This window comes from Dyadobacter jiangsuensis (genome assembly GCF_003014695.1).
GTDB lineage: Bacteria > Bacteroidota > Bacteroidia > Cytophagales > Spirosomataceae > Dyadobacter > Dyadobacter jiangsuensis.
Genome location: NZ_PYAS01000003.1, coordinates 346029 through 403699, shown reverse-complemented (window position 1 = coordinate 403699; position 57671 = coordinate 346029). Strand labels below are relative to the sequence as shown.

38 protein-coding genes (2 of these 38 cut by a window edge) are annotated in these 57671 nt (G+C 52.5%); 10 read left to right on the top strand and 28 right to left on the bottom strand.

The window, feature by feature from the left end; genetic code table 11:
• The 11 genes from CLV60_RS07600 to CLV60_RS07550 all read right to left on the bottom strand — a co-directional run.
• Positions 1-3093: the 5' portion of a SusC/RagA family TonB-linked outer membrane protein gene (locus tag CLV60_RS07600; RefSeq protein WP_106594768.1), read on the bottom strand. The gene continues 12 nt to the left of window position 1, outside the view; 3093 of the gene's 3105 nt are visible here — the first part of the coding sequence; it begins with the start codon at positions 3091-3093; the stop codon falls past the left edge of the window.
• A 191-nt stretch (positions 3094-3284) separates the two neighbouring features.
• Positions 3285-3923 (bottom strand): NAD(P)H-binding protein, encoded by a 639-nt coding sequence (locus tag CLV60_RS07595; protein ID WP_106594767.1) that lies wholly within the window; start codon positions 3921-3923, stop codon positions 3285-3287.
• 67 nt (positions 3924-3990) lie between these two features.
• Positions 3991-6687 carry a magnesium-translocating P-type ATPase gene (gene mgtA / locus CLV60_RS07590; protein ID WP_106594766.1) on the bottom strand — a complete coding sequence of 899 codons (2697 nt, stop codon included), beginning with the start codon at positions 6685-6687 and terminating at the stop codon, positions 3991-3993.
• Between the two features lie 18 nt (positions 6688-6705).
• Positions 6706-7410, bottom strand: a complete 705-nt coding sequence (locus CLV60_RS07585) for an MgtC/SapB family protein (RefSeq protein WP_106594765.1) — start codon at positions 7408-7410, stop codon at positions 6706-6708.
• Between the two features lie 85 nt (positions 7411-7495).
• Positions 7496-8893: a HAMP domain-containing sensor histidine kinase gene (locus CLV60_RS07580; RefSeq protein ID WP_106594764.1), complete on the bottom strand. Its 1398-nt coding sequence runs from the start codon at positions 8891-8893 to the stop codon at positions 7496-7498.
• Complete coding sequence (locus CLV60_RS07575; RefSeq protein ID WP_106594763.1) at positions 8890-9573, bottom strand: response regulator transcription factor; 684 nt, start codon at positions 9571-9573, stop codon at positions 8890-8892. Before CLV60_RS07575 ends, CLV60_RS07580 begins: the two co-directional genes overlap by 4 nt.
• A 91-nt stretch (positions 9574-9664) precedes the next feature.
• Positions 9665-10168: a DUF6691 family protein gene (locus tag CLV60_RS07570; RefSeq protein WP_106594762.1), complete on the bottom strand. Its 504-nt coding sequence runs from the start codon at positions 10166-10168 to the stop codon at positions 9665-9667.
• A gap of 3 nt (positions 10169-10171) precedes the next feature.
• On the bottom strand, positions 10172-10735 hold the full coding sequence (locus tag CLV60_RS07565) for a YeeE/YedE family protein (protein ID WP_106594761.1): 564 nt from the start codon (positions 10733-10735) through the stop codon (positions 10172-10174).
• Positions 10736-10737: 2 nt separating this feature from the next.
• On the bottom strand, positions 10738-12213 hold the full coding sequence (locus tag CLV60_RS07560; protein ID WP_106594760.1) for an MBL fold metallo-hydrolase: 1476 nt from the start codon (positions 12211-12213) through the stop codon (positions 10738-10740).
• 105 nt (positions 12214-12318) lie between these two features.
• Complete coding sequence (locus CLV60_RS07555) at positions 12319-13113, bottom strand: sulfite exporter TauE/SafE family protein (RefSeq protein ID WP_106594759.1); 795 nt, start codon at positions 13111-13113, stop codon at positions 12319-12321.
• Between the two features lie 84 nt (positions 13114-13197).
• Positions 13198-13851, bottom strand: coding sequence for a Crp/Fnr family transcriptional regulator (locus CLV60_RS07550; protein ID WP_106594758.1), 654 nt, complete (start codon positions 13849-13851; stop codon positions 13198-13200).
• 260 nt (positions 13852-14111) lie between these two features.
• Between CLV60_RS07550 and scpC the strand changes: the two genes are divergently transcribed.
• Positions 14112-15623, top strand: coding sequence for a succinyl-CoA:acetate CoA-transferase ScpC (gene scpC / locus CLV60_RS07545; RefSeq protein ID WP_106594757.1), 1512 nt, complete (start codon positions 14112-14114; stop codon positions 15621-15623).
• Positions 15624-15636: 13 nt separating this feature from the next.
• A complete protein-coding gene (locus tag CLV60_RS07540; protein WP_106594756.1) occupies positions 15637-16476 on the top strand; it encodes a universal stress protein in 840 nt (279 codons plus the stop codon).
• A 24-nt stretch (positions 16477-16500) separates the two neighbouring features.
• Here CLV60_RS07540 and CLV60_RS07535 read toward each other — a convergent pair whose 3' ends face one another.
• On the bottom strand, positions 16501-19656 hold the full coding sequence (locus CLV60_RS07535; RefSeq protein ID WP_106594755.1) for a glycoside hydrolase family 92 protein: 3156 nt from the start codon (positions 19654-19656) through the stop codon (positions 16501-16503).
• A 187-nt stretch (positions 19657-19843) separates the two neighbouring features.
• Here CLV60_RS07535 and CLV60_RS07530 point away from each other — a divergent pair, with 187 nt between their 5' ends.
• The gene (locus CLV60_RS07530) at positions 19844-20716 is read left to right on the top strand and encodes a helix-turn-helix domain-containing protein (RefSeq protein ID WP_211302211.1); all 873 of its coding nucleotides are present in this window, start codon (positions 19844-19846) and stop codon (positions 20714-20716) included.
• Between the two features lie 81 nt (positions 20717-20797).
• Positions 20798-21664: an SDR family oxidoreductase gene (locus tag CLV60_RS07525; protein ID WP_106594958.1), complete on the top strand. Its 867-nt coding sequence runs from the start codon at positions 20798-20800 to the stop codon at positions 21662-21664.
• Between the two features lie 89 nt (positions 21665-21753).
• Here the strand turns inward: CLV60_RS07525 and CLV60_RS07520 are convergent, their stop codons facing one another.
• The 7 genes from CLV60_RS07520 to CLV60_RS07490 all read right to left on the bottom strand — a co-directional run bounded on the left by CLV60_RS07520 (position 21754) and on the right by CLV60_RS07490 (position 34280).
• Entirely contained in the window at positions 21754-22449 is a 696-nt protein-coding gene (locus tag CLV60_RS07520; protein WP_106594754.1) for a DUF4998 domain-containing protein, read from the bottom strand.
• A gap of 17 nt (positions 22450-22466) precedes the next feature.
• Positions 22467-23657: a DUF5000 domain-containing lipoprotein gene (locus CLV60_RS07515; protein WP_170118729.1), complete on the bottom strand. Its 1191-nt coding sequence runs from the start codon at positions 23655-23657 to the stop codon at positions 22467-22469.
• A gap of 12 nt (positions 23658-23669) precedes the next feature.
• The gene (locus CLV60_RS07510) at positions 23670-25586 is read right to left on the bottom strand and encodes a RagB/SusD family nutrient uptake outer membrane protein (RefSeq protein WP_106594752.1); all 1917 of its coding nucleotides are present in this window, start codon (positions 25584-25586) and stop codon (positions 23670-23672) included.
• Positions 25587-25596: 10 nt separating this feature from the next.
• Positions 25597-29154 (bottom strand): SusC/RagA family TonB-linked outer membrane protein, encoded by a 3558-nt coding sequence (locus tag CLV60_RS07505; RefSeq protein WP_211302209.1) that lies wholly within the window; start codon positions 29152-29154, stop codon positions 25597-25599.
• A gap of 351 nt (positions 29155-29505) precedes the next feature.
• The gene (locus CLV60_RS07500) at positions 29506-30591 is read right to left on the bottom strand and encodes a FecR family protein (protein ID WP_106594751.1); all 1086 of its coding nucleotides are present in this window, start codon (positions 30589-30591) and stop codon (positions 29506-29508) included.
• A gap of 90 nt (positions 30592-30681) precedes the next feature.
• Positions 30682-31308 (bottom strand): RNA polymerase sigma factor, encoded by a 627-nt coding sequence (locus CLV60_RS07495; RefSeq protein WP_106594750.1) that lies wholly within the window; start codon positions 31306-31308, stop codon positions 30682-30684.
• Between the two features lie 251 nt (positions 31309-31559).
• On the bottom strand, positions 31560-34280 hold the full coding sequence (locus CLV60_RS07490; protein ID WP_106594749.1) for a GH116 family glycosyl hydrolase: 2721 nt from the start codon (positions 34278-34280) through the stop codon (positions 31560-31562).
• A 303-nt stretch (positions 34281-34583) separates the two neighbouring features.
• On the opposite strand from CLV60_RS07490, the gene CLV60_RS07485 reads away from it, so the two are divergent.
• The 5 genes from CLV60_RS07485 (at position 34584) to CLV60_RS07465 (ending at position 44561) form a co-directional block, all read left to right on the top strand.
• Positions 34584-35438 carry a hypothetical protein gene (locus tag CLV60_RS07485; RefSeq protein ID WP_106594748.1) on the top strand — a complete coding sequence of 285 codons (855 nt, stop codon included), beginning with the start codon at positions 34584-34586 and terminating at the stop codon, positions 35436-35438.
• A 64-nt stretch (positions 35439-35502) separates the two neighbouring features.
• The gene (locus tag CLV60_RS07480; RefSeq protein ID WP_106594747.1) at positions 35503-36693 is read left to right on the top strand and encodes a winged helix-turn-helix domain-containing protein; all 1191 of its coding nucleotides are present in this window, start codon (positions 35503-35505) and stop codon (positions 36691-36693) included.
• A 167-nt stretch (positions 36694-36860) separates the two neighbouring features.
• On the top strand, positions 36861-40094 hold the full coding sequence (locus tag CLV60_RS07475; protein WP_106594746.1) for a TonB-dependent receptor: 3234 nt from the start codon (positions 36861-36863) through the stop codon (positions 40092-40094).
• Between the two features lie 552 nt (positions 40095-40646).
• Positions 40647-43538 carry a T9SS type A sorting domain-containing protein gene (locus CLV60_RS07470; protein ID WP_106594745.1) on the top strand — a complete coding sequence of 964 codons (2892 nt, stop codon included), beginning with the start codon at positions 40647-40649 and terminating at the stop codon, positions 43536-43538.
• A 105-nt stretch (positions 43539-43643) separates the two neighbouring features.
• On the top strand, positions 43644-44561 hold the full coding sequence (locus CLV60_RS07465) for a bestrophin family protein (protein ID WP_106594744.1): 918 nt from the start codon (positions 43644-43646) through the stop codon (positions 44559-44561).
• Between the two features lie 84 nt (positions 44562-44645).
• Here the strand turns inward: CLV60_RS07465 and CLV60_RS07460 are convergent, their stop codons facing one another.
• The 9 genes from CLV60_RS07460 to CLV60_RS07420 form a co-directional block, all read right to left on the bottom strand.
• Positions 44646-45494 carry a YncE family protein gene (locus CLV60_RS07460; protein ID WP_106594743.1) on the bottom strand — a complete coding sequence of 283 codons (849 nt, stop codon included), beginning with the start codon at positions 45492-45494 and terminating at the stop codon, positions 44646-44648.
• A 127-nt stretch (positions 45495-45621) separates the two neighbouring features.
• Positions 45622-46827, bottom strand: a complete 1206-nt coding sequence (locus CLV60_RS07455; protein ID WP_106594742.1) for a GTP-binding protein — start codon at positions 46825-46827, stop codon at positions 45622-45624.
• A 92-nt stretch (positions 46828-46919) separates the two neighbouring features.
• Positions 46920-48761, bottom strand: coding sequence for a RagB/SusD family nutrient uptake outer membrane protein (locus CLV60_RS07450; RefSeq protein ID WP_106594741.1), 1842 nt, complete (start codon positions 48759-48761; stop codon positions 46920-46922).
• Between the two features lie 17 nt (positions 48762-48778).
• Positions 48779-52153, bottom strand: coding sequence for a SusC/RagA family TonB-linked outer membrane protein (locus CLV60_RS07445; RefSeq protein ID WP_211302208.1), 3375 nt, complete (start codon positions 52151-52153; stop codon positions 48779-48781).
• A 258-nt stretch (positions 52154-52411) separates the two neighbouring features.
• Positions 52412-53464: a FecR family protein gene (locus CLV60_RS07440; protein ID WP_106594740.1), complete on the bottom strand. Its 1053-nt coding sequence runs from the start codon at positions 53462-53464 to the stop codon at positions 52412-52414.
• A 106-nt stretch (positions 53465-53570) separates the two neighbouring features.
• Complete coding sequence (locus tag CLV60_RS07435) at positions 53571-54161, bottom strand: RNA polymerase sigma factor (RefSeq protein WP_106594739.1); 591 nt, start codon at positions 54159-54161, stop codon at positions 53571-53573.
• Between the two features lie 231 nt (positions 54162-54392).
• On the bottom strand, positions 54393-55199 hold the full coding sequence (locus CLV60_RS07430) for a polysaccharide deacetylase family protein (protein ID WP_106594738.1): 807 nt from the start codon (positions 55197-55199) through the stop codon (positions 54393-54395).
• Positions 55181-55918 carry a glycosyltransferase family 2 protein gene (locus tag CLV60_RS07425; protein ID WP_106594737.1) on the bottom strand — a complete coding sequence of 246 codons (738 nt, stop codon included), beginning with the start codon at positions 55916-55918 and terminating at the stop codon, positions 55181-55183. The genes CLV60_RS07430 and CLV60_RS07425 overlap by 19 nt, the downstream gene beginning before the upstream one ends.
• Positions 55908-57056 carry a glycosyltransferase family 87 protein gene (locus tag CLV60_RS07420; protein ID WP_106594736.1) on the bottom strand — a complete coding sequence of 383 codons (1149 nt, stop codon included), beginning with the start codon at positions 57054-57056 and terminating at the stop codon, positions 55908-55910. Before CLV60_RS07420 ends, CLV60_RS07425 begins: the two co-directional genes overlap by 11 nt.
• Before the next feature lie 337 nt (positions 57057-57393).
• On the opposite strand from CLV60_RS07420, the gene CLV60_RS07415 reads away from it, so the two are divergent.
• Positions 57394-57671, top strand: the beginning of a protein-coding gene (locus CLV60_RS07415) for an ABC transporter permease (RefSeq protein ID WP_106594735.1). It continues 2134 nt past the right edge of the window; the window shows 278 of its 2412 coding nt (coding positions 1-278); the start codon lies at positions 57394-57396; its stop codon lies beyond the right edge, outside the window.

Genomic DNA, 57671 nt, shown 5'->3' with positions numbered 1-57671 from the left:
ATTGATGCCAACCAGCAACGTGCGCGGCTGAGGAGCGGTGTAAAAGTCATTGCCGAGTGCGAATTTGCTGTCTTTCTCGCTCAGGTCATCGGTATTGACCTCGGGATCCCAACCCTTGTAATTGGTGAAAGTCGCCAGGTTCAGCGCCGAGACATACACCCTCACTTTCTCCATTTTAATGCGGCGTACCAGTTCCGTAGGCAGGTTATAGCCCAATGTCATCGACCGCAACCGGAGATACGAACCGTTGAAAATGTAGCGCGTGGATGCCTGATTGCCATTACCCCGGTAGAAACGGGCCTCGGGGACGTCGGTATCCGGGTTTTCGGGCGTCCAGGCATTCAGCTGGTCGGCCGTCTGGTTATCCTCGTAGATTCCGTTGGCCGACGAGTATTGCCCTACCCCGTAGAAGTTGATCTTGTTGCCGGAAACGCCGTTGAAAAAGACGCTCAAATCGATTCCCTTGTAGGAAAACGTGTTGGTAATACCGCCCACAAATTTGGGGTTCGGATTACCGGCCACTACCCGCTGAGCGCTGTTGTAGCCGCTGTTGGTAACAGTGGACCTGTCGACGGTTCCGTCGGGGTTCGGGGTATTTTTATAGAACAATGCATTGCCATTAGCCCGATCCACACCTGCATACTCGACGGTGTAAAACACCCCCACGGGCTGGCCTTCCATCACGCGGCTCATACTGCGGATACCGCCTTCGATCACCTGACCCTGGATGTCGGTTACCTTGTTCTTGTTGTTGGCCACGTTCAGCGAGGTCGTCCAGCGGAATGCGCCCACGGTATTTTGGGTATTCAGCACAAATTCAAATCCTTTGTTTTCCAGCTTGCCTACGTTGGCGTACTGAACCGAGAAACCCGAGGTCGCCGGTACATTCACTTCGAGCAGAAGCCCGTTTGTTTTTTTGACATAATAGTCGATCTCCCCGTTGATCCGGTTGTTGAACAAGCCGAAATCTACACCGAAATCGGCCTGGCGGGTCGTCTCCCATTTCAGGTTCGGGTTGCCGATCTGCGACGGGCGCTGCCCGGCCGAGCCTGCATAACCCGCGTCCCCGGCAAAAAGCCCCAATTGCGGAAAGTCTCCGATCTCGGAGTTACCCGTCGACCCGTAGCTGCCGCGCAGTTTCAGGAAGCTGAGCACATTGTTGTTTTTGAGAAAACCTTCCTCGGTAAGCACCCAGCCCAATGAGGCCGAAGGGAAGAATCCGTACCGCGAATTGACCCCGAAACGCGACGAGCCATCGATACGTGCACTGGCCGACAACAGGTATTTATCGGCAAACTTGTAGTTCATCCGCAGGAAATAGGACAAGAAACGGAAGTTGGTTTCCGAAGTGCTTCCATCCGATTTGGTAGCCGCACTGGCGATCTTTTTATAGGAGTCGGACGGAAACTGCGTGCCTTCCACGAAGCTCAATTTCCGCTGCGATTGCTGGTAGGACATCCCCAATGTGGCCCCGATGCCATGCAAGCCCAGCGTTTTGTCATAGGAGAAAAAGTTGTTGGTATTATAATTGGTAACAAAGGTGGCGTAGTTGTTACCCAAACCGCTACTCGCCGTGCTCACATTCCGTACGTTCTGGCTTTGGTAATACCCTTCTTCATTCTGGTTCAGAAGGTCGATCCCCAGTTCGCTGCGGAATTTCAGTTCCGGTAGAATGTTGATCTGCGCATAAGCGTTGGTCAGGTTGCGGAACGAGGTCGCTTCGAATTTCGCGTAGTTGATCGAGATCATCGGATTGAAATAGAGCGGCACGTTCACGTCGCCGGGAGGCGTTCCTGCGGGCAGGCCCGTTTTAGGGTCCGTGAATGGCGTCAGCGGAGTGAGCGCGGCCATTTGAAGCGGGTTCGAGAAGGCATTATCCCCCGGCAGGCGTCGGTTCACCGTACGCGCAAGGCCCATCGACAATCCCACCTGCAACCATTTGTAAGCCTGATGGTCGAGATTCATACGCCCCGAAATGCGTTGCAGCTTATTCCCCACCAACGTACCTGTCTGGTCCAGATATTGCCCGGAAAGGAAAAACTTCGTTTTCTCACTTCCGCCGTTCACTTGCAGGTCAAGCTGCTGCATCGGGCCTTTCTGAAAAGCCTGATCCTGCCAGGAGTAGTTCTGCTGCTGGGGGGTATTGTAAGTACCCAGGCTGTAATATTCGAGGAAACCGCCAGCCCCGAGCATGTATTGCGTGTAAGAATCGGGATCCTGGGTGTCGGTACCGTCTATACGATCGCGGTTATTGGCCGCCATTGTGTAGAACTTCACGTACTCATCTGCATTGAGGAATTTCACACGGCGCGTTGCTTCCGAGGAACCCAGCTGGTAGTTCAGGCTCACGTTGGTTTTTCCGGCCTTTCCCCGCTTGGTCGTGATCAGCACCACGCCATTAGCCGCCCGGGAGCCGTAAATAGCCCCGGCAGACGCATCTTTAAGGATTTCAATGGATTCGATATCGTTGGAGTTGATGTCCGACAATGGGTTGGTGGATCCGCCATTGTTGCTCAGGTCGGCCGTGGTAACGGGCATTCCGTCGACCACATACAGCGGCTGGCTACTCGCGCTGATGGAAGAATTGCCCCGCACGCGCACGTTGATCGCCTGCCCGAGCTTGCCCGTACCGCTATTGACGTACACCCCGGCCGCACGTCCCTGAATGGCCGCATCCACGCTCGTCACCGGCATATTCTGGATTTCGGTACCTTTCACCTGGGCGATATTGCCGGTAACATCCCGCTTGATTTGCGAGCCGTAACCAGTCACGATTACCTCACTGAGGGCACGGACATCGCTCGCAAGTTTGACATCTATGGTGCTCTGGTTGGCTACCACTATTTCCTGCGCTACCATCCCCACGAAACTGAATACCAGGACGGAACTGGACGACGGCACCTCGATCGCATAACTTCCTTCCGAATCGGTTTGGGTACCGACGTTGGTGCCTTTGAGCTGCACCGAGGCACCCGGCAAGGGTGAGGCGTCATCCGTGGTGGTTACCTTGCCGGTAATCCTGACGCCCTGTGCTGTCGCAGGTAGCCAGCAAGCCAGCCATGCCAGAAGCATTAGCGGAAAAATTCTTCTCATAACAAGTTAGGTTTGGTTATTATTCGTTACTACAAACAAATATATTGTTGTAGACCAAATAACCAAATTTTGTTATGATATTCTTTAATTTTTATTGCAATTTATTTTGTTATTATGCTTAGAAAAAATATAATATTTTGACGGCATATTCCAAGACCTGCTTTTAGCCCTGCCAACAGCAAACCGGCCGGTCACACCTCAAAAATTCCGTCCAGTTCTATCACGTGCACGCCATTTCCGCAAACCTTGGGCGTTTTGGCAAGCTTTTCCGCCAATAGCTCCGTGGGCATAGGGCGGAACTTTTTAATGATTCCCAACCCGTTCAGGAAACGTATCACACCAGCACTTATCCGTTCACCCAGGCGGTCGGTATTTTTGCGGAGCAGCAGGCCGGGCCTGAAAATGACCAGTTTTTCAAATCCCAGGCCTTTGATCCGTTCTTCCAGCTCCCCTTTCATTTTGGAATAAAACACCCTACTATCCGGGGAAGCGCCATAGGACGACAACAACACCGTCTGCGCAACGCCGTTCCGCCTGGCGATCCGGGCAAATTCGAGCGGGATTTCATAATCGATATGCCACTGCTTCTCCTTCGAGCCAGCAGTTTTCAAGGTAGTTCCCAGGCACGAGAACCAGACGTCCCCATTGATCTGCTCCGCTATCGGATCCATTTTGTCAAAATCGGTGAGAATTTCCGTCAATTTAGGATGCTTGGCCCCCGTTGCCCGGCGAACAAATACCACGACATCCGTATAATCCGGATCGCGCAGCAAAGTGTTTACCAAATCTTTACCCGTGGCGCCGGTAGCGCCGATAATCAAAGCTTTCATAACGATAGGTTGTTTATCCGGGTAAATTTAAATGATTGCCCGCTTTGCCGCGTATATCAACATACATTTAAAGCCACGCACTAAACTTTTTGATAAACCAGCCTTTAACCCACTGCGTGAGCAGGCAATACGAGATCAGGATACCAAGCAGCCACGGAAAGTATGCGGCAGGGAGCGGAGTGAGCCGCAATGCCCCGGCAAACGGAGAAAATGGTATCAGTACTCCCACCACCATGACCAGCGAGGTAAGCGCTACTACCGGTGCGGCCGCCCAGCTTTGGATGAAAGGAATTTTGCGCGTCCGGATCATATGTATGACCAGCGTCTGGGAAAGCAGTCCTTCGACAAACCATCCGCTTTGGAACAACATTTGGTGTTGGGGTGCATTGGCTTTGAAAACAAAGAACATTACGGCAAAAGTTACGAAATCGAAGATGGAACTGATTGGACCAATCAGGAGCATAAACCTGGAAACGCCATTCGCATCCCACTTTTTGGGCTTTTGCAGGAATTCTTCATCCATTTGGTCCCACGGAATGGAAATTTGGGAAATGTCATATAAAAGGTTCTGCACCAGCAAATGAACGGGAAGCATTGGCAGGAAAGGCAGGAACGCGCTCGCGCCGAGCATGCTGAACATGTTGCCGAAATTGCTGCTCGCCGTCATTTTGATGTACTTAATGATATTCCCGAATGTGCGCCTTCCATATATCACACCTTTGCGTAGCACCAGCAAATCCTTTTCCAGCAGGATAATGTCCGCGCTCTCCTTGGCGATGTCCACTGCGGTATCTACGCTGATACCGACGTCGGCTTCCTTCAATGCAGCGGCGTCGTTGATACCATCTCCCAAAAAGCCTACCGTGTGCCCATTGCTTCGCAGCAGCTTCACCACCCTGACTTTCTGAATCGGTGTGAGTTTGGCAAACACGGATACAGCATCTATTTTTCCGGCGAGCAGTTCATCAGACATCTGTTCAAGCTCGGCGCCATCAATGATTTCGCTCACCGGAATGCCGATGTCACTGCAAATTTTGCGGGTTACCGTCGCATTGTCGCCTGTAAGAACCCTGATCGACACCCCCAGTTTTTGTAATGCCTCGATGGCCGGCCGGGCCGACGGTTTGGCGGGATCCAGGAAGCCTATAAAACCGGTAAGCGTCAGGTCCCGTTCGTCATTCAGCGAGTAGGTCAGCGGATGGGTTCCGTTGAACTCACGAATAGCGACCAGCAGCACCCTCAACCCCTGCTCATTCATCTTCCCGGACGTTTGCAGCACGGTTCTGCGCATGGTTTCGTCCATCGCAATGATCCTGTCGTTTTCAACATGGAGGCTACGGTCTTCGCCCGGGTCGAATGCGCTGCTGCAAAGTTCGAGCATTTCCTCCACAGCTCCCTTGCAGATGAGCAGATGCTTCCCGTTGTGCATTTTCAGGATTACGGACATCCTGCGACGCTGAAAATCGAAGGGGAGTTCGTCCACCTTCCTGTAATGTTCTTCCGCGGCAAGGTAATTATGCAGCTCCGCGTGATCGAGGATAGCCTGATCCAGCAGATTTTTTAGTCCTGTCTGATGAAAACTGTTCAGATAGGCCCATTTAAGTACTTCATCATCCTCATCACCGAAGACATTCAGGTGCTTTTCCAGCACGATCTTGTCGATTGTCAATGTCCCGGTTTTGTCCGTACAGAGCACATCCATCGCACCGATGTTCTGAATGGAATTGAGGCGCTTCACGATCACCTTCCGCTTGCTCATATTCATGGCACCCTTTGCGAGGTTAGCGGTAACGATCATCGGGAGCATTTCCGGGGTGAGTCCTACCGCCACCGCGATGGCAAAAAGCAAAGCTTCCCCCCAATTGCCTTTCACCAGGCCATTCATGACAAAGATCACCGGCACCATGATGAGCATGAAGCGGATCAAAAGAAAGCTGATCTTGTTGATGCCCTTGTCGAAGCTGGTTTCAGGCCGCTCACTGGTGATGGATTTGCTGATGTTGCCCAGATAGGTACCGGAGCCTGTTGCAACCACCACTGCCATGGCCGATCCGCTTACTACATTGGTTCCCATGAAAGCGAGGTTATTCAAATCGATTGGCCGCATTTTGTCGGCGTCCCGGATCGCAAGGTGATTTTTCTCAACCGGGAGTGCTTCCCCGGTGAGCATACTCTCACTCACGAAAAGGTCCTTGCTGCGCGTGATGCGGCAGTCGGCAGGTACCATGTCGCCCGCCGAAAGGAAAACGATGTCACCGGGAGCCAGCTCTTCGATCGGCAATTCGATCTTGCCGCGAAATTTGCGGAGAACCGATGCCGTTGTTTTCACCATACTTTTCAGGACCTCCGCTGCCTTGCTGCTCCGGTACTCCTGAACAAACCGGAGCAATGCGCTCACAATAACCATAATCCCAACGACAATCACCGTTTTATAATCCCGTTCCTCCGTCGGCGGCAGCCATACATCGATGACGAAGGAAATCGCTGAAATGGCGAGTAAAATGGATATGAATGGATTGATAAACGAATGAAGCAGCTGTTTATACCATGTAGCCGCTTTCTGGTGCTGCACTTCATTACGTCCGAATTTCAGTAAACGCTCATCGGCAGTTACCTTGGTGATTCCTTCCTCACTGGTTTCCAGCATGGCGTAAACAAAATACTCGTCGTGGCGCGACGCGTTTTGCAATTTGACCTCCGCGCTGGCATCCGCCCCGTTCGACCGGATAATCGAAGGAAATGCCCTGTTGTTTTTTTCTCTCATCTTCCTGATTGCATTATTTTATAGATCCGTCTGCGTACCGATAATTTCCCAGCTCACCTTCGCAACTTTGTCCTCAATGGTTAGCCAGCTGGCAACCCTTTCCAGCACACTGTCCTGAGGTGTGGCCGATTTGATTTCGGCGACGATCATCACATAAGGTGCCCCATTGGGTTCATCGCTCGACAGCGATTTCAGTAGCAGCTTTTCGCTTTCTTCGAGCATCCGCATGAGTAGTATCCGGATGTGATTTTCGACCTCGGGCTTGCATTTGATCGTGAACAGGTAGTCGGTTTGCAAGGGAGCGGCATTATGAAAGGTCAGCAGGCTCAACCATATCCCGACCGGCCGCAGGATCAGATGGGTAAGCATGATAGCCGCCGAAAGAATGGCGGCTTCGGGCAGAACGCCAACTCCGCAAAGAGCACCTACGGCGGCAGAGCACCAAATCGTGGCAGCGGTATTCAGGCCCTGCACGTTCAGGCCGTCCTTCATGATGACGCCCGCACCCAGAAAACCGATACCGCTAACGATATACGATGCAATACGCCCGGTGGCATCGCCGCCGATCCTGATGGAAAGCAGCACAAAAGCGGCGGAGCCCATCGATACCAGCGTATTGGTCCTCAGCCCCGCACTGCGCTGCCGCCATTGGCGCTCGATCCCAATCGCGGCTCCGAGTGCCAATGCAGCAAACAGTCTTAGTGTAAATTCAAGCCTTTCCATCGTCCTGCGGTTTCGCGATCTTTAATTGATGGCAAAATTCAGAGCAACGAGCGAAAATGGCTGTTAGAGAATGGACAGAAAAAAATTAGAGTTTTATTAGAAGGGAATTCACCGGAGGCCCGATGGCGGGTAGCATTACTGTAAAAGTGGTCCCAAGATTTGGTGTGGAAGTCACGGAAATAGTGCCCTTATGCAGCCCGACAATCTTTTGCGTGAGAGATAAGCCGATTCCGTTGCCGTCTGCAAACGAACCATTTTGACCACGATAAAAGGGTGTAAAGATGGATGGCAGGTCGTCGGGGGCGATGCCGATACCGTGATCGGAAAAGTGAAGGGTAATGTCCTTGCCGAATGAAACTGAAACCGAACTCTGCCGTTCGTCGGAAAATTTGCAGCCATTCTCAAACAGATTTGCAAAGGCGACTTTCAACAGATACAGGTTCCCGTTCACTGAAATCTCTTCGTCATTTTCGAAATCACCTTCAAAGTGAATGTCGACCTTGTACGTCGGGTCAGCCTTCTGTAATTGCTGCCTCGCATCCAGCAGGAGCTCGTCGATACGCACCGGCTTGAACGTGATCTCGGAGGGGTCGTAGCTGGCTTTGGCAAAGTCCAGCAAGCTATTGGCGAGGCGGGCCAGTCGCCTGGAATCATTCAATGCATTTCGGATAGCTGCGGTGTATTGCTGTTCGGTCAGTCCGTTGTCTGCCGAAAGTTCCAGTTCCGTGATGATGGTCGACAGCGGGGTACGAAGCTCATGGGAAATATTTGATACAAAACGCTTTTGTGCGTCAAACGAGCTCTCCAAGCGGTCGAGCATTTCATTGAATGTACCCGCGAGGTCGGCCAGTTCGTCTTTACTTCCATTGCCGGGCAGCCGCATGTCAAGATTGCTGACTGAAATGCTTTTTGCTTTACTGATCATGTCAGCAACCGGCTCAAAGGCCTTTCGGGAGAAGAATATACCCGCTACCACAATGAACAGGATTGAAACCCCAAACACCAGGAAAATGCTGACAAGAAGGCTGTCCGATTTGTTGTAGCCGTATTGATCGTATCCTGCGGCGGTAATAGCATACCTGCGCCCGTCGAAATCATAACTTAGTCCCACCACCTGCCAGCCTTGCTGAAAAAACTGTATCTGCCCCTTCGAATAGATATCCCGGATCATCCGATGGTCCTCCTTCACAAAATCGATATCTAAGGCGTCGTGATACAATAAAACGAAGGCGGTGTCATAAACGGCCACTTCTACCTCATTCAGGGTTTTCCGGTTGTTGCGGTAAATCTGCTGAAGGGTTTGTTTTTCAACCCTGGCATTGAAAAACAGATTGGCTTTCGTGAGTGCTTCTTTTTTGAGGAGATCATAATACTCCCTTTCGCGGCTCTTTTTAGCCGACTGGAAAATCACCGTTGCAAATAGCGACAGGATGACGATCGTTAAAACCGTAAAAAGTATGATAAGCCGGGTCCTGATTTTCATGGGTCCGTTTTAAGAATGAAGCCCATCCCGGACTTGGTATGAATGAGCTTTCTATCGAAGTTGCGGTCCAGCTTCTTCCGGAGATAATTGATGTAGACGTCTATAAAGTTGGTGCCCGTATCGAAATGAGTGTCCCACACTTTATCTGCAATTTCCACCCGCGAGAGCACCCGCTCGGGGTTCTGCATCATGTATTCCAGCAACTTAAACTCTTTGGGCGTGAGATTGATCTCCTGCCCATTCCTTTTTACCGCCTTGGTATGCAGATTCATTTCCAGCTCGTCATACCTGAGCAAAAAGCCGGTGCCTCCTGCGGTACTGCGATTTCGTTTTAACAAGGCCTTTATCCGCACCAGTAATTCCCTGAATGCAAATGGTTTCACAAGGTAATCGTCAGCACCCGCATCAAAACCTTCTACTTTGTCGTCGGTCGTACCCAGGGCGGTGAGCATGATAATTGGCATGTCCGGGTTTGTCTGACGTATGGATTTCGACAAATCTATCCCGTCCATCTTCGGAAGGATAATATCGGTGATGACGAGGTCGAAACTATTCTGTGCCACCAGTTTTTTGGCAATAAAACCGTCATATGCGACGGTAACCTCGTATTCATGCTCTTCCAATCCCCTTTTTACGAGGTCAGCCACGCGTTGTTCATCTTCGACTAATAGTATTTTCATCGGCGCAAATTAACATTTTGCGCGATCCAAATCATCTGATGGGCCGACAATCAAATGCGGGCTGATCGACGCGGGCCGATGCAGCCCGCTGTCAATGCGGCAGCGCGTCGCGGAAGCGGCCGTACACCCAGGTACCGGCCACGGCGCTGGCCAGCACCACGATCACGACCGTCGCCCCGGTTCCGACCTGCGCAAACAAAGGCCCGGGACAAGCCCCGGTAAGTGCCCAGCCGAGCCCGAACAGGAGCCCGCCGTACACTTGCCCCTTGTTGAATTTCTTCGGCGCGAAAGTGATCGGCTCGCCGTACATGGTTTTAATGCCAAACCGCCGGATGAGCCAAACCGAGATGATGCCCATCAGCACCGCCGAACCGATGATGCCGTACATATGAAACGATTGCAGCCGGAACATCTCCTGGATGCGAAACCAGCTGATCACCTCCGCCTTCACGAAACCGACGCCGAACAGCACGCCGACGATCAGGTATTTAAAATTGTGGTACCATTTATGCTGCAAATGCGATTCGTTGATACAGATCGTGTCCTGCGACCGGGCTTCGAACTCGGCAGTACTGTCAATGAAGGAAGGTTGCATGGATTAGCTATTTAAAATAATGGGTAAAATAAAATTGGCCATCAGGAAGCCACCGGCCATAAAGCAGACGGTCGCTACGAGCGACGGCCATTGCAGGGCGCTCAGGCCCATGATCGAGTGCCCGCTCGTGCATCCGCCCGCATAGCGTGCGCCAAATCCGACCAGAAATCCGCCGCCCACCATCATCGTCAGCCCACGGACTGTCAGCAGGCTGTCCCAGGAATAGAGCTGCGCGGGCACCATGCCTGAAAAATCGGTGATGCCATATACGGCCAGCTCTTGCGCCAGCCGCGGGTCGACTTGAATTGCCGCGGGGTTTGCCAGAAAGTAGGCTGCCAAGGCCCCGCCCAACACGATACCCGCCACAAAGAACAGGTTCCAGATTTCCTTCTTGTAATCATATTGAAAGAATGGCACATTTGCCGGGAAGCAGCTCGCGCAGATATGTCGCAGATTCGCTGAAATCCCGAAGTGTTTGTTACCTAAAATCAGCAGGGCGGGTACCGTGAGGCCAATCAGCGGACCAGCTACATACCACGGCCAGGGTTGTTTGATTACTTCCAGCATACCTATTTCGTCTCTCCGTTTAATGCATTTAATACCTGGCCGTTGTTGGCGGCATTGCCCTTAGCGAGCGTGGTGGGGCATACATAATCTGTGACTTTCATAAGCCCCGATTCGCTGATTGCCTTGAAACCTCCCGCCACGTCGATCAGATTATGGTAGCCGCGCGCCCGGAGAATCGAGTTGAAGATCATCGACCGGTAACCTCCCGCGCAATGCACGAGGTAGGTTTTATTACTGTCCATCTCTGCCAAATGCTCGTTCAGGTAGTCTAACGGCAGGTTTTCCGCCCCTTCGACGTGCTCGGCCAGGTATTCGCTGTGCTTCCTCACGTCCAGGATTCGCCAATCGGGATTACCTTCCAATAAGGCTGGTACCTCGCCGGCCTCCACCGACTGTATGCTGTCTGTTTCCTTTCCGGCTTCTTCCCAAGCCTGAAAACCACCCGCCAAATGCCCGATGGCGTTGTCGTAGCCAACCCGCGCCAGCCTCGTCACAACCTCTTCCTCCCGGCCTGGATCGGTCACGAGCAGGATCGGCTGCCGGATGTCTTCGATGAGGGCACCTACCCATGGAGCGAAACTGCCGTCGATGCCAATATTTACTGAATTAGGAATAAAGCCTTTTGCAAATACTTGCGCCGCACGGGTGTCGAGAATCAGCGCCCCCGTTTCATTGGCAGCCATCTCGAATGCCTCGGGCGTCAGGGCCTGCATGCCGCGGTTCAGCACGTCGTCAATGCTTTCGTACCCCTGGATATTCATCATCACGTTGGCCGGGAAATAGGCGGGCGGCGGCGTGAGGCCGTCGGTCACTTTTTGGATAAATGTCTGCTTATCCATGGGCTGCAAAGCGTAGTTTGTGGCCTTCTGGTGTCCCAGACTATCCGTCGTTTCCTTGCTCATATTCTTGCCGCATGCCGAACCGGCCCCGTGGGCGGGATACACAATGATATCATTGGAGAGCGGCAGGATTTTATCGTGCAGCGAATCGTAGAGCATCCCAGCAAGCTTGTCCTGGGTCAAATCCCGGACGACCTTTTGCGCGAGGTCGGGCCTGCCAACGTCCCCGATAAAGAGCGTATCGCCGGTAAAGAGCCCCACCTGGCGGCCATTTTCATCGGATACCAGGTAACAGGTGCTTTCCAGTGTGTGACCTGGGGTGTGGATGACCTCGATGGTAATCCCGCCCAGCCTGAGCACCTCCCGATCCTCCGCGATATGCGCTTTGAAGCCGGGCCTGGCTGTTGGACCGTACACAATCGTCGCGCCTGTCTTTTCGGCGAGGTCCAGATGCCCACTCACAAAATCTGCGTGGAAATGGGTTTCCAGCACGTACTTTATTTTCGCTCCATTCTTTTCCGCGCGGGCGAGGTAAGGGCCCGTTTCCCGGAGCGGATCGATTACCGCCGCCTCGCCTTCGCTTTCAATATAATAGGCTCCCTGCGCCAGGCAACCGGTATAGATTTGTTCGAGTTTCATTTTTCCATTAACTGTTTTGAGTGATAGGTAGGAGAACCATACGACAAAGTTCACAAAGCAGCCAGCCATTGTCTGTGACCTTTGTCACACAGGTCTGTTTCTTAATCAGAGGATAAATTCTTTGAGAAGGATGAAGCATCCCATAGCGAGCACAAACCAGCCGAAGCTCTTTTTTAATTGACTGCTATCCAGCTTACGTGCCAGCAGGCCGCCTATGAAAATCCCGGCCACGGCGACGAGCGTCACCGTCAGCAGAAAATACCAGTCGATAATAAAATGTCCTAAATCTCCCGCGAACCCCACCAGGGAATTCAGGGCGATGATCAACAGCGAAGTCCCAACCGCCTCCCGCATGGGCATACCCAGCACCAGTACCAATGTCGGGATCAATAGAAACCCGCCGCCCGCACCCAGCAGCCCGGTGGTAAGCCCGATTCCTATTGCGCTAAGGCCCAGCTTGACGATATTACGTCCCAGGTCGCATTCCAGACAGCCCGGTTCATTTTGCCTGCCATTGATCATCCCGATCGACGCCGCGAGCATCAGCCCGGCGAACAGGGCCATCGTCAGCAGCGGCTCCGTGACCTGAAAATCACCGATACGGAACAGATTTTGAGGAATGAGAGGAATCAGGAGCTTCCGGGTCAGGTAGACGGTCACCATGGAGCTCAGTCCGAAGAACAATGCCGTTTTAACATTGACAAATCCGCGCCGATAGTTGCCGTATGCCCCCACAAGGCTGGTGGATCCGACAATGAACAGCGAATACGAAGTGGATACGACCGGGCTGATCCCGAAAATATAGACCAGGACCGGCACGGTCAGGATCGACCCTCCCCCGCCTACCAGCCCCAAAGAAATGCCGATCAACACCGACGCGATATAACCAATGGTTTCCATATGCTTTTTGCACTAACTGAGCACAAAATTGCAATACGGAAACCGGCGGGTTTGTGACAAATGTTACATAGCAGGAAAAGTCCTTCAAAAAAGGACAGTAATCGTGTTGCGCCCGAGTCTCACCATGCCGCGCTGTTCCATTTTTTTTAGCAGCCTTGAAATCACCTCCCTTGAAGAATTCATATCGGTAGCAATCTGCTGATGTGTGAGGGCCAGCTCATCGCTGTGGGAAAGTTTGCGTTGATTTTTGAGGTAAAATTCAATGCGCTCGTCCATGCTCTTGAAAGCGATGCTATCCACCACTTCCAGCAACTCTTCGAACCGGGAGCGATAGGTTTCCAGCACAAAATAGTACCACGTCTTATAGCCGGTCATCAACTCGTCCATCAATGCGATCGGAACGAGCAATGCTTTGGAAGGCTCAATGGCTTTGGCGGAAATCTGGCTCTGTTCTTTCCGCGTGGCGCAGATCATCGATAGCGCGCACGCATCCCCGGCGCCGAGCTGGTACATAAAAAACTCGTTGCCATCCTGGTCTTCGCGGTAGATTTTCACGCCCCCCTCAACGATCAGCATCGTCGATTTGAAGTACTGGCCCGGACGCATCAGTTGCTGGTCCGCTTCGAAATCGCGGATAACGCAATGCTCTGCCAGTTTGCTGATTAACTCCGGTTCAAATTGCCCGAAGTGTGATTCCAGCAGTTGCTGTACCTGGGAATGCTGTGTGGTAATGCCCATTAGTTGTTGATTTGAAAATGGCTAAGTTAAGCATTTACGAACTTCTTGTTTGTGACATTGGTCACACAGCCTCGAACCACTACCCTGTTGCCACCTGCCCCGCATACGCAATGCGGGCGTACAGACATGACCAAAGTCAGTCTTTGAAGCACCATCGATCATCTTTAACCGCTTTGGTCATCCATAACTTGCATTCGATTCCAATGACCACACCTCTTAACGAAACAGGTCCGAATCCGTCAACCTCAATAGTAAATGCCATGCACGACACATCCAGAATCAAACATACATTCCTCGCTGCCAAAGTAATGCCTGCCGCGCAGGCAGCCTCGCTCATCCAGGACGGCATGGTGGTGGGCGCCAGCGGGTTTACGCGCTCGGGCGACAGCAAAGCCGTACTGGCCGCTTTTGCCGAAAAGGCCGAACACGACCACACCCGCATTACCCTTATGACCGGGGCTTCGCTCGGGCAAGGTACCGATGGCGCACTGGCCACTGCCGGCGCAATAGCCATGCGGCTGCCATTCCAATCGGACCCCGTCATGCGGACGATCATCAATGAAGGCAAACTCTCCTATATCGACGAAAACCTGAGCGAAACCGCGGCCCATATCCGCAACGGCTTCCTGCCTCCGATCGACATTGCGATCGTCGAGGCGGCCTGCATCGAAGCCGACGGCAGCATCGTACCGACTACTTCGGTAGGTAACTCGGCCATTTTCGTGCAGCAGGCCAAACAGGTGATCGTTGAAATTAACCAGGCTATCCCGCTCGAAATCCGTGGTATCCACGATGTGTTTCTGCCCGAAGACCCGACCGGTCGCGCCATACTGCCGATAACGGACGTTTGGCAGCGCATTGGCCAGGACGTTATTGCCTGTGACCCGCAGAAGATTGCGGCCATTGTATTCACGAATCAGAAAGACAGCCCGGCCGAAACAGCGTCCGGCAACGCGGCAGCGGAAGCCATTGCCGGGCATTTGCTGCAATTCTTCAACCGCGAAATGGCCGCGGGCCGGCTAACGCCCGCTCTCAGGCCCATTCAGGCCGGAATCGGCAAAATCGCCGACGCGGTGCTGGGCGGGCTTGCGCAAGGCGACTTTGAGCACCTGACCATGTATTCCGAAGTGTTGCAGGATAGTACTTTCCAATTGATCGATAGCGGCAAAATGGATTTCGCCTCGGGCAGTTCCATGACATTGTCGGACCAATGCTACCAGCGTGTGTTCGCCGATTTTGACCGTTACCGGCACAAAATCGTGCTCCGGCCACAAGATATCACCAACGCCGCGGAGGTGATCCAGCGGCTTGGTATCATCGCCATTAACACGGCTCTGGAATGCGACATTTATGGGAATGTCAACTCCTCGCACATTGCCGGCAGCCAGATCGTCAACGGCATCGGCGGCTCGGCGGACTTCGCCCAAAACAGCTACCTGAGCATTTTCGTAACAGAATCCGTCACAAAGGGCGGCAAAATATCGCGTATCGTACCCATGGTAACCCACGTGGATCATTCCGAACACGACGTGGATGTGATCGTGACCGAACAGGGGCTGGCCGATTTGAGAGGACTTTCTCCGAGGCAGAAAGCTGAAACGATCCTCGAACATTGCGTACACCCGGATTACCACGAGGAGCTATCCGGATATTTCGAACGCGCCTGCCGCCGCGGGGGCCACACGCCGCACCTGCTGGAAGAGGCGTTCCGGTTGCACACCAACCTGGCCCAAACGGGTTCAATGAAAACTCAGGTACTGGAATCCATTTAAATAGCAAATCAAGATGAAAAACATTCGCCTCGTGATCGACGCCGGTCACTTCAACACCCATCACGTCCAGTTCGCCTGCTATGTGGCGTCCCTGACCCAATCCCGGTTGACCGGCATTTTCATGCAAAACGTACCATCCGAAGCGTTGTCTGAATTTAAAATAGCCTCCGGAACGCCCTTTGAAGAAACACTTGAATTACAGGAACTTCCCGATTTCCGGAAAATGCAGGAATTGCTCCAAGAGAGCGAAAGTACTTTCCGCGCCATGTGCGAGCGGCAGGGCGTGCACGTGAGCGTGCATACCAACACGCACGATCCGCTTGAAGAGATCCTGGCAGAAAGCCGGTATGCTGACCTGATGATTATCGGGAGCGATCTGGCATTTGAAACCTCGGATGAGAAAAAGCCAAGTTCTTTCCTGAAAGAGGTACTATGCGGTGTCGAATGCCCGGTGATGATAGCGCCCGACCATTTCGAAGGCGTGGAAGAAATCGTATTTGCCCATGACGGAAATGCCGCGTCCGCACATGCGATCAAACAGTTTTCCTACCTTTTGCCTGAATTGGGGGATGCTCGTCTGACAATCGTTCAGGTCGTCCATGAAGGTGAACAGGAGGATGCCAACGACGGCAAACTGGCCCGGCTGGTGAGCTCTCATTATTCCAACGCACATTTCAAGAAGCTTTACGGTCGTCCGAATTCGGAGCTGTTTACCTTTTTGATGAATAAGAAAAAGACGCTGGTCGTCATGGGCTCATATGGGCGCAGCACATTCTCCAATATGCTCGTACCCAGCACGGCCGATCCGCTGATCCGCAACCTGAACCTGCCCATCTTTATTGCGCACCGGTAGTCGTAAGCGGCTGCTTTTCGCCCGTTACTCGTTGGAAGGCAGCCCTTCAATACCCCAGTTCCTGTTGGGCTCCGGCCCCATTTCGAGCACGAGCGACCCGCCTTTGAGCAGGTCGGACGCCCTGAACCAGAAGCTGTTCAGCGGCTGACCATTAAGCGTTGCACGCTGGACGTACACATTCTTGCGGGAGGTATTTTTGGCCTCAATGGTAAATGTTTGGCCTCTTCCAAACTGCTGCCGAAGATCGATGACCGCCTTTTCAAACATAGGGCTGCCTACCTCGTAGATCGGGTCGACGCGCGTGCCACCATCGGTTTGGAAAAGGCCCAGTGCCGCCATCACAAACCACGCACTCATTTGCCCCTGGTCCTCATCGCCCAGGTAGGCATTTGATACTTCGTGGCCATAGTACCGGTCCACCACCGACCGGCTCCACTTCTGGGTTAGCCAAGGCTTTTTGACCCAATTGAACAAGAACGCAAAGTGCATCGACTGCTGGTTGCCCTGCACCACGGGATAATCCCAGTACTGGTCGTTCGGGCCGTTGTAGCGCCATTTGACACTTTCATTAAAACCCCAGTCGAGCCGCTTCACGAACTCATTCTCTCCGATTGTTTTTGCCAAACCCGGAACATCCTGGGGTACAAAAAAAGTGAGCTGCCAGGCATTCCCCTCCACGTAATGATGGTTAGCCCCGGATTTAAATGGATCGAAATCCGGCAGCCAGCGTCCGGTCGAGTCTTTCATACGGGCAAAACCGGTGCCCGGGTCGATGACATTTTTCCACCAGGAAGCCCGGTCTGCAAATACCTTGTAATCGTCCTTTTTATGTAATGCTTTGGCAAATTGCGCAACTGAATAGTCGTCAAATGCATATTCCAGCGAGTTCGAAAACCGTCCCTGATCGTAAGGCACATAATGATGTTTCAGATAGGTGAGCAAATCCTCGTTACCGGCCCGGCCACCGCCTACGGGCGCGGCGGGGACGGTCTGCATTTTCCGCACGGCCTCGTAGGCTTTGTCGGCATCGAAGCCCCGGATGCCCATCTGGTAAGCGCCGACGATGAGCGGCACTTCGTGCTCGGCCACCATCACCGGAATGTACTCCATACCGGCCGGGCCTTTGGCCAGCCAGCCGCCGCGGTCGTACATCGCAAGCTGGGATTTCACCCAGCGGTTCGACCACTCAGGCGTGACCAGGTTCCAGAACTGGTTGAGGTTCCAGAATGTGTTCCAGAAAGCGTCGCAACCCAGCGCGATGTCGTCCTTATCCTGAAATTTGTTGACGTGCTCGTCGGCATCCCGCCAGCTGCCTTCCACGTCGCTGAATGCGTTCCTGCTCAGCGAGCGGTACATATTGGTATAAAAGCGTTCCTTTTCCCGCTTGTCATTGCTGGAAATCGCCACCCGGCCCAGCAGGTCGTTCCAGACATTTTCCTGGTTGGCCCTCACCTTCTCAAAATCCCAGCCAAACGGGTCGGAAATCTCGGTTTTCAGGTTTAGTGACGCATTCTCTACGCTCACGTAGGAAATCCCCGAGCGTACCTGCACGGTCTTGTTCGTTTTCGTATCAAATTCCAGAAACAACCCCGCATTCCGGGCGCTGTCGGCAGCGAGGCTGGTTTTGAGTTTCACTTCGTCGTTCAGCCAGGTGCCGTAACTGGCGATCGGCTGATCGAGTTCGATCACAAAATGGACGGTGTACTGCTGGTCTATCCCGCCGGACCACACATCGCGTGAAAGTTGCTCGCTATACCCCTCGATCCGCTTGTCGCTCACTTTATCGATCTTCACTTTCCTGATCTTGTAGCCGTATTCGGTAGGGATTTGCAGGTCGACCATCACGCGGCCGGTTTCGCTGTTCTGCCAGGTATATTTCTGAAATGACGCACGGGTGGTCGCAGTAAGCTCTGCCGTGATATTGTTATCTGTGAGATTCACCTTATAGTATCCCAAAGGTGCTTGCTCGGTACTTTTATCGAACCGCGACCGGTATCCGCTGTCAGGATCGGCCTCGTCGCCGATGCGCGTTTGCAAGGGTCCTGCCGTAGGAAAAATCCCAAGGCCGGTCATAGTCCACTCGTGAATGTGACTGAACGTGCCGATTGATTCAAAAGTGGGGTCGTAACCCGCCTGCCATCCGCCATTCTGGTTGTCCGGGCTCAGCTTGACCATGCTGAACGGCATCCATGGCCCTGGTGCGATCATCCACCGTGAATGCCCCGCTCCCAGCATCGTATTCACATACCCGGCCGGCGTTTTGAGTTTCTGCTTATCCCGTTTGACTTTTCCGGATCTGATCAATTGCCTGTCCACAAAAATCTGGTATACCCCGGAACCCGGTTGACTCACAGCAGGCATAGGCGCTTCAAGCAGGTAGCGCTCCTGTTCTATTTTTTGGGACAGAATCGTCTTTCCATCAAGCTTGACGTCGAACAAAGGCTCTCCGTCAAGTTGAGTAATATCAATTAACAATGGCTGGATGGACTTACCATCTGCATTGAGCTCATAATCAGCAGCTTCCACATTACGAAGCAATGCTTTCCCGGGAGCAGCGAGCCGGGTCTGTGCCGGACCATCCAGTTTTACCTGGTCGAACATCAGCCAGCCTCCCTGCAAGGTGGTCATTACCACTTCGTTTACGCCGGATTTCATGAGCATTGCCGGAATGTCGATCTCGACAACCTGCTGCTTGGGATTCAGCGTCAGCCGGTCCGGATTTTTGAACCCCGAACCCCTTTTTAACTTGAATTCCCACGACTTGCCGTTCACAAGTACCTTCAAAAGAGGCGCGTGCAGGGAATCGGTTTCGAGCACATCCACCACCAGCCGCCATTTGCCGGAAGTGGGTTTACTTTTAATATCAAACAAAACCGTCAGGAAATGCGACCTGATTCCCGAGGTGCCACCGGTCCCGCCCCAGCCATTCACCGGCCCCGGCAGTACATAAGGCCAGTCCTTTTGCGCCTGTGAACGGCCGATGAGGAAGAAATTGTCCTCATAACCAAAGTCCTTTTCCAGAAACCGCTTGTACTCCCCGGGCGCAAGCGCCATCCCGGACGGGGAATTATCCGCTTCGCCGATCTTCCAGATTGTCTTTTGCTGCGCAAAGCCCGATGCGGCAGCGTATGTGAGGAATAGCAGAACAATAAACGTCCTGGTGAGAAGGCGGGTTTTCATGGGTTAGGAATAAGTCAGCTTTTTTAGTTAAATATATGTTTATACAAACTATTCAAATAGCCACAGTCAAATACAGCTCAAAATCAGTATTTTTTAGTTAAAACACCTCACCTGAAAATTGCTCCGCAAGTATAATGGTTATAGTTTGTATATACAAAGTAGCGCAAGTATTCTTCCAATTTTTCGCGTGAAAGCCGTTTGTACAGGGTATATTATCGGCTCTTTCGGGCAACTGGATCTTTTGGGAATGAAGCAGCAAAACAACATTTATACCGAGCAGCGGATAGCTGTCCCAGCCGAATTCACAGATATTTTCACCCATTTTTATATGGCGCAAAACCATACCGGCCTGGATATTACGAAAACGCTGATACCCAGCTTTCAAACCATTATGGTGTTTGGTTTCGGGCCTGCGATACGATTCAAATCCTGCGGCAACAGCCTTGAAATCAACGAATGTGTGGTATTAGGCCCCATCAAACAACCTATTGAGTACACCCTGCCTGCCGGTGCCGATTTGCTGGTCGCCAATTTCAAAGACGATGCCTTTTACCGATTTTTTGGCCTTGCTGTGCTTTCGAGCCAGATCGCCGCACACCCCGACCAGTTGCTAGATGAACATTGCTTTTCAGCGCTATGGCTTCGCCTGAAAAATGAACCGGTTCCCGGCCGTGTAAAACTGATCCTCGACTTTTGCAAGCCATACCTCCGCCCCAGGCCATTGTCGGTCAGCAGCATTACGGAAGAAAATACCGACTACGCGATTGTCAACCCGATAAAAGCTGTGGCTCAAAAAACGGGGCAGAGCGAGCGCATTGTTCAGCTCAATCACAAAAAATACTTCGGATTTACGGCCAAGGAAAAAGGCCGTTACGAAAAATTCGCGAAAGCCATCCAGCTGCTGCAAGCCCATTCCGGCAAGGTGGATTGGCTTCAAATCGCGGAAACCTGCGGGTACTACGATCAAAGTCAGCTCATTCGCGACTTCAATCATTACCTCAATCTGAGTCCCCGCCGGTATATCCAATTCCAGAAAGACATCTGCAAGGCCGGCGGCTAACCAGCTAATGCGGTTTCGTTTTCTTACAATTTTGGCGATGCGGGATCTATGAATTTTGTGCTGTACAAAAAGCAAAACAGCATGAAACAGACCCGTATTTTTCTGACAGGCGCAACAGGCGCAGTAGGATCCCAACTCGTTCAACAACTCACATCGCTGAATATCGGTTTCAAAGCGCTGGTGCGCACTCCTGCCCAAGCCGAGCAACTGAGCAAGCTGCCCAATGCAGAAGCCATCGTAGGCGACCTGGCCGACCTGGTCACTTTTGAATATGCCCTGCACGGCATTGAAAAGGCCTTTCTTTTGACCAATTCGTCGGAACAGGCAGAATCGTTACAGATCGGTTTCGCCGAAGCCGCACACAGGGCGGGCGTGCCGCACATTGTCAAATTATCGCAATTCGCAGCCCACGAATCGTCGCCCGTACGCTTCCTGCGCTACCATGCCAGAGTTGAAAACCGGATCAGGGAGCTGGGTTTCCGGTACACTTTTCTGCGGCCCAATTTATACATGCAGGGGCTGCTTGCATTTAAAGAGCAGATCAAATACAGCGGCCAGTTTTTCGCCGCTGTCGGCAACGCGCGGGTGAGCCTGGTCGATGTGCGGGATATTGCGGCCATTGCCGTGGCCGCCCTAACCGAACCCGGACATGAAGATCAAATCTACGACATCACCGGTCCCGAGGCGCTCAGCCATTATGAACTCGCAGAAATCCTGTCGAATGTCCTGGATAAACCCGTCAGCTTCATCGACGTTTCTCCCGCCGAGATGGAGCAGGCGCTCCTCGGCGCAGGATTCCCCGAATGGCAGGCAGGCGGGCTGATCGAAGACTATGCGCATTACGCACGCGGGGAAGCCGCGGCTGTGTCCGATGCGGTCGCCCGCATTACCCGTAAGAATCCTGTTAGCTTCGCGCAATTTGCGCAGGACCACCGGTTTTTGCTGTAACAGTCCGTCGCAGATTTGATTGACCCGCAACAAAAGAGCGCCCGTCGGGGCGCTCTTTTGCAAATCACAGATGGGCCGCGAACGACCGCTCATTCCGGTTTCTTCACCGACATCGTATCGTACCGGGTAACGGTAAAGATGTCGATCGCTTTTCGATCCGGCTTAAATGATGAGCGGTAGTTCAGGATCGTACCGGGCTTCCAGTCGGGAATTTTACTTTCCTGTACTTCCGGGCCTACCAGCAGTGATTTGGTCTTTGAGTCTGTTGATGTGTATTTAAGCTCTGTATTTACATTCACCGTATCAGGGGTATTCCAGCTGACCTTCAACATTTTGAGCGTCGAATCGTAAGACGCCACGCTGATGGTGCGGTTCAGCAGTCCATTCTCGTAGTTTGCGCCAAATGTTCTGCCGTTGAAACGCAGCGGCACCGAACGGTTCCCCTTCGCATCCAGCGAATACATTTCAAAATTGTACGATCCTTCCGGCAACGGATTGATCATGATTCTCACCGTGTCGCCGATCAGGTCCGACGGTACAGCCGCTTCCATGGAGTCGGCCTTGTTGTTCCAGTACAATTTGTAGGCCGTCACGCGCGGATCGGCGCTCAGGACCCATAGCAGCTGCGTTCGGTTTCTTCCCGACGCTATCAGCACGGTATCGCCGCGCCCGGGGTATACAATCTCTCCGCCAGCCTGATATTTCTTAAAATCGTCCCAGTCTGTACACGACGCCAGCGCGCAAACAATCAGCAGCAATCCAGTGATTTTATATTTGATAACCATAAAATGTCAGTTTAGAATTATTTGGTATCCCCCCAGAAAGTGAGCTCGGTAAAATGGACAAACTTGGTATCGGACCAGTTCTGGTGGATCTGCATCCGGATGTAGCGGACCTTCGGGGCCGACAGCGGGAATACAAATTCCTCTCCGGCCGTCATGTAGGCGATATCCTCGCCGGTGTTCACGCCATAAGGGCTCCCCGACGGTTTGATCGACTCGCAGTCCATCAGCTTCGTCCAGCCCGTGAAACTGCCGTCTGGATTGGGTGCTTTTTCGCTGCCCCACATGGTCCATTTACGTGGATTACCGTGTTTGTAGAACCAATCTCCCTGCCGCTGCCACAGCCGGAACCGGCTTAGCTTGGCTGCCGTTCCAAGGTCGAAAGTGAAGTGGATCGGCATATCCCGGTCGGAAAGCGGGATGGTATGGAAGCCCGGCTCTGTCATCAGATCATCCCAAAGGAAGGGTATTCGCCAGCCGTACCCGCTTTCTTCGTCGGTTGGCAGCACGTATTCCCGGAACTTGGTTTTATCCAGTTTCTTTTCAAAAAATGGCTTTACTTCCTTGTAAACGGTGTCGGAATAATTGTTCCAGCGATCGCGCACATACACGCCGAATTTCCTGCTGAGGGTATCAAATCCCCTGGCGGCAAATGAGCCTCCCTTCATTTGCGTATACAAAGTCTCGGTCGGAACGAAATCACCATTATTGTCGGGGGTAATGACCACTATTGCCAGCTTGGCCTCCGAAGGGTTATTGAATGCGACGTTCAACCCTCCAAAATCGACGCCCAGTTGCAGCGAATTGAAAACGGTTTGGATAGGCGGAGCCTGTGGTGCAATTTTCACGATCACCGGTTCCGATTTGTTGTCGCTTTTGTCTACCGAATACAACTTTACCTCGTAGTCGCCGGCGGCAGAGAACCCCTCCACCGTCAACTTGTTGGTATAATGCGAAGCCTTTGCCTCGCTGAGCTGCCTGGTGGCATTGTTGATGGCGTATTCGGCGACAACATATTGCAGGTCTTCGTCAGCGGGGAGCGAGTAGGAGATCGTCGCACCACCGGCAAAATTGACTACCGAAGTGTTAGTCACCACGCCGGGCTTTGTCCCATCCGCGCCCAGGGGCTTGCGGATCTGGTCTGTGTCGGCGCAGGAGCAAATCCATGCCGATAGCCATACAAGAGAGAATAATATCTGGATCTTTTTCATAGACAGCAGCATTTACCAGCCTGGATTTTGAACAAGGTTCGGGTTAACAATCAGGGAATTTTCGGAGATCGGCCAGAAATAGTCTTTCAGGCTGAAACTGCTCATGTAAATCGGCTTCACCCGGTAGTAGTTGATCGCCTCGCGCTGGGCAATATCCCAGCCGTTCACCGACCTTTGGAGGTAGTTTTCGGCAACCCGCCATCTGCGCAGGTCCCAGAAACGTTTTCCCTCAAACACCAGCTCGATGAGCCGTTCCCGCTGGATAATTTCACGCAAACCCTCCTTGCTGCTGAATTTGGAGGGCTTACTGGAGTGTTTCGTCCACGATTCCACCACCCCTTTCAAACCCGCCCTGGCCCGTACCTTATCGATCCAGCCATACACTTCCGCCGAAGGCCCGTTCGATTCGTTCAGCGCCTCCGCATACAACAGGTACAGGTCCGCGAGCCGCATGATCGGGAACGGATAGCCTTCCACGTTGTATTGCTGCGCCGGGTCGTTGATGGTATTGTTATAATTGGCGAGTTTTTTCGGCCAGTAGCCGGTCACGGAGTACAAGGAAGCGCCCTGTCTGCCGCCGGTTTGTCCTAGCTTCCCTTCCAATACCCAGGTATTATCATCGTCGTTTTTGCCCTGCCCGAACCATATTCCGCCATCGAAACCGAGGTCTGCATAAAACCGGGGCTCGCGGTCGAAATTGAGCTGGACGGTCGTGTAGCCTTGCTTAATGTAATACCGTTCGCTTTTCAGTGCTTTTCGCAATGCGGTAAAGCGGGTGCCGTACGGGTAGGTTTTGTCCTCTTCTATCGGCACGCCGTTGTGGCTGTAAAACATCTCGGCGATATGCAGCGGCGGGGCGAGCATCGAACCAATGCTTTCATTGGGGATCGTACCGGTGAATGGGCTTAGCCGCGCCTGCGACAGCGACTGAAAACCCCGGCCGCCGCCACCCGTCGAATTGGAAGCTCCCCAAATAAGTTCGACGTTCCATTTGTCGGTGACCGCCGCGCGGATGGACATCAGGCGCTGTGTCGAATCCGAAACCTTGGTGGTTACCGAGCGGGGCACGAATTCGTAAAGCCGGTGCCCGTTGGCCTCGCAAGCGGTAATCGCCTCCCGGCAAGCCTGGGCCGCACGCTCCCATTTCGCAGGGCTTACCGTGCTGCTGAACAACGCCTCGTTGTCCTTATTTCTGAAATTGGCGTAGTTCTGGTTGCCGTTGTAAAGCGGGCTGGCCGCGGTGGTCAATATCTCGGCTTTAATAGCCAATGCAATAGGTTTCGTAATCCTGCCCAGTTCCGAAAACTCGTTGGGCAGAATAACCGGAAGATCCGCAGCCGCTTCGTCGATCAGGCTTACTGTATAATTGAAGACGGAATCGACATGCTGCCTTTTGACCTTCACCTGCTCTGCCGACGCCGAAATCGGCAGGTTGTTTTTGATGATCGGGATCGGGCCATACATCCTCACGAGCGTGTAATGGTAATAGGCTTTCAGGAATTTCACTTCCGCCACCCATCTTTTCTTTTCAAAATCGGTGAGGTCGCGGACCTTGTCGATGTTTTCCAGGAAGATATTGCATTCGCGGAGTGCCTGGAAATACTTGCCGTCCCAGTAATTGGCAATCGGCGACACGATGTTCTGCTCTCCCCGGGCAATCCGGTAAAGACTACCATTAATATTCCCCAACACGGGATAGACCGTCGCAAATTCGTCGCCGGTCAGAAAGCCGGGATCAGCGCCCTCGTTGCCGAACTGCGGAAGGTTGTTGTAGCAGGTAAAAAGATACTTTTCCGCATCCGCACGCATTTTGAATGCATTGTCGATCGTCGCCACGTTGTCCGGGACAATATCGAGATACTTCCGGCAGCCCGCGGTAGTCAGTACGAGCAGGGCGGTAATACAAAAACTGGTGTACAGTAATTTCATAGTATGAAGCTTAGAAATTCATATTCAAACCGATGTTGAAGACTTTCTGGACCGGGTAACCAAGGCCATTCCCGCCCATTTCAGGATCCCACAGCTTGAACTTGCTGAAAGTCAACAAATTCGTCCCGTTGAAATAGATCCTGAAATTGGTCACTTTCAGGTTTTCCAGCACGCGGCCTTTCACCGTGTAACCCGCTTCGAGGGTTTTCAGGCGGATAAAGGAACCGTCGCGCATGAACCAGGTGCTCCGCTGGGAATTGTTCTGGTTTTCGACCGTCGACATCCTCGGCCAGACGGCGTAGATATTTCGGTTCTCTTCCGACCAATGGCTGTCCGCAAATGCTTTCAGCAATGCATTCTCACCGATCAGATTGGCCGGAAAAAGCTCATTATCCCCGTTGTTGTCCTTGTTGTAGTCGATAAAGGGAGCGGAAGCGACGGGATTGATGAAAAACGATTCCCGCCCCAGGCCCTGGAAAAATACCGAGAGATCGAACTGCCCGCGCCCGGCGGATAAGCCGAATCCGTAGGTAATCTCAGGGGTTTCGGGATGGCCTATCGCCACGAAATCTGCGGTAGTGATCTGTCCGTCGCGGTTAACATCGCGGTACTTAATGTCCCCGGCACCATATACCCCGAAGTTCTGGCGGGGCGAATTCTTCACATCATTTTCATCGATAAAGAGCCGTTCGGCAATCAGACCGCGGGGCTGGCTGATCGACTGGCCTACCCGGGACAAGTAACGGTCTTTGTAATCCGGCTCCTCGAAGATGGAGAAAACCGAGCGGGCCATCGTGAGGTTACCTCTTGCCACCAGCCAGGCCCCGTTTTTGAAGTTCTGGTTGAAATCCACCGCCAGGTCAAAACCCTTCGATTTCGCCTCCCCCACATTAGCCGACGGCGTCACCGCCAACCCCATTGTGCTCGGGATCGAAGCTCTTTCCATCAGGATATTGGAGCGCCGCTGTTTGTAGATTTCCGCAATCACATTCAGTTTTTGCAGGATCGAGAATTCCAGTCCGAGGTTTGTCTGGTAGGATGTTTCCCAGGTAATGTCCTTGTTCTCATACCGGCTGATCGACACGCCATTCCGGGTATAACTGGAATTGAAACCGAAAGAAGAACCTCTCTGCGAGTTGTTCAGGTTCACCTCCGAAAGGAAGAAAAAGCGCTGATCGGGCCTGCCGATGGCGTCGTTCCCCACCAAACCGTACGAGCTGCGGACTTTCAGCTTGTTCACAATGCGCTCCATCGGTTTCCAGAAGCCTTCGTTAGAAATCACCCAAGCCCCGCCGATCGTTGGGAAAAATCCGAATTGCTTGCTCTTGTGAAACCGCTCCGATCCGTTATAGCCAAAGTTGAACTCGGCAAAATACCGGTTGTCGAACGAGTAGGACAACCGCCCAGATACCCCGGTGTTCCTGCTCGGAAGCGACTGCTGCAACGATTGCACCTGCCCCACGCTCGAATTGTCTTTCAGGATCTGCTGCAAGGTGGTTACGACCGTCGCATTCAATGAATGTACTTCCCTGAAAACCCGCGAGTAATCCAACGTTCCCTGCAAGTAGAGGAAACTTTCCAGATTTTTGGCACCGGGTTTGTAGTTGAGGTATTCGGTGGCCGGCTCGTTGAAAAACTCATTGCTAGTCTGCTGGTTCAGCCAGTTGAGCGTGTAAGTATCGGTTTGTTTGTCGTACGATGCTGCGTGGTAAAAATAGGGGTTATAAGCCCTTGTGACATCGAAATACGACGACCGGTTGATATTCGCCAGGCCACGCACGCTGAGCCCTTTGGTCACGAAGTCGAGTTTCTGGGCCAATTCCAGCTGCGTAAGCATTTTGGATCTTGAATACTGCTTGTACCCTTTCACCATGTCGGCATAGGGATTGAGGTATTGGCCGAGGTCAAAATTCCCGAAAAGAATATGGTCCGTGGCCTCGTTGGCTTTGTCGGGTGCATAATAGGCCGGGTAAGAGGTCGGACTGGTTTTCAGCGCTTTCTGGTAAATGCCTGAGCCGCCGTCGATCGGGCCGTTGTAGTCATCAAAATTCCCGTACAACCGCACTATCAGCTGCGTCTGCGGGCTGAGATTGATGTTGACATTGGACCGGACCGAGTAGCTGTTCAGCTTAACATTGTTGTTGAAGTTGTTCATCTTATCCACTTTCAGCATACCATTATCATTGCTGAACGACGTGGCTACGTAGTACTGCGCCACCTCACCCCCGCCGGACACGCTCAGGTTCGCGCGGCGGTTCTGCGTGTATTTTTTAAAGAGCACATCACGCCAGTCGGTCGATGGATAAATGTAGGGATTGTTGCCTTTACCCGTGTTTTCGATCTGGTTTTGCGGGTATTTGATGGCTGCGAGCGGGTCGCGGGTCAGCTGCGCCTCGTTGTACAATTTCATGTGTGTGATCGGGTCGGCCAGCTCCACGTTTTGGGTCGGCATCGAAACGGAGTTTTCCATCCGAAAGTTGATCTTCGCCTTGCCCGCACGCCCCTGCTTGGTAGTCACATACACTACCCCGTTCGCGCCGCGTGCGCCGTACAAGGCCGTAGCGCTCGCGTCTTTCAGGATCGAGAAGCTTTCGATATCGTCGGGTTGCAGCCTTGCCAGGTCGGTTACCGTAAGCTCCACGTTATCCACCAATATCAGCGGCGAATTGTTATACCCGAAAGTGGTGATCCCACGAATAAAAAATGTGGCATTATCCACGCCCGGTTCACCGCTGCGCTGGTAGCCGATCACCCCCGAGAGCCGCCCCGCAATGGCCGTTGTGAGGTTACTCGCCGGGATTTTCAATTCACCCGGACGGATCGTTGTCACGGCCCCTACCACCGCCTCCTTGCGCTGCTTTTGCCCGTAAGCAGTTACAACTACCTCTTCCAGGGCCTTGTTGTCCACTTTGAGCACCACATTCATGATCGACTGCGCGCCTACCTGCCGCTCATCGGACACATAGCCCACAAAGGAAAAGATCAGCACCGCATCGTTGTCCGGTATAGCCAACCGGTAGGTACCGTCTGCCTCCGAAGTAGTCCCTTTTTGCGTCCCTTTCAATACAACGCTCACCCCCGGCAGCCCTTCCCCTTTTTCGTCCGTGATTTTTCCGGCGACCTGCCGTTCCATTAACGGTTCAACCACAGTCCCGGGCAATGCGCCGGCGGGCCCCTTTCCTTCCTCAGGTGTTTTGGAAAGGATAATCTGATTGCTCTTCACCACCTGGTAGCTGATATTCCTCGGCGATAGCACGCGTTTCAGAAGGTCTTCCAGCAGTTCATTCCTGGCTTCCAGGCTGATTTTCTCCTCGGAAGCGACCACCTGCTTTTGATAGGAGAAGGAAAGGTCGCCCTGCTCTTCGATATTTTTCAGGACCGTTTTGAGCGATGCATTCTTAACGCTTATTGATATACGCTGTTTAAGTAATTCCTGTGAATACGTCGGGGACGCGTAACTCAGCCCGGTTGCCAACACGGCCATTAAAAGTTGTTTCGCTGTCATACACAGGAGCTGAAAAACCCTTTTTTCATTCGTAAAAATGCCCATACCTGTTTTGATTTTCATTTGTTGAATAAACATCCGGGTCTGCCGGGGCGTCCGGTCGCTGCCGGTCGCGCATTCTCTCCTCAGGTAGCATGTTTGTTTTCCATGGGTACATTAAGTTAGGTGATGATCACAATGAGGCCATTGCGAAAAAAAAGACATAGGTATCCCGTGCCGGATTGCCGGCGTTGGCAATAGAACATGGTTTGCAAAAATGGCCGGCTCGGGAAAAACATCCGGCCGCTCTATCTATACAGGTACAGGACTCGGCAAAAACTAACCTCCCCTATTAAATTATTTTTCGATTTTTTATCAATAATCCCTCAAACCACGCTCTCAGCCGATTACTGATTTAGTGAGGGCCTTATTTCATCAAAAGCAGCCTTTAGAATCGACCACGATCTGAGCATCGATTTCCTTGTAACTGCCGCCTATCGTGCGGCAGATCACGTCCAGATTGTCATACAACGATTCGTTACGGACCGTAGTAGAGATAATGCATTTGGCCAGCAGCTCATGATCACAGACGATCTGCACGCCGTACATCTTTTCAATTTCAGCCAATACCTCTGTAACCGGAACTTCGTCGAAGCGAAACTTTTTCGTGTCGGTAATCGGCTCGATGGGCAACGGCTCGGGCACGAGGTTTTTTACGAGCGTTTCGCTGTCGCGGTTGAATGTCCCTTGCTGATTAGGCAACAGGAGCAGCCCGGTCGTCTCCGGGTCGTCCATCTGGATCCGGCTTTGCTTGTACACCGACACCCGGCCCGTCCGGACATGCACAGTCACGGCCTGACTATTTTCAAATGCCTTGATCTCGAAGCTCGTCCCCAGCACCTTGGTTACAGTCTCGTTGGCATAAACCAGGAATGGGCGGTTGGGATCCTTTGTCACATCAAAGAATGCTTCCCCGCTCAGGAAAACCTCACGTTTATGCTTTTGAAAATGAGCCGGATAACTCAGTCTGCTGTTTTTACCGAGTGTAATGACCGTTCCATCTTCCAGCCGGACCTCCATCGGCGCCTGCCCCTGGTTCTGTTTTTCGAGCAGTTGATTCTCCACCTTTGCATGAGTAAGCAGCTCCTTATATGTAACGCGTTTATGGTCGGAATGCATGGCCTGGAAAATGGCAAATGCCGCCACTACCGCTACGCAGGCAGCCGCCAGTAACGTAACAAACATTTTCCGGCCCGACTTTGGCCTGACCGGCTCTTCCCGCTTCTCCGCCGACGACTCGATCCTTTGCCAAAGTTTGTGCTCATCAATAGCAGGAACCACTTCCCGTTCGGCCTGACGCAGTTCCAGAACTATTTTCGAGGCTTTTTCCACCACTTCCCGCTTCTCCGGATTCAACCGGAGAAATTCTTCCCACCGCGATGCGTCCTTGTCTTCCAGCACCCAGCTGATGAAGGAGTCATTCTCCAAAAGATCCTCGATATTTAAACTTTCATCATTCATGGTCAGGGATAAATGGTACGCGCACAACTAACAGGTACAACAATGGCAGAAAACTAACCTATCTTCCGGCATTTTTTTCTCAGATTCATTTTACGGAAGCCACCCGGGCAGCCCGCCAAACGGCACCAGCAGCGACAGGATCGTCAGTTTGCTGAGCTTTGTGCGCAGCACCGCATAAGATTTATAGAGCAGATTGCTCACGCCCTGCTTGGACAGTCCCATTAATTCGGAAATCTCATCCAGGCTCATTGCGTGGTAAAAACGCAGGTTAATCACTTCTTTCTGCCTGTCGGAAAGGCTTTCGACCGCGCTGCGCACGCGCTGGGTGCGTGCGTGGATCTCCTCGGAGTCGATATGCTGCTGCTCGGTAGAAAGCGCAACGAGGTAGTCCAGGAAGCCATCGATATCCTCGGCCTGCTCAAAAACATCGTTTCTGCCATTGCGCAAAAGCCGGTTTCGCAATGCCCGGAAGAGGTAAAATTTGGCATTCTCCGCTTCGGTCAGGTGCTCTCTCCGCCTCCACAAGTCAATGAAAAGGTCGTGGATGGCATCCTCCAACAGCTGCCTGTCGGGCGTCAGACGGTAGCCATAGCTGGTCAGACTTTTGACATGACGCTGATACAGTGCCTGGAAAGCCTGCATATCCCCTTGCTTGAAACGATGCCAGATATGCAGCTCACTGCTGGAATCTGATTCAACTCTGGTAAAAATAGACATCCCGGTTGAGTTCCGTTGGATAAGTGATGTGATGTTTTTTGGCAAATAAAAGAAAATTCCTCCAAAACCATCTTTGTTTAATTGCAAAAAAAATAAATAATATGCAAAAACCTTTCACACGTCGGTACGTACGCGTTACGCGCCGGCAGACGAGTTCTGCCGAAAAATGCATGCATCAATACTAACGTATATATTTATACGCAACACCTCTCCACCGCATTTACATGGCGGGGCTTCCATATCCGCTGGTGCTAGCCCAATACAACCGACAGCTGCTGTCCCTCTCTAAAAGTGAGCGCGCTGCTGAAACGGATGCTGGCCATTCCGCCTTGCAGCTCAAATATCGCGGGCACCTTTTGCTCTCCCAACATGACTGTAATGGAAGACGGGTTTCGCTTGCCCGCCATCTCGAACCGGCATTGCTGCAACCGCAGTGAACCATATTTCAGCGCCAGCCTGTGTTCCTGCTTGTTAGCCGTCAGCTTCTGCGAATAAGTGCCCCAGCCTTCGGCAACGGTGAATGGCGCTTTGAAGTTTTCTTTATTCCACTTCGGAGCGAATTGTATCTCTCCCTTGGGACCGTGGTATTCAAAACCGCAGGCTGTAATGAAGGTACCGTAGCTCGCCATAGCCCTTGCATAGTGATCGCTGCATTCGATCTCGTTGTACGGGTTACGTCTGGCGCCGTGATACCGGTCGTGGATAAAGCGCGTCAGGATAAGCGCTTCCTCCACCATTCCCTCGGCCATCATATGCGCCGCTACCTGATGCTCGAAACCACTCATGCATTCATGGAAGTAGCCCAGCTGCCAGGTTACGTTTTCGCCGAACGGCTTTTCCTCGTTCAGCGGGTTGGTGTTCATCACCATGCCGCCTTCGCCTGCCACTGCGTATGGTCGGCCGCCCAGGTGTGTTTTAATGTAAGGACCTACATCCGGCGTAAAATTGTACTTCCACAGGGCTTTGAGCGCGGACAAAGTCTTGCCTTCATCCAGAACGCGCGGTAATCCTACCTGATGTGCCCAGCTCTGGCCGTACACCTGGTCGATGTGGCAGGTGTTATAGGAGCCCAGCTTCTTCCGCCCCTGAACGGCGTCCGGCCGGTGAATGAAATACTCTCCATTAAAAAGATGCTGCTCCATATTGGCCCTTCCTTTGGATACATATTCGCTGCATACCTTTGCCAGTTCCGTATCCCCCACTTCCTCCGCCATGGCCTGAGCCGCCCGCGCCGCCGCAACACACAGCCCGACGATCCAGGCTATTTCGCCTTCCCAAACAGCGTCCAGCGTGTTTTCCATAGGGGTATCGGTCATGCCGTCGCCGTTTTTATCCTGCGCGAGCATGAATTCCACTGCCTTTCTGATTCCCTGCCAGTTCTGTGAGAGGAAAGTAGCGTCGGGCGACATCTGATGTTCCCTGTAAAATCGCAGTATGGTGCCAGCCTGCCCGTCGATAGCAGGACGATTCTCGTTTTCAGCGCGAAAAATAATGGCGCCTGTACCTTTCACAAACCCTGCTCCCAAATCCACCTCGGCACGTAAACGGCGTTCGAGTTCGGGAAATATCCTCGCGACTGCCTGGGCGTACTGGTAGACGTGCGTACACGTCCCTGCGCATGCGCCCACGCCTTCCCACCCCCAGAAACGCCCGGAGGCGAAACGGTAGGTATTTGCAGTAGCCAGTGTACCAATGTTCACGAAGGTCCGCTCCATAAACCAATGGGGCAACGAAGTGTCATTCCAGGTCTGGTGCCACAGCTCGGTGTCCCGCGTCAGGGATTTGAAATTTTCGGCCACATAACCTGCCACTTCACCGGCATTCCTGAAACGCTTTCCGTAATAATATCCTCCCTGAGCGTCCTTCACCAGTTCGCGCAATTTCGGATTGGGATTATTGAAATGCCAGGCAATGATAAAATCCTCCTGCAAGACGGCGTGCGGCTTCAAATTGCTGGTCACCACCAATGCACCCGTCGCTTTTTCCAACGCATCGGTTTGGCTGCTCTCCTTATCCGGAAGGTCAAATGAGGCGCTATCCACCGGCCAGGACGAATAGCCTGCCAGCGGCTTCGCATTTGCATTCATGACCGCCAGCGCGGTGGTTCCGAAATCAGTAGCCTGTTTGAACGGCTCGTCTTTGGGTAACAGCTCATAATACAGTTCGGTCCGGTTCTGGTGCCTTTTAGCTGCATTAACTTTGGTGCCGCTGCCTTCCTTGGCCGAAACTTTGCCAGCCGCATTCTCCATCCAGCCCAGCACCGAAATCTGCATGGGCTCTTCCGATTTGTTTTGAACAGATACGCGGAGTATGGTGGCAGGCAGCGACGACCGCTCCGCATCCAGGGGAACAAAAGGGGAATACCCCCTCAGCGTCACCTCCACCGGCAGTGACCAGGATCTATATTTCACCGTCGCCACCGGGTATTTTGCCTCAAAGCGCACCTCGTCCCAGTCCTTCTCATTGAGCTCTTTCACGATCGTACGCCCGCGAAATGTGATGCGTAACGCGAACCCCTGATCGAGCCGCCGTTTGTTTTCTGCAATGGCGGGTTCCACATAGCTTGCGCCATCACGCGAACGGATTTTCCGGGTGGTGGTACCGTCCTCCCACAAAACCGTTTTGGGATCGATCCCCTCATTCTTGCCTTCCTCCGACTCATTGTAAATCTGCCAAAGCCAAAGCCTGCCGTCCCCGCCCATGTAAACCGTCCCCGCGTGCAGCCCTCCTACCGGCATCCCGATAAACGCCAGTTCGTTCCTGGTTTTCAGGTAGGTAGCCGGTTCTCCCCTCAGGTACAATGATTTGACCCAGGCCGTATCCAGCGCCTTATTCACCGGGATATTATGTACCGGATAGCCGGCCCGCCTCCACGCACCCGATTTCCCCAGTATCGGTTTGGCGAAGAGCAGGGTCGTAAGAAGGCTGCTCTGCCTGATGAAGTTGCGGCGCGATGTATTGCTCGATTCCATGATCAACAAATTTCGGTTAAGGGTAAAACAGGCCTGGTTTGTAGCGCTTCGGCGAAGCTTTGGCGGTCCATAGCGGCGAACTTATAGAAGTTCATCTTAATCAGGAAATTTTTCCATTTTTTATTTCAACAAAGTGTGTGCACGAGCACTCTGGCTCTGCCCGGCTGTTTGTCTGCGTAAACGCGCTGTCTGTCGCCGGAAGTTGGTGCCTCTGCCGCAAACCGGTAAACTTGCCGCTGCTTTCAAGGGCATTCGCCGCGCATCCCCCGCCCGTTTCATATTCCATTCCAACTTTTATCAGCCATGAAAACCGTGCACAACCGCGCGCTCACCGCCATTTTGTGGGCAACATTCCTTTTCTTCACCGCCTGTTCGAAGGACAAAGCTCCGGTACCCGACCCGATTCCGAATGAAACCGCACAGCCAACCCGCCAGTTGATCCGGGAAATAGATTGGGAGACTTTCGAATACAAAGCGGCCGTCAATTACAATACCGACAGTAGCATCCATCAAATCAGCTACAAAGGCTCCCGGGGCCAGACCGAGCTGAAAACGCACAAATATGAGGGCAAAACGCTCTCGGAGATTAATGTGGACGGCTCCATATCAAAGAAATTGTATGAATTCGACGATCAAGGCAGGCTCAAAACCATGCGGATGATGAAGAAAAATGCGGGTCCGTACGACAATTCGCAGAAGCTGGTGTTCCTCTACGACGATGAGGGTGTCGTTCGTAAACTGGAACGTTACCAGATCACACCCGCAGGCACGCGCATGGACATTGTACACCATTACGAGTATGACAAAGCTGGTGAATTGGTGCGCATCCGGGCAGAACAATCCGATGGCTACCAGACCCTGACGCACATCAAAGGCTTTTCGCCCGAGTTCGACCATGACCCCTGGCTCTTTATCGAGGATTTCAGCAACCCTAACTATGCCGTTTTCAATTTCCCCGTACTCCACGCCATGAAGGGCCGTCTGCCTTTGCTCATTACCTATGAAATACCGGATAAGAACGGCGTATTCAAAGCGGATCGGATTACGACGCAGGAATTTCAGGTGAAGGAGAAGAAGTTACAGCGCATGAAAGTCACGGTTCATTACCCCGGACTTGTGCAACCGGACGACGAATCCGAAATCAGTTTCAAATACTGAAACAACCCCATCGAACGGTGCTATTTTGTACTTTCGGATACTTTTCAAATCGAAAGCAACAAACATGGAACCTGTTACCCTTACCAAAACGCAAGCCAGAAAAATCATCCTTCATGCCGCCGGACTCGCCCGCAGATCGCAGTTCGGGACAGGGATCGAGGCGGTTTACCAGCTGATCGACCACCTGGGTTTTGTACAGCTGGATACGAATTACGTCGTGGAGCGCGCCCACCATCACGTCATGGCGGCCCGCATTCCCGACTATCAGACCGAATGGCTGGGCCAACTTTGTGAGGATGGCAGTGTTTTCGAGTATTTCGCTTCCGACGCGGGCTACCTTCCCATGCACGATTTCCGGTTTTCATTGCCGGTAAAAAAGGCTTTCAAAACACAGCGCCCGCCGCTTACCCCGGCCGAAATCAATCTGATGAAAGAGGTACTCGACCGGGCTGAACGGGAGGAGTCGCTCATGGTTGGTGATTTTGAAAACGACCGCGTGGAGGCGAGCACCGGCTGGTGGGACTGGCGACCGGCCAAAGTGGCGCTCGAAAGGCTTTACCTCGACGGCGAACTGATGATCGGCCGGACGAAGAGCTTCCAGAAAGTGTATGTCCTGCCGGTTAACACCGTGCCGCGGGAAACCGACCTCACCATGCCCAGTGATGTTGAATACGCCCGTTTCGTAATCCGGCGCACATTGGGTGCATTGGGTATTGCCTACGCGAAAGAAATCGCGTGGCGCGCCCGCTATGTGAAAGGGAATCTGGTCAAAAAGGAATTGGAGCATATGGCCCGCTCCGGCGAAATAACGACCGTGATCGTCGAAGATCTGAAAGGCCCCCTCTACATGCTGCCCGACCAGGAAATGCATCCCGAAATATCCGGCGACGTTTTCATCCTTTCTCCATTTGATATACTGAATGTCTTTCGCCACCGCCTGAAAGACTTCTTCCATTTCGATTACCAGATCGAATGCTTCGTACCCGCGCCGAAGCGGCAATACGGTTATTTTTCACTGCCGGTCCTCGCAGGCGAAACCTTCATCGCAAGAATGGACGCCAAGGCCGACCGCAAGCAAAAAGTATTGATCGTACACAACCTGCATTTTGAACCGGTCGAGCTCGACGAGGCTACGATTGATCGATTCGCCCGGGCCCTGAAAGCATTTATGAAATTCAATCAGTGCAGGGATATTGTCTTCAAAAAGTCCAATCATGAACACTGGTTGGAAACAATTATTGAGCGGCTTTCCTAGTAGGACTCCGACACAGCCCATTGCCCCGATTTGCATTAAAAATCCATTTAAATCGAATTAAAAGGTGATTAAGACTTTTCCGAGGGGCGTTCGCGTAATATTGGCGTAACATGCGCTGGTGATATTTACGGAAGTTTTGTTCCGTACAAATTAGCTAGTTACATGTTATGAAGCATTTTGTTTCTTTACTTTTTACATGCCTCCTCTTCGCTTCGGCGGCTTCTGCCCAGATCACGACCAGCGGGATCAGCGGGATCGTCAGCGATACTAAAAATGAAGCCCTGATCGGCGCCACGGTGCAAGCCACCTACCTGCCCACCGGCACCAAGTATGCTACCGTTACCGAGCCCGACGGGCGTTACCGCATCAACAGCATGAACGCGGGCGGGCCTTACCGGATTGACGTTACCTATATCGGATTTCAAACCACTACCCTCTCAGACATTGTCCTCCAACTAGGCGAAACCACCAGCCTGAATGTGTCGATGAAGGATGAAAGTCAGACGCTTAACGAAGTGACCGTGAAGGTCGATCGCGGCGGGGAACGCGAAGGGGCCGGCTCCAATATCAATGCGGAGACTATCCGCCGGCTACCGACCATTTCCAGGAGTATGACGGACATTACCCGTACCTCCCCGCAAGTGAACAACAGCAATTCCTTCGCCGGTACCAACTTCCGCTACAACAACGTGACCGTCGACGGGGCCGTCAACAACGACGCCATCGGGTTCAGCCCGTCATTGGGCGGTTCTACGGGTACGACCGGCCAGCCGGGGTCGAGTACGCGCACCAATCCGGTCAGCCTCGATGCGATCCAGGATATTCAGGTGGCCGTTGCGCCGTTCGATGTGCGCCTGGGTAACTTTTTGGGGGGCTCGGTGAATGCGGTTACCCGGAGCGGCACCAACAAAGTGACGGGCTCGGTGTACGGTTTCGGCCGGAATGCGGCACTCGTTACCAAATGGAATGGCGCTTCGGACGCGAAGGAAAAATTGCCCAGCACATTTTACGAATACCAGACCGGCGCGCGTGTGGGATTGCCGCTCATCAAGGATAAGCTGTTCTTCTTCACCAATGAGGAAGTGACGCGTCGCCAGGACCCGGTTCAGTTCCAGGCTGGTACGGCTTCCTCGCTCATCAAGGATGCGAGCGTGGCGGAGAAAATCAGCGATTTTGTCAAAACCAATTATGGCCTTGATGCGGGTTCGTACGGCAACTATTCCATCTATTCCAAAAGCACGAAGTTCTTCAACCGCATCGACTGGAATATCAATGCGAAACATCAGCTTTCGCTTCGCAACAATACCGTATTCTCGGAAGCGACCAACCTCGAACGCGACTCGCAGAACTTCCGCTTCGGAAGCATCGATTTCAAGCAGCATAACAACCAGAGCAGCACGGTTGCGGAGTTGAAAAGCCAGTTTGGCGGCCGCTCCTCCAACAGCCTGATCGCCGGGTATTCCGTCATTCACGACTACCGCAATACGCTGGCCAATGTTCGCACGTTTCCGCAAGTCGAGATCGGCTACAATGGCGGTACCATTTTTCTGGGTAATGACCGCGAGGCATCCGTTTTTAACCTGAAACAGAAGACGTTCGAGCTGACCGACAACTTCACTTTTTATGTAGGCAAAAACACCTTCACTGTCGGCACTCATAACGAGTTCTACACGATCGACTACGGTTTCGTAAATTCCCCGAACGGGCGGATCTCTTACAGCAATCTTGACCAGTTCCTCGGCAACGGCACGCCCGACGGCAAGTCGCTCCCCAACCGCGTACGTGGTTCCTATCCCTTCGACGACCCGACCAACAACCTGGACAACCAGTTCAACAATCCGTATGCGCACTTCAACGTGAACCTGCTGAGCGCCTACATCCAGGACGATATTGAGCTGAGCAGTCGTTTTAAAATCACGCCGGGTATCCGGCTCGACTATTCGGGATTGCCTAAAAAGCCTGCATTGAGCCCGCTGGTGAATGCCGCTGCCACCGACCCGGGCTACGGGACTACTTACAGTTACACGCCGCTTAGTCAAATCCATAACAAATACCTGAACAACGTGCAGGTATCACCACGCCTCGGCTTTAAATACGATGTGAAGGGCGATAAGAGCGTCATCATCCGCGGCGGAACCGGGCTCTTTACCGGACGCATTCCTTTCGCATGGCTGGGTTATGCATTCTATAACAATGGCGTGGGATACGGCGCTTATGATTTCAACAACAATGCAACCGCTGCGACCAAGCTCGTGGGCGACCCGCTGGTACCGAATGGCGGTGTGCTGATCAACAACAATCCGGCCAACGGAGGCGTGAAACGCACCCAGGTGGATTTGATCGACAACAATTTCAAAATGCCGCAAATGTTCCGCAGCAACCTGGCGGTGGATTACACAGTGGATGGCTACAAGTTTACATTGGAAGGATTGTATACCAAGGTAATCCAGGACCTGAAATTCCAGCAGGTGAATACCAAAGACGTGGTCCGCTATTACAGCTACGACACGCAGCATCAGCAACCTATTTATGTAGCGGCCAACGGCTCGGCGGGCGCGCAGCGGATCGATAACAATTTTGCCAACGCATACATGCTCTCGAATACCAACCAGGGACATCGTTACAGCCTTACGGCGCAGGTACAGAAGGCATTCCCGATGGGCTTCGGTTTCTCGGCGGCATATACCTACGGCAAGTCGTACGACATTACGAATGGTATCCGCAACTCGATGGAATCCAACTGGCAGCTGAACCAGTCGCTCAGCCCGAACGACCCGAAACCGGCCTATTCGAACTTCGATATACGTAACCGCATTGTGGGAAGCGTTAACTACCGCGCCAACTGGAATCCGAAAAACGCGACCACCGTGACGCTCTTCTACGCATTGCAATCGGGCACACCGTATTCGTGGGGATACGTGAACACGACCATCGACGGAACCGGACAGGCCAACAGCCTCGCTTACATTCCAAAGGACCTCGCCGAAGCACAAAAGCTGATCCCGACCGGCACGCAGGCTGCTGATTTTATGGCCTTTGTGGATTCGGATTCTTATCTCAAAACGCGGAAAGGCACTTTTACCGAACGCAATGGCGGCCGCACGCCCTGGAACAATACGGTCGATCTGCGTTTCATGCATGAATTCAGGCTCAAAGGAGCGCAATCGATCCAGATCACCTACGATATCCTCAACTTCCTGAACCTGATGGATAAGAAACTGGGGTACGTATATTTTTCACCGAACACATTCAATTCCACAGCTTCCGTGGGGCTCGCCCGGGCCACCAACCCGACCACGGGAGATCCGACGTTCACCTGGACCAGACCGGGCAAACCCTATTCGATCGACCCGCTTGCTTCACGCTGCCAGATGCAGATCGGCGCCCGGTATACATTCTGATGAATGGCTAAAAACTTATAATTGGTGTCAAATTTTAGAAAGGCCGGAGGCATTTGCCATCGGCCTTTTTGCCATCTCTGGGGCAGTTATCTATTTTTACAGGCATGCCGGGCAATCCGCCTACTTCGCCACGAACCACCTCGCAAAAGTCGGTCGTAAATTCTGTAAAAGGCCCTTAGCTCGTTCCTGACAAGGTTTTGTAGTAAAAATTCAGAACCCCTCGAAAGCATTTGATCGGCCAAAATCCTCCCCCCACGAAGCCGGTGTTACACCCATGAAATTCCCGTTGTCACCCCAAAAAACAAAATACGCCGGGCTGAAACGGCTATACTTGCGAAGTAAAATGCGGGACACTTAGGGCGCCAAAAACGCCCTTCACAAAGACCCACCGCAGTTATTCGAAGGAGATCAACGGCTTGTAGTAGTATCCAGACACTGCGGCCCGATCCCTAAAAGCACCCAGGTAAATGATCAGAAAAAGGACCTCCGCGAGCTAGCTCCCGGCTGACATTGCTTTGTATTTCCACAATCAAAATACCCTCATAAACAGCTATGCGAATAGAATCTACGTTTAAACATTTCACAAAACATTTTGCCAGGCGATGGTCGACGCTGCCAGGCCTGATCATGCTCGCCGTAGCCGCACTCTCCGGCCTGCATCAAGCACACGGGGAAGGATCGGGCGCCTGGGGCGTTACCGACAACCGGCAGGCCAACCTGTTTGTCCCTTCCACATCCAATTCCGGCGGAGGCAATACGGGCTACCAGACCAGGGGTTTTATGATGCTCCCCTCCAACACGGGGTCGTACAACCCCGCACACCGTATGTACGTATGGGTTAAGGCAAATGAAACCGTTTTTTATGGTTTCAGAACGTCGTCGGGTAGCAGCACCGTGCATTTCAACTGGTATTACGACGCTACTTCGACGGGATATTACCCGACGGCCACTACCTCCCCGAACCGCGTTCAGGTACACGATCAGGACATCAGCCAGGGCTCTGGCGGTGCCACGGGCCGGCCATCCAATGCGGCTGCGGCTACCGCCGGGCCTTCTCAGGTTACAGGAAGCGGTTACACCGCCTATTCATTTAAAAACACTACCGGTGCCGACAGGGCTTTCTGGGTTGAAATCGAATCCAGCAACCTGGAATTCAACTATTGGGATGTGACAGTGGCATCGGGATCAGCAGGCAACTACACCCGGCAGGACGGCCGTCTTTACTGCAAATACTGGAGTATTGTGAACGACCTGCCCAACACGGCCGGTTCATCCAGCTCCACTTCTTCGCCCGCCGGCTTCGGTTTCTACATCCCGATCGACAATACCTATACGCCAGCTAACGATTTCTATGTGAAGTATGCCAATTTCGGCAGCAGCAGCTCGGGTTACGCCATATTTTTTGCCAACCTCAATGGTCCCAAGAACAACCTGACATTCGAACAAAACCGCCGCTCTATGAACGGCTCTTCCTCGAATGCACATTTCCCGTTATTCCTGCGCAATCCGGATGCGAGTGTATGGCCCTCGCCGCCTCTGCCGATCGCTGATTTCCAGGCCGTGTTTTCGAGAAGACCGGGTTCCACTCCGGCCGCGGGTCAGGCCTCCTTCACTGTCGTAATCGATAACCCTTCCATTGTCGACATCCTGATCGACCTCAACGGCAACGGGTATTACGACGGGAAAGATGTGATCATCTCCAATGAATATAATGCCGCTGGCACTTACCAGATGTATTGGAACGGCAAAGACAACACCGGCGCCGACGTGCCAACCGGTACTGCGATTCACTTTGTATCCTCGCTGCTGTTCTACCCGGTGCATTTCCCGATCTACGATATGGAGCAAAGCCTGGGTATCACCATCAAACACGTGCGGCCGCTCCGGTCGGGTACCGATCCGATCAACGACAAACTTTACTGGGACGATTCGGACATTGCACGGGCTAATATCCCCGGTACCAGCACAATGAGCCCGAGAAGCGTACCCGTGAATGTGACGGGCGTATTGGGACCCGATCATAAATGGTGGGCTAACGGGGACAATGGTTTTAGCCAAAACAATACCATTAATACCTGGACAGGCGCTTACAACGATGAAATCGTCCGCGAACTGATCTTCAATTACACGTCGGATATCGATCTGGCTGTCACGAAAACGGTATCTCCGGAAACCCGTAAAGTGGATGAAACCGTTACGTTCACGATCCAGGCAACGAATTTACCGTTGCCGGAGAATGCAGGCAACCCGATTACCGCCACCGGCGTAATCGTAACAGATGCTTTGCCGGATGGCTACACAGCCGAGAATGTAAGCGTTTCGAAAGGCTCCTGGAATGCGGCCACTGATACCTGGCTGATCGGCAACCTGGCCGAAAATGAAGTCGTGACCATGACCGTTACTGCCAAAGTGAATGCGACGGGGCCTTATCTGAATACGGCCGTAGTGCAGGGCAACGAAAACGACGACAACCAGGAAAATAACAAAGACGACGCCACGGTTACCGTCATTTACCCTCAGCCGCCGAATTCGGATAACCACTCCACTGCCATCAGCAGACCGGCTGTGGATCAGGTGATCTCACTGAATGGCGCCGCCGGGAATCCTCCGCTGTTTTCAGGTAGTGACCCGGAAGATGGTACCTATTCGGGCAATGCGGGCACCAATGCCAATCCAAAGGGCGTTATCATCACTTCACTTCCTACCAAAGGAGAATTGTATTACGACGGATCTCTGGTAACCGAGAATGAAGTAACTACCAAGCGGTTATTTACCAACCCTGCGTTGTTCAGCATCAAAATGACCGGCGCCGGATATTCGAATACCTCATTTGAATATGCATACGTGGATGCCGACGGGCTGACCGACGAGACTCCTGCTACCTATACACTCACATGGGAAGGTGCGTTGCCGGTGACGCTGGTAGCTTTCCAGGCAGTTCCGGAAGAAAATCGGGTTAGGTTGTCGTGGAAAACGGCCGAAGAAGCCAACGCTTCCCACTTCGACGTGGAACGGAGCCAGGACGCCAAAAGCTGGAAAAAGATTGCAGAAACCGCAGCAACAGGCGACAGCCGTGAGCTCAACAATTACATGGCAATCGACGAAGTGCCGCTTGCCGGAATCAGCTATTATCGTCTCAAAATGGTTGATCGCGACGATACCTTCGCCTACTCCCGCACAGTGAGCGTGAACCGGGAACAAACCGGGCTCGCGGTACAGGTTTATCCGAATCCGGCTTCCAGCGTCCTCCTGATCCAGGGCGTTGATCCGAAAGCAGTCAGCCACGTTTCGCTAACCAATACCAGCGGGCAGATTGTCGCACAATATGGCTCGGTACCTGAAACCGGAATCGATCTCAGCAAGCTTTCGAACGGGATGTACCTGATCAAAATCGTTACAAAAGACGGTTTGCAGACAGCCCGAAAGATTGTAATCAGCAAGTAATACGTTTCACATTTCGCTTGAACGCCGCCCGGCTAACTTTTACAGTTGGCCGGGCGGCGTTTTTAGTCTGAAATTATCCGTAATTGCGAAAAATTAGCATACAGCATGATTCAACGAAAAAAACAGCATTGGTTCAAGATGCTTTTTGTCTGGCACGGATCGGTGCTTCCGCAGCTGGTACCGCGCCTTCTCCTGTTACTGGTACTTTCTGTCCTGATCGTGTTCGTGAATGGAACCCTTTACCATTATAAAATACCTTTGAGCCCTGCGCCATTTACGATTTTCGGAATTGCGCTGGCGCTGTTTCTCGGATTCCGCAACAATGCCAGTTACGACCGTTTTTGGGAAGGCAGAAAACTCTGGGGCGCCTTGCTGAACGACACGCGCTCGCTCGCACGACAGGCATTGACGCTCACCGGCTATGGCCCCAAGAGCAAAGAGGTAGGTGATTTCGTTGACATGCTCATCACATTCACCTACTGCCTCAAACACCAGCTCCGGAAAACCGACGCCACTGCGGATATTCAGGCAAGGCTTTCGGCCGAACTTGCCGCCGCATTGCAGGATGCCCGTTTCAAGCCTGTCATATTAATGCGGGAAATGGGAGTTTGGATAAAACAAGCAAGGGAAAAGAATCTGATCGACCCGATTTGCCAGGTCGCGATGGACGAAAACCTGAACAAACTCTCCGACATCGTGGGAGGCTGCGAAAGGATTGCCTCCACGCCTATTCCTTATACTTACCAGGTGCTGCTTCACCGCACGGTGTATTTGTATTGCTTTCTGCTCCCTTTCGGGCTGGTCGATAGCCTGGGGTGGATCACCCCTTTCATCACCGTTTTCATTGCCTATACTTTTGTCGCATTCGAGGCGATTGCCGATGAACTGGAAGACCCGTTCGGTACCGAGCCGAATGACCTGCCGTTGAACGCCATGAGCAGGATGATTGAAACGACGCTTTTGGAAACCGTCGGCAAACCGGCTCCTGAACCTGCGCAACCCGACGGCTACATGCTCGATTAAATGAGGTATTATAATAAAAGCAGAAGGCTGGCGAGGTGCCCGAAATGGGGCATCCGCCAGCCTTCTGATCAATGTAAAAGCCTTCTATTTGATCGAAACCGCCTTCACCGTATTATGGAAGAAAGTGGGAATGTACAGCACCTTGGCCTTGGGATTGTAGGCGAGGTCTGCCGAGTTGATTTTCTGCGGCGAAGTGTCGCTTTTAAGCTCGGTTGTTCCATCGGCTTTCACATACCAAACTTTTCCAGCCCATTCGGTAACTACATATGTCTTTTTACCCAGACCAACGATGCCGTCGATACCGCCTGAAACCTTAGCAATTGTGCTGAGTTTCTTCGTCGCCGGATCCAGGCTGAACAAGGTGCCGTCGCCGTTACCTACCAGCAGCTGGTTGTTTTCGAACAGCAGTCCATTGGTGCCTTTCAGCGGGTCGCCTTCGAGCACGAGAGTCATTTTACCGCCGTTCAGCGCCCATACTTTTCCATGGCCGGAATCTGTAATGTATACCACCCGTTTTTTAGTATCAATGGCAATGTCGTTGAGGAACTTGGCTCCTTCTACCGGGTAGCGGTTCAAAATCTTCCCTGATGCCAGGTCTATTTCAGCCACTTGCGTCATTTCCGTCACATACAGCTTATCTCCCAACACGCCCATGCCTTTGGTTGAATTGAGGTTTTCTGCAAACTTCAATTTAATCACCTTTCCATCCAGACCTACTTTGGCAATGAAGCTGTTTTTGTTGTCCATACTCGGGCCGCCGTTGATGCAGGCCACGTACAGGACATTCTGACCCGGTTCAAACAAAACGCTTTCAGGCGTCCGCAATGTGGTATCGCTTTCCCAAACCGGCGTCAGCTCGATTGTTTGAGCCTGACTGGTAGACAATGTGCCTGCAAAAAGTCCGGCAAGCACGAAAAGTAAGGATTTTGACATGAGTAAGATGTTAAGTGTTAATAATCGCCGGCCCGTTTGATATGATCGCACACCAAACGGGCACATCGCAAATGTAGGCAGTTTCTGATATCGTCTTACAAAAAACGCAGCAAAGAAGCGCATTTTGTCACAAACCGGGGAATGGGTCGGCGAACCGCATCCCGTTTTCCATGAGGCCTATTTCGCGCTCCGTGCACAGGCAGGCTTCCAGTTCGGCGGTGATCTGGTGCTGATCCAAATCCTGTCCGATCAGCACGAGCTCGTTGATCCGGTCGCCAAACTGACCCCATCTTGCTTCGATAACGTCCCGGTTATCGATATACGCCTGATACCGCCTCCTTTGCTCGGCGGGCATGCTGGCCCACCACACCCCTGCCGATTCGGCCCGCACCGAACCGCCCGCCTGGCTCCAGTTGAGTGCCTGGCTCGTCCGCGATGCCAGCCAGAACAGCCCTTTGCTGCGGATAATACCCGCGGGCCAGTTTTGTTGTATGTAATCCCAAAAGCGCTTCGGGTGAAATGGGCGCGCATTGCGGAACACGAATGAGCTGATACCATATTCCTCCGTTTCCGGCACATGACCCGCATTTCCGGCTTTTTCCAATTCACGAATCCAGCCTGCATTCTGTTCCGCCTGCCCGTAGTCGAACAACCCGGTATTCACAATTTGGTCTATATCAACTTTCGAAAAGCTGCTTTCAATGATCTGTGCACCCGGGTTGAGCGCCTTGATGATCGCGTGCAGCTCTTTCAGCTTTGGAAGCGCAACGAGATCAGTCTTATTGAGGATAATGACGTCGGCAAATTCGATCTGATCGGTCAGCAGGTTCACGATCGTGCGGTGATCCGGGTCCTCATTCAGTTTGCGGCTCGCCACGGTGTCCATCGAGCCAAAATCCCTGGCAAAATTGAATGCATCCACGACGGTCACCATACAGTCGATCGTCGCCCAGCGCGACAAATCTATGCCGCTTTGCTCGTCCACGAAACTGAATGTCTGTGCAATGGGTACCGGCTCCGAAATACCCGTGCTCTCGATCAGCAGATAGTCGAACCGGTTCTCCTTCGCGAGCTTCTCCACCTCCACCATGAGGTCTTCCCTGAGCGTGCAGCAAATGCAGCCATTGGACATTTCAACCAGCCGTTCGTTCGTCCGGCTAAGTGTATGCTCCCCTTCTAACAAGCGGGCATCCACATTGATTTCGCTCATATCGTTCACGATTACAGCCACTTTCATCCCCTGCCTGTTATGCAGGATGTGGTTCAGTAAAGTCGTTTTTCCGGCACCCAGAAATCCGCTTAGGACGGTAACGGGCATTTTGTTATGGTTCATAAAAAAGGTTTATAATTTGCAACAATGTTGCAAATTATAAACCTCAATACATAAATGCAACAATGTTGCATTTATTAAAGCCATCTTCCCGCCTACCAGAAAGGATTCTGGACCAGGTTCGGGTTCTTATCGATTTCCGATTGGGGAATCGGGAACCAGTAATTCTTCTTGGTGAATACCCGCTTTTGGTACACGGTCCTTTTAAAGAAAGCCTTGGCGTTATTGGCCGAATCGTCTTTTTCGGTACCTGAAAAATTCATGCCCCAGAAGTTGCCGTTCAATGCCTCCTCCCCGATTTTCCACCGGCGGATATCCGCGTAGCGCGTACCCTCACAGTTGAGCTCGACGCGCCGCTCGCGCCTGATCGCCGCGCGTATGGCATCCTGCGAGAGTCCACTCTTCAATGCAGGTATGCCCCCCCTTTCCCGGATCAGGTTCACATACTTGAGAATATCGGCATGGCCGGGGCTGCTTTCGTTCAAAGCCTCGGCGTAGTTGAGATAGGCCTCTCCCAGCCGGTACAGTATTCCCGGGCGGTAGGGATTGATACTGTTGCGCGGGTCGTGGTCGGGATGTACTTTCTTGCGGAGCAGGTAGCCATTCTGAGGGCCATCGTGAGTAGGTCCGCCGTCGATAGCACCGGAGTAGAAATCGGTCGTTCGCTTTTCCCGCTTGATCCACGACCCGTTGTAAAGCACCGAAATATAAAAGCGGGGTTCCCGATTGACATACATATTGAACGTCCCCGCCAATGCGACCTGCCCGTTGCCCTGTGCTTCCGCCCATTTGGTATTACGGACATCGGCCGCTGTCGAAAAACCCTTTTCGGTATAGCCCGAAGCCGCATCGGTGATCGGTAATCCGTTTTTCATAAAAAAGGCATCCACCAGCGACTGCGTCACCCCCAGTCCGCCGTTTCCGGCAGCGCCCCGGGGATTGGAATGCTTGTCGTATTCCCACGTATTGCAATCGGGCCGGGCGAAAAGGATTTCGCTGTTACCGTCCGTACTTCTTTTGAAAAGCATATTCTGATAGGACATAAACGGGTCAATGGTCCCGTCGGTATTGTATTCATAATACAGCTTATGCCCGTTGGATTCGGCCAGCTGGATGAGCTCCCGGCAGGCGTCGGCGGCACGGGTCCATTTTTGGGCATTATAATTGGTGTTGAATATTTCCTCCCCTTTGTTGTTGACAAACCCGGCGTAATCCTTGTTCCCATTCACGAGCGGGCTCGCGGCGAGCAGCAGCAGGCGGGCCCGGACGGCCAGGCACATCACACTCGTAGCCCTGCCGAACTTCTGCGCCTCCGCATGGCTCGCCGGCAAGACACCCGAAAGGTCTTTAAGTTCCTTATCGATCCAATCCACCACCGTATCAAAGCGGGTTTGCCCTACCATCAGCTCCTCAGCAGAAGCATCCGCCGATACCAAGCCCAGCTGCAACGGAATGCTGCCGTAAGCTTCCAGCATTAAGGTGTGATAATAGGCAATCAGAAAGCGGGCCTCATTCTTCATCAGCTGAACATCGGCCTCGCTCAATTGCTGGGCTACATTCGGCTTCACATTATTGATGAAAATATAGGCCGACCGGATCCGCTGGGGAAGTGCTACCCAATAGTTGGCATCCCACGAACTGGCCGGACTCCAGTTGCCGATTTGTTTGGAAACGACATTCCAGCCGAACTGCTCCCAGCCCGTGGAAGGCGCGGCGTCATCGGACAATGGATCGTAACCGATCGAACGCATATTTCCCCAATAGGGATCAGGAATGCTGGAATACACCCCGGCCAACCATTCTTCCGTGCGCACCTTGTCGTTGAAAACCATGTCGACAGTCAGCTGATCTTCCGGCATTTTGTCCAGATAGTTGCATGAAACAATTCCGTTCAATAACAGGGTCGCCACCAGCACTTTTATATATATTCTTTTCATAACCAGATAATTCTATCTTAAAATGTAATTTCCAAACCTGCTGAGTAAGACTTCATGATCGGATAGCGTAAGCCGTTCACCGCATCTACTTCCGGATCCCATAGTTTAAATGGCGACAGCGTCAGCAGGTTGTTGCCCCTCACGAATACCCTGAGTCCTTCGATCTTAATCCTGCTCAGAAACGACTTCCCGGCAGTAACACCCAATTCCACATTTTTCATACGGAGCATGCGCATATCCCTCAGCCACCAGGTAGAACTCTCATTGTTATTGGCATTCTGGTAAGTCGAAAGGCGTGGATAGAACACGTCCTGGCGGGGATTCTCGACTGTCCACCGGTCGTCGACGTTGGTCAGGATATTGCCCATGGACCCGTTGGCGCTGCCGGGGATGAAGTTAGCCCCGCCGATGATCCGGTAGGTACGGGCATTGCCCTGGAAGAAAAAACCCAGGTCGATCGCCTTGTAGCGAATGCTCGCGCCGAGCCCGTAGACGATCTGCGGATCGTAGGTACCGCCTATCGCAGTCTGATCGAGTGAGTTGACCTTCCCATCGCCATTCAGGTCTTTGTATTTGATGTCTCCGGGACGGACCGGGCCAAAGGTTTGCACGGGTACACCGTCTTTCAGCACCCCGGCGGCGATATCGGCAAAGTCATCGTTGGTCAGCAGCCGTTCCGCGATCAGTCCAAACAACTGGCCAACAGGCTTGCCGGTCGAAGACCGGGTTGTTCCTTTCACGGCAATGGCCTCGTCTTGTTCCAGTATTTTGTTAACCGCATACGTAAATGTGCCTCTCAGCGCCACGCTCAGCTGTTTGGTAATGCTTTTGTTGTAATCAATCGACAAATCGATCCCCTTGTTGCTCACCCTTCCGAAATTGGCCCACGGCAGATTGATGAATCCGCTGGACCCGGGCACACTCCTGCGCTGCATAAAGATGTTCTCGCGATTATCATGAAAAACATCTACCTGAACATCCAGGGCCTGCCAAAGGCTGAGTTCCAGGCCGACATTGAGCTTTTTGACCGTTTCCCAGGTCAGATCGGCGCTTCCCTGCTCCCCTTCCTGCCTGCCTTGCCGCTGGTAGTCGTTGTTCACGCCCCATTTGTAGCCGCCGGTAGTGCCCACAGTAGTAATGTAGGCAAAACGGCGCCCGTCGAGCCGGTCATTACCGACCAGCCCGTACGAGCCCCGGATCTTCAACTTGTTGACTATGTGATTAATGGACTTCATGAAGGGTTCTTCCGAGATCAGCCACCCGAGCGCCACCGACGGGAAAAAACCGAAACGTTTTCCGCGGGCAAAGTTCTCCGACCCATTGTACCCGAAATTGACTTCCACCACGTACCGGTTGTCGTAGGAATAGGAGAACCTTCCCGCCGAGCCCTGATTACGGAACGGCAGAGATGAGCCGTCTTCATAATTTCGCTGGTTGTATAACAGCATCGCTTCAATGATGCTCTTGCCGAAATTGTTCTGATAAAACACATTACCTTCTATGTAAAGGCTTTTGTTCCCCCAATCCGACGAGGTACTATACCCCAGAAACGGCTGCCCGTACCGGTAAATGGAAAGCACCAGGTTACCGTTGGCATCACGGGATGTGGCAGGATTGTAGTAATCGGGCTCTTTGCTCCGGGAGACGGAAGTATTGGAAAAACGGTCGAATGAAAACGTTCCCCGTGCTTTCAGGCCTTTCAGAAATTTACCTAAATCCTGTTCCAGTGAAAGCAACGACTCGATTTTGCTTTCGCTGAATCGCTGGTACCCCTGCTGGGTCGCCAGCGACCACGGGTTCTCGCGCTCGGGTACCTTGGGGATCTCCCCGCTGCTGTACCGGGTCGGGTGCACAAAGGGAGGCGTAATGAATGCCTGCTGAAACAGGTTGTCGATGGAAGTGGGCGGAACATTGCGGTCCTGCAAATATCCCCCGATATTGAACCTCAAAAGCGTGGTCGGAGACAGATCCACATCGACATTCGACCGGATATTGTAGCGTTTCAGTTTGATCGACGAGTCCCAGCTTTGGGCCTTGTCCCTGGCGATAATTCCGTTCTCGCCATAGTAGCTCGCCACCAGCGCGTAACGCAGGATATTGCTCCCACCCGACACGGTCATATTCGTGCGCATATTCGACGCGTGGTTTTGCGAAATGGCGTCCAGCCAGTTCACATCCGGGTAAAGGTCGGGATCGGTCTGATTCCGGTAAGCGTCGATCACTTCCTTTGAATAGATCTCCGGCTGCCCGTTTTCGGTGCGGATGCCATTCATGATTTCCAGGTACCGCGCGGCCCCGATGAACTGGGGAAGTTTTACGGGCTGCGTGATGGCCTGCTCGTGGCGCAGCGATACTTTGGGCGTTCCTACCTTGCCTCTTTTGGTATTGACGAGGATCACACCGTTGGCGCCTCTTACCCCATACACCGCGCTCGCTGCCGCATCTTTGAGAATGGAAAACGATTCTATTTCTTCCGGATCGATGTTGTTCAGCGATCTTTCTACCCCGTCGACCAGTATCAGCGGGCTCCTGTTACCGCCGAAGGTGCTGATCCCCCGGATCCAGAAGCTGGAATTGTCGTAACCCGGCTCACCCGAGCGCTGCACACCGATAATACCGGCCAGCTGACCGGCCAGGTTGTTACTGACCGAGCGCGAGGTGCCCAGTTTGAGTTTACCCGGACTGATGGAGGTGATAGCCCCTACTACGCTCGCCTTTCGCTGCGTTCCAAACCCGACTACCACCACTTCTTCGAGGTCGTCGACCTTGTCTTTCAAGATAATATCCACTCGTTTGTTTCCGTGGATTTCAACCTCCTGCTCCACGAAGCCCACCATGGAAAATGAGAGCTTGCTTACATTGTCAGGCAAGATAATCTGGTACGTACCATCTTCCTGGCTCACCGTGCCGATCTGCGTTCCCTTTACAGCAACGGTTACCCCCGGCAGCGGTTCACCGTTCTGGCTGGTTACCCTCCCGCGGATGGCCTGGTCGATCAGCATTTTCTCGCCGCCGGTTTCCTCGGGGAGCAGCTGCGTTTGCGGACGGGATTCGTCACCGGGTTTTATTTCCTGCCTCGTTTCCTTGCTCAGGATAATGTACTGCCCGGATACCGTGTAAGTCACCTCCGCCTGTCTGGCGATTTTTTCAAGAATCTTCCCAAGAGGCTCGTCGGCCGCAGAAATGGATATTTTACGATCGACCAACGACGACGACACGTAAGAGAACTTTACATTGGCTTTACGCGATATCAGGCGGAGGACCGATTTGAACTCGCCGTTGGTTATATTAATTGTGATTTTCTTCGATAAAGCTTCCTGCCCGAAGCCGGTCCTGGCAAAAACCATCTGGCCCAGGCAAAAGGCCAAAATCAGAGGCAGACTAATCTTCATGATAAATTTGACACAATGATGTCGTTGGATACTCGTGTTTTTCATAAATTAACATCGGTTTTAGATTTTTCAAGACAAAACCATCCCCGCCCCTTAATTCGTTAAGGAGTAGCATATCAGGCCGGCTCAGGGATTTACAGGCCGACGATGAGGCAACATCGTCGGCTTTTTTTATAGAATGTAAAGGTTATTTTCAGTTCATAGGCTTTCGGTTTAAATGGACAATAAGCTGCATTCGCCCCACCGGATGGGGATATACTATTGACTACACCCGTTGCCGGTTATCAGGATTTTGTTTCCCTCTACTTTATACGTGATCTTCGTCGTGGTGCTGATCAGGTCGAGTTTGCCGTAGAACGGCAATCCATTCAGCGGGATGGTCATCAGGCAGCCGCGGAACTGCTCGCGGTCGTATTCGAACTGGATTCCGTAAACGCGTTGAAGCTTGTCGAGTATTTCCGGCAGGGGTGTTTCCTCAAAATCCAGGTCGGGCACCTCCTGCAATGCTTCCGGTGCATCGGCCAGCGACCTGGTGAGCTTGCCGTCGGTAACGTGGTAAACCGCCTTCTCATTGGGAAGCAGTATCACTTCACCCGTTTTTTCATGCCGGTCGTTGAGCTTCTCCTGCACCGACACTTTCCCGGAAGTGACGGTCACAGAAACCTGGTCGGCATTGTTACTGATCCGGAAACTGGTCCCCAGAACGGTCGTCAGGATTTTGTTCACCCGCACTCTGAATGGCTTCGAAGGTATGCGTACCACCTCGAAAAACGCCTCTCCGTCGAGCCAGACGTCCCTGAACCGGCCGCCCGAATCCATGGCAGCATAGGAAATTCTTGCGCCGGGCGCCAGTTGTATCTTACTCTGATCAGGCAGGACAACATTTTTAATTTGTGTGCCTGTATTCTTCACTTCCGTGATTTCCGCTACCGCGCTCGTGAGGGTTTCGTATTGATAGCGGCGCTCGCTCTTTTGCTCCGAAACCAGCCAGGCTGTAAATCCACCCGCCAGCACCACCACGGCAGCCGCCCAGTAAACAGGCCTTTTCCAGAACACCAACCGGGTGCGGCGCGGCGCCTTCGCCTGATCGAGTATTTTTTCAATTGCGTGCAGCTTCTTCTCATCGGTCAACCCCGACGACTCCCGCTTCCAATCGATGAGAATCTGGCGGGCTTCCTGCACCAGCGCCGCAACGGCGGGACTGGTTTCGCTGGCGCGCTGCCAGCGGCTGCCTTCCAAAGGCTCTTCCGCCAGTGCCCATTGCTGAAAATTCTCGTCCGCTAAAAAATCTTCTAATTTGTAGTCTGTCATTACTTCATGGTTCTCAACTGCCCTAATGGTAGAAAAACACCAAGAAAATAATCGAATATTTATACTTTTTTTGAAGAAAAAATACAAATAACTAACTATCAATGACTTACAATAAATGACAAAAACTAAGCAAAGCCAGCACAAGCTCTGAATTCCAGTGAAGCCGGAAGAGTTTGGATGCCTGATAGAGGAGATTGGCCACAGCCGGCCGGCCGATTTGCAGGAATTCGGCGATTTCCTCGTTGGAAAGGTTTTCGTAAAATTTCAGGTGAAGTATCTCCTGCTGGCGGCTGGTCAGTTTCCCCAGCACATTTTGAATTTTGGAACGCTTTTCGAAATCGACCTCATTGCGGATGATCTCTCCTTCCACCGATTCGGAAAAGAAACTGGAATCGATGGGCAGGAAACTGTCTTCCGTCTCGATCGACATCGGCGCTTTTTGTTGTTTCTCCCGGAATATCTGATGCCTGAAAGATTTGAACAGGTAAAGCCTAAGATTCGGGGTATCATTCAGGTGCTCACGCCGCTCCCATAGGCTGATCATCAGGTCGTGCAGCGCGTCCTGAAGTCGGGATTCATCTTTTTGAAAACGGAACCCATATTCATACAATGGCGTGTAAAAAAGATGCAGAAGGGTCTCAAAAGCCTTTTCATCTCCGTTCCTAAAATCCTTCCACAAAACAAATTGGTCAACCATCGGGAGCTTGTTTGAGACTACCAAAGAAACAGCATATCGGCAGTTAACTACTGCCGGCTACTCGCGGAGCAAAATATACTGACTTGCTTTCCTAATCCAAAGCAGGGATTATTTCAAAAGCAAATGTATCAAATTGGCGCAATCCCGCACAATCGGGCCCCGCTATTCCTTCACGATCTCATAGTGCCTGTTCCCAATGAAGCTAATTTATTTAACGCTGTTAAAGCCGCGTCATTCCTGCCCTGCAAATTCCCTTTCCCATTTGTCGCAAAAAGCATTGCAGGTCACAAAAGCCGCATTACGCTTTTTCAAGGTGCTGACCAGCCCGTCGAGTTTCGCCGTCAACTTATCGCCATCCACGTTTTTGACATACGCCGGCAGCGTGTAGGCGCTCAGGTCGGCAAATTCCCAGGGATGAAAATAGAGCATCAGGTTACCGCGCTTTTTCAACGTGAAGCCGCATAGCGCGGCGTAAATGCGGAGCGGCAGGTTCTTGAACGACAGCCAGAACAACGGGAAACGCAGCCAGGGCGTGGTGGAGCACGGCAGCTCAATCAAGCCGTCGGTCCGGCTTGGCAGGGGGTTCTCTCCCAGCAGGTTATAGCGCCCCGGAAGCCAGGTAGGATTCAGCGATGAATCGTAGCGGAAGCCGTCTCTGCCCAAGGCCGCCCGGTCGAACGGTTTCAGGCGCGGCATGCGGAACCCATTCACCGTTTGCCCGCTGACAGCTTCCAATATGCGCCTGGATTCCATAATGTCGCTCTCGCGGAACACGTGTGCGGGCGAATGCAGGAGCGCATGCGAGGCGATCTCGTGTTTTTGGGCCAGATGCCGGATCAATGCCGGGTTTTCGGCGGCAAAATGCCCGGTGGTGAAGAACGTCGCGCGGATATGATGCGCATCAAGCACGGAAAGCACATTTTCCATACCCCGCAGCGTCACTTGCATTTGCTCGGTTTCGGATACTTTCTGACCGTATTCTTCCGGAATATCAAACTCTTCCAGGTCGAAAGTGAGCATTACGAAAGATCGTTCCATAGGCCTCCGAGGATCGTGATTCTTGCAAAATTAACCGCTTCGCGAAACAGCACTTTCATGCTAAAATCGCTGAAAACAATGGAAGAATTGGCTGAAACTTCCACCTTCTCTATGCCGATGCCCTTCCGGATGAGCTTACGGATCAGTTCCACTTCAAAAACAAACGTGTTGGTTTTGGTTCCCTGCACCTCCGGCAGTATTTCCCGGCGCAGGCCTTTGATACCCGCCTGGGTGTCGGTAATGTGCTTGTTCAGGAAAAGGCGGTTCATCCAATGCAGCCCTTTCGAAAACAGCCTTCTTTTGAGCGGCAGCTTTTTAAAATACTCCGCACTCCGATTACCGTAAACAAACCAGCATTGCGGGTTTTTCTCAAATATCCGCACCATTTCCACGATCGGGTCTGTGCCGAAAGGGAAATCGATGTCGGTGTACACGATGATATCGCCCTCGGCTCGAAGGGTCCCTTTCCGGATCGCGGAGCCTTTGCCCTCATTGACCGCATTGTCGAGGAAGATAACATCCGGCAGGCTGCTTAATGCCGCAACATTTGTTCGGTCGAGGCGGGTGGAGCCGTCGTTGGAAATGATGTACTGCACGGTCCTGTCCGGCAATTTCGCATTCAGCTCCCGGATATGGGTTTCCAGTGTCCCGCACCAGCCTGGCAGGGGATTGTAGCAGGGCAGCACGACGCTGATACCCGGCTGATTTTCAGTTTTCATGTCGATGAAGTAGTAATTGTGTTTGTAAAACCGCCCACACCAGCACACAAGGGATTACCTTGATCAGGTAAGGCTCGAAAAAGTTGCGGCGCAGGGAAGGCGGGTAAATGTCGGTAGGTGCCAGAATACAAAACACGAACACCAGAACCACTAATATTTTAGACCAGGGCGCCAGCCGCTCCCGGTTGACAATATGAAAGAGCACGACGCCCGGAATGGCGATCACATACGTAGGCGATTCGGCCGCGTGGTTGAACACGATCACCCAGAGCGATGCATAAGCGAGCAAAAGCAGCCGCTGATCCAGCGTGGCATATTGCTTTCTGAACAAACACAACAACCAGGTAATGCCGAACAAAACCACGCCCACGAGCTGTACTTTGGTCACATCGTCGGGAGAGAATGCAGGAATCCACACTTTCAGCAGGCCCATAATCGAGAAACCGTAGTTCACAGCATGGTCGGCAACGAGGATTCCGTACCAATCTTTATAAACCTGCACGAAATGGCCGATGCCCGTCACCGGAAGCGGTAAAACCGCCAAAACCGCCGCCCATAGTATCGAATAGCCTATAAACTGCCCTTTACGAGGATAAAACAGGAACATCCCGGCGTAAATCAGTCCGTAGCCCTTGATGCAGAAAGCCAGCAATGGAAACAATGCCGCCCAGCGGGTTTTTCCGTTTTCAAGAAAACTGAAAGTGAGCAGGCCCAGCGCCGCAATCAGCGGGTTGGTTTGCTGGCCGTGGAGCGAAGTCACGAGTTCGAAAAGGATGAACCACCAGAAGAATACTTTTTTGTCGTAGTCGAGCGGCAGGCTGCGGATGGCATAGAAAAGCGCCAGCGAACAGCAGATGAGCCATAGGACTAGACTCACCGGCAAAGGCAGAAATGAGAACGGTGCGAAAAAAATACAAAAGGTGGGATTGTACAGAAACAGGTCGAAGTACTCGTGTGGGTATTCGAGGTGGAGGTTTTGATGCCGCGCCAGGTGACCGAGTGCCGCCCTGAAAATCTGGAAATTATTATACTTCAATGGGCCGCCCGCATAATGCTGAATACCGATAATGACGCTCAGCAGCACGTATACGGCTAAAATAACCTTCTCACGCGAGAAGAATTCCGATACTCTTTTCATTACTCAATTGTACTTGTTAGGGATGGGTTTTGATCCAAAGATATAGTGCGGCGGATCAACGAAAAACGGGAAATCACCATCTCGGCATATTTTAATTTTTTCCTAATATCCTATAATCACGACCCGCCGGCAGCATGCGGCGATCGCGGAATAGACTCGGAAAAATGCCTTACGGTTGTAACCGCGAACAAGAATTTGTAACGCCCGGTGACGGACAGATGATTGTTCGGAAGTGGACACCACTGCCCGTAAATTCTGCATTTGCGGCATTTCCAGACAATGGCACCATATTTGTCAGTGAAAAGATGTCCGTTTCCAGATTTCTCCCAAAAGCGATATGATCAAAAGCTACTTTAAGATTGCTTTCAGAAATTTTCAAAAGAACAAAGTCTATTCGCTGATCAACGTATCGGGGCTGGCACTCGCCCTGACGGTTACCATACTTATTTCCCTCTGGGTTTGGGATGAATGGAACTACAACAAAGGAAGTAAAAACTACCCGCACGTAGCGCGCGTGATGGCGCATGTGTCCCAAAACGGGCAGGTCGCCAGCTCGCCTAATCTACCATTTCCCCTAGCCGCCGAGCTTCGGGAGCACTTCGCTGCCGATTTCGA

What these genes read in the sequence shown, in the direction of transcription:
- CLV60_RS07595 (WP_106594767.1), bottom strand. Translation starts at nt 3,923, where the DNA reads ATGAAAGCTTTGATTATCGGCGCTACCGGCGCCACGGGTAAAGATTTG.
- mgtA (WP_106594766.1), bottom strand. Translation starts at nt 6,687, where the DNA reads ATGAGAGAAAAAAACAACAGGGCATTTCCTTCGATTATCCGGTCGAAC.
- CLV60_RS07585 (WP_106594765.1), bottom strand. Translation starts at nt 7,410, where the DNA reads ATGGAAAGGCTTGAATTTACACTAAGACTGTTTGCTGCATTGGCACTC.
- CLV60_RS07580 (WP_106594764.1), bottom strand. Translation starts at nt 8,893, where the DNA reads ATGAAAATCAGGACCCGGCTTATCATACTTTTTACGGTTTTAACGATC.
- CLV60_RS07575 (WP_106594763.1), bottom strand. Translation starts at nt 9,573, where the DNA reads ATGAAAATACTATTAGTCGAAGATGAACAACGCGTGGCTGACCTCGTA.
- CLV60_RS07570 (WP_106594762.1), bottom strand. Translation starts at nt 10,168, where the DNA reads ATGCAACCTTCCTTCATTGACAGTACTGCCGAGTTCGAAGCCCGGTCG.
- CLV60_RS07565 (WP_106594761.1), bottom strand. Translation starts at nt 10,735, where the DNA reads ATGCTGGAAGTAATCAAACAACCCTGGCCGTGGTATGTAGCTGGTCCG.
- CLV60_RS07560 (WP_106594760.1), bottom strand. Translation starts at nt 12,213, where the DNA reads ATGAAACTCGAACAAATCTATACCGGTTGCCTGGCGCAGGGAGCCTAT.
- CLV60_RS07555 (WP_106594759.1), bottom strand. Translation starts at nt 13,113, where the DNA reads ATGGAAACCATTGGTTATATCGCGTCGGTGTTGATCGGCATTTCTTTG.
- CLV60_RS07550 (WP_106594758.1), bottom strand. Translation starts at nt 13,851, where the DNA reads ATGGGCATTACCACACAGCATTCCCAGGTACAGCAACTGCTGGAATCA.
- scpC (WP_106594757.1), top strand. Translation starts at nt 14,112, where the DNA reads ATGCACGACACATCCAGAATCAAACATACATTCCTCGCTGCCAAAGTA.
- CLV60_RS07540 (WP_106594756.1), top strand. Translation starts at nt 15,637, where the DNA reads ATGAAAAACATTCGCCTCGTGATCGACGCCGGTCACTTCAACACCCAT.
- CLV60_RS07535 (WP_106594755.1), bottom strand. Translation starts at nt 19,656, where the DNA reads ATGAAAACCCGCCTTCTCACCAGGACGTTTATTGTTCTGCTATTCCTC.
- CLV60_RS07525 (WP_106594958.1), top strand. Translation starts at nt 20,798, where the DNA reads ATGAAACAGACCCGTATTTTTCTGACAGGCGCAACAGGCGCAGTAGGA.
- CLV60_RS07520 (WP_106594754.1), bottom strand. Translation starts at nt 22,449, where the DNA reads ATGGTTATCAAATATAAAATCACTGGATTGCTGCTGATTGTTTGCGCG.
- CLV60_RS07515 (WP_170118729.1), bottom strand. Translation starts at nt 23,657, where the DNA reads ATGAAAAAGATCCAGATATTATTCTCTCTTGTATGGCTATCGGCATGG.
- CLV60_RS07510 (WP_106594752.1), bottom strand. Translation starts at nt 25,586, where the DNA reads ATGAAATTACTGTACACCAGTTTTTGTATTACCGCCCTGCTCGTACTG.
- CLV60_RS07505 (WP_211302209.1), bottom strand. Translation starts at nt 29,154, where the DNA reads ATGAAAATCAAAACAGGTATGGGCATTTTTACGAATGAAAAAAGGGTT.
- CLV60_RS07500 (WP_106594751.1), bottom strand. Translation starts at nt 30,591, where the DNA reads ATGAATGATGAAAGTTTAAATATCGAGGATCTTTTGGAGAATGACTCC.
- CLV60_RS07495 (WP_106594750.1), bottom strand. Translation starts at nt 31,308, where the DNA reads ATGTCTATTTTTACCAGAGTTGAATCAGATTCCAGCAGTGAGCTGCAT.
- CLV60_RS07490 (WP_106594749.1), bottom strand. Translation starts at nt 34,280, where the DNA reads ATGGAATCGAGCAATACATCGCGCCGCAACTTCATCAGGCAGAGCAGC.
- CLV60_RS07485 (WP_106594748.1), top strand. Translation starts at nt 34,584, where the DNA reads ATGAAAACCGTGCACAACCGCGCGCTCACCGCCATTTTGTGGGCAACA.
- CLV60_RS07480 (WP_106594747.1), top strand. Translation starts at nt 35,503, where the DNA reads ATGGAACCTGTTACCCTTACCAAAACGCAAGCCAGAAAAATCATCCTT.
- CLV60_RS07475 (WP_106594746.1), top strand. Translation starts at nt 36,861, where the DNA reads ATGAAGCATTTTGTTTCTTTACTTTTTACATGCCTCCTCTTCGCTTCG.
- CLV60_RS07470 (WP_106594745.1), top strand. Translation starts at nt 40,647, where the DNA reads ATGCGAATAGAATCTACGTTTAAACATTTCACAAAACATTTTGCCAGG.
- CLV60_RS07465 (WP_106594744.1), top strand. Translation starts at nt 43,644, where the DNA reads ATGATTCAACGAAAAAAACAGCATTGGTTCAAGATGCTTTTTGTCTGG.
- CLV60_RS07460 (WP_106594743.1), bottom strand. Translation starts at nt 45,494, where the DNA reads ATGTCAAAATCCTTACTTTTCGTGCTTGCCGGACTTTTTGCAGGCACA.
- CLV60_RS07455 (WP_106594742.1), bottom strand. Translation starts at nt 46,827, where the DNA reads ATGAACCATAACAAAATGCCCGTTACCGTCCTAAGCGGATTTCTGGGT.
- CLV60_RS07450 (WP_106594741.1), bottom strand. Translation starts at nt 48,761, where the DNA reads ATGAAAAGAATATATATAAAAGTGCTGGTGGCGACCCTGTTATTGAAC.
- CLV60_RS07445 (WP_211302208.1), bottom strand. Translation starts at nt 52,153, where the DNA reads ATGAAGATTAGTCTGCCTCTGATTTTGGCCTTTTGCCTGGGCCAGATG.
- CLV60_RS07440 (WP_106594740.1), bottom strand. Translation starts at nt 53,464, where the DNA reads ATGACAGACTACAAATTAGAAGATTTTTTAGCGGACGAGAATTTTCAG.
- CLV60_RS07435 (WP_106594739.1), bottom strand. Translation starts at nt 54,161, where the DNA reads ATGGTTGACCAATTTGTTTTGTGGAAGGATTTTAGGAACGGAGATGAA.
- CLV60_RS07430 (WP_106594738.1), bottom strand. Translation starts at nt 55,199, where the DNA reads ATGGAACGATCTTTCGTAATGCTCACTTTCGACCTGGAAGAGTTTGAT.
- CLV60_RS07425 (WP_106594737.1), bottom strand. Translation starts at nt 55,918, where the DNA reads ATGAAAACTGAAAATCAGCCGGGTATCAGCGTCGTGCTGCCCTGCTAC.
- CLV60_RS07420 (WP_106594736.1), bottom strand. Translation starts at nt 57,056, where the DNA reads ATGAAAAGAGTATCGGAATTCTTCTCGCGTGAGAAGGTTATTTTAGCC.